General features: G+C 72.5%; 49 protein-coding genes and 1 pseudogene (1 of these 50 cut by a window edge). 13 read left to right on the forward strand and 37 right to left on the reverse strand.

Annotated elements, in window-relative coordinates; translation table 11 throughout:
- Positions 1 to 618: 618 nt before the first annotated feature.
- The 3 genes from ACGFN2_RS32645 (at position 619) to ACGFN2_RS32655 (ending at position 4190) form a co-directional block, all read left to right on the forward strand.
- Positions 619 to 2421, forward strand: coding sequence for a M4 family metallopeptidase (locus tag ACGFN2_RS32645; protein ID WP_393366363.1), 1803 nt, complete (start codon positions 619 to 621; stop codon positions 2419 to 2421).
- Positions 2422 to 2547: 126 nt separating this feature from the next.
- Positions 2548 to 3747 (forward strand): MFS transporter, encoded by a 1200-nt coding sequence (locus ACGFN2_RS32650; protein WP_393366366.1) that lies wholly within the window; start codon positions 2548 to 2550, stop codon positions 3745 to 3747.
- 50 nt (positions 3748 to 3797) lie between these two features.
- A complete protein-coding gene (locus ACGFN2_RS32655; RefSeq protein WP_393366368.1) occupies positions 3798 to 4190 on the forward strand; it encodes a DUF6578 domain-containing protein in 393 nt (130 codons plus the stop codon).
- Positions 4191 to 4272: 82 nt separating this feature from the next.
- Here the strand turns inward: ACGFN2_RS32655 and ACGFN2_RS32660 are convergent, their stop codons facing one another.
- Positions 4273 to 5511, reverse strand: coding sequence for a cytochrome P450 (locus ACGFN2_RS32660; protein ID WP_393366370.1), 1239 nt, complete (start codon positions 5509 to 5511; stop codon positions 4273 to 4275).
- A gap of 284 nt (positions 5512 to 5795) precedes the next feature.
- Here ACGFN2_RS32660 and ACGFN2_RS32665 point away from each other — a divergent pair.
- Positions 5796 to 6355, forward strand: a pseudogene (locus ACGFN2_RS32665) (alpha/beta fold hydrolase).
- A gap of 3 nt (positions 6356 to 6358) precedes the next feature.
- Here the strand turns inward: ACGFN2_RS32665 and ACGFN2_RS32670 are convergent.
- Entirely contained in the window at positions 6359 to 7027 is a 669-nt protein-coding gene (locus tag ACGFN2_RS32670; RefSeq protein ID WP_393366372.1) for a TIGR03086 family metal-binding protein, read from the reverse strand.
- A 52-nt stretch (positions 7028 to 7079) separates the two neighbouring features.
- On the opposite strand from ACGFN2_RS32670, the gene ACGFN2_RS32675 reads away from it, so the two are divergent.
- The gene (locus tag ACGFN2_RS32675; RefSeq protein WP_393366374.1) at positions 7080 to 7580 is read left to right on the forward strand and encodes a MarR family winged helix-turn-helix transcriptional regulator; all 501 of its coding nucleotides are present in this window, start codon (positions 7080 to 7082) and stop codon (positions 7578 to 7580) included.
- 99 nt (positions 7581 to 7679) lie between these two features.
- On the opposite strand, the gene ACGFN2_RS32680 is transcribed toward ACGFN2_RS32675, so the two are convergent.
- The 7 genes from ACGFN2_RS32680 to ACGFN2_RS32710 form a co-directional block, all read right to left on the reverse strand.
- On the reverse strand, positions 7680 to 7940 hold the full coding sequence (locus ACGFN2_RS32680; RefSeq protein WP_362609165.1) for a hypothetical protein: 261 nt from the start codon (positions 7938 to 7940) through the stop codon (positions 7680 to 7682).
- 143 nt (positions 7941 to 8083) lie between these two features.
- Positions 8084 to 9406: an MFS transporter gene (locus ACGFN2_RS32685; protein WP_393366376.1), complete on the reverse strand. Its 1323-nt coding sequence runs from the start codon at positions 9404 to 9406 to the stop codon at positions 8084 to 8086.
- A complete protein-coding gene (pdxA, locus tag ACGFN2_RS32690) occupies positions 9403 to 10491 on the reverse strand; it encodes a 4-hydroxythreonine-4-phosphate dehydrogenase PdxA (protein ID WP_393366378.1) in 1089 nt (362 codons plus the stop codon). The genes ACGFN2_RS32685 and pdxA overlap by 4 nt, the downstream gene beginning before the upstream one ends.
- Positions 10488 to 11804: a four-carbon acid sugar kinase family protein gene (locus ACGFN2_RS32695; RefSeq protein ID WP_362609170.1), complete on the reverse strand. Its 1317-nt coding sequence runs from the start codon at positions 11802 to 11804 to the stop codon at positions 10488 to 10490. The genes pdxA and ACGFN2_RS32695 overlap by 4 nt, the downstream gene beginning before the upstream one ends.
- Before the next feature lie 112 nt (positions 11805 to 11916).
- A complete protein-coding gene (locus ACGFN2_RS32700; protein WP_362609172.1) occupies positions 11917 to 12729 on the reverse strand; it encodes a DeoR/GlpR family DNA-binding transcription regulator in 813 nt (270 codons plus the stop codon).
- A gap of 187 nt (positions 12730 to 12916) precedes the next feature.
- On the reverse strand, positions 12917 to 13315 hold the full coding sequence (locus tag ACGFN2_RS32705) for an SHOCT domain-containing protein (protein WP_362609173.1): 399 nt from the start codon (positions 13313 to 13315) through the stop codon (positions 12917 to 12919).
- Positions 13316 to 13364: 49 nt separating this feature from the next.
- Positions 13365 to 16091 (reverse strand): SpoIIE family protein phosphatase, encoded by a 2727-nt coding sequence (locus tag ACGFN2_RS32710; protein WP_393366381.1) that lies wholly within the window; start codon positions 16089 to 16091, stop codon positions 13365 to 13367.
- 461 nt (positions 16092 to 16552) lie between these two features.
- Here ACGFN2_RS32710 and ACGFN2_RS32715 point away from each other — a divergent pair, with 461 nt between their 5' ends.
- Positions 16553 to 16891, forward strand: coding sequence for a hypothetical protein (locus tag ACGFN2_RS32715; RefSeq protein WP_362609177.1), 339 nt, complete (start codon positions 16553 to 16555; stop codon positions 16889 to 16891).
- 60 nt (positions 16892 to 16951) lie between these two features.
- Here ACGFN2_RS32715 and ACGFN2_RS32720 read toward each other — a convergent pair whose 3' ends face one another.
- Together ACGFN2_RS32720 and ACGFN2_RS32725 are read right to left on the reverse strand one after the other, a co-directional pair.
- Positions 16952 to 18409 (reverse strand): APC family permease, encoded by a 1458-nt coding sequence (locus ACGFN2_RS32720; protein WP_393366383.1) that lies wholly within the window; start codon positions 18407 to 18409, stop codon positions 16952 to 16954.
- Positions 18410 to 18789: 380 nt separating this feature from the next.
- Positions 18790 to 20874: a SpoIIE family protein phosphatase gene (locus ACGFN2_RS32725; protein WP_362609180.1), complete on the reverse strand. Its 2085-nt coding sequence runs from the start codon at positions 20872 to 20874 to the stop codon at positions 18790 to 18792.
- 400 nt (positions 20875 to 21274) lie between these two features.
- On the opposite strand from ACGFN2_RS32725, the gene ACGFN2_RS32730 reads away from it, so the two are divergent.
- Entirely contained in the window at positions 21275 to 22822 is a 1548-nt protein-coding gene (locus ACGFN2_RS32730) for an AMP-binding protein (RefSeq protein ID WP_393366385.1), read from the forward strand.
- A 55-nt stretch (positions 22823 to 22877) separates the two neighbouring features.
- Here the strand turns inward: ACGFN2_RS32730 and ACGFN2_RS32735 are convergent, their stop codons facing one another.
- Both ACGFN2_RS32735 and ligD read right to left on the reverse strand, forming a co-directional pair.
- The gene (locus ACGFN2_RS32735) at positions 22878 to 23192 is read right to left on the reverse strand and encodes a hypothetical protein (RefSeq protein ID WP_362609184.1); all 315 of its coding nucleotides are present in this window, start codon (positions 23190 to 23192) and stop codon (positions 22878 to 22880) included.
- A 310-nt stretch (positions 23193 to 23502) separates the two neighbouring features.
- Positions 23503 to 24516, reverse strand: coding sequence for a non-homologous end-joining DNA ligase (gene ligD / locus ACGFN2_RS32740; protein WP_393366387.1), 1014 nt, complete (start codon positions 24514 to 24516; stop codon positions 23503 to 23505).
- 101 nt (positions 24517 to 24617) lie between these two features.
- On the opposite strand from ligD, the gene ACGFN2_RS32745 reads away from it, so the two are divergent.
- A complete protein-coding gene (locus ACGFN2_RS32745) occupies positions 24618 to 25679 on the forward strand; it encodes an ATP-dependent DNA ligase (RefSeq protein WP_362609188.1) in 1062 nt (353 codons plus the stop codon).
- Positions 25680 to 25700: 21 nt separating this feature from the next.
- Here the strand turns inward: ACGFN2_RS32745 and ACGFN2_RS32750 are convergent, their stop codons facing one another.
- The 3 genes from ACGFN2_RS32750 to ACGFN2_RS32760 all read right to left on the reverse strand — a co-directional run bounded on the left by ACGFN2_RS32750 (position 25701) and on the right by ACGFN2_RS32760 (position 29394).
- Positions 25701 to 26687, reverse strand: a complete 987-nt coding sequence (locus ACGFN2_RS32750; protein WP_362609190.1) for an MASE1 domain-containing protein — start codon at positions 26685 to 26687, stop codon at positions 25701 to 25703.
- A 63-nt stretch (positions 26688 to 26750) separates the two neighbouring features.
- A complete protein-coding gene (locus ACGFN2_RS32755) occupies positions 26751 to 27584 on the reverse strand; it encodes a PP2C family protein-serine/threonine phosphatase (RefSeq protein WP_362609193.1) in 834 nt (277 codons plus the stop codon).
- 169 nt (positions 27585 to 27753) lie between these two features.
- Positions 27754 to 29394 carry an APC family permease gene (locus ACGFN2_RS32760; protein WP_393366390.1) on the reverse strand — a complete coding sequence of 547 codons (1641 nt, stop codon included), beginning with the start codon at positions 29392 to 29394 and terminating at the stop codon, positions 27754 to 27756.
- A gap of 316 nt (positions 29395 to 29710) precedes the next feature.
- Here ACGFN2_RS32760 and ACGFN2_RS32765 point away from each other — a divergent pair, with 316 nt between their 5' ends.
- A complete protein-coding gene (locus tag ACGFN2_RS32765; protein WP_362609196.1) occupies positions 29711 to 29965 on the forward strand; it encodes a hypothetical protein in 255 nt (84 codons plus the stop codon).
- A 26-nt stretch (positions 29966 to 29991) separates the two neighbouring features.
- Here the strand turns inward: ACGFN2_RS32765 and ACGFN2_RS32770 are convergent, their stop codons facing one another.
- Positions 29992 to 30504 (reverse strand): hypothetical protein, encoded by a 513-nt coding sequence (locus ACGFN2_RS32770; protein ID WP_393366392.1) that lies wholly within the window; start codon positions 30502 to 30504, stop codon positions 29992 to 29994.
- A 288-nt stretch (positions 30505 to 30792) separates the two neighbouring features.
- Between ACGFN2_RS32770 and efeB the strand changes: the two genes are divergently transcribed.
- Positions 30793 to 32037 (forward strand): iron uptake transporter deferrochelatase/peroxidase subunit, encoded by a 1245-nt coding sequence (gene efeB, locus ACGFN2_RS32775; RefSeq protein WP_393366394.1) that lies wholly within the window; start codon positions 30793 to 30795, stop codon positions 32035 to 32037.
- A 59-nt stretch (positions 32038 to 32096) separates the two neighbouring features.
- Here efeB and hypE read toward each other — a convergent pair whose 3' ends face one another.
- From hypE to ACGFN2_RS32855, 16 genes are all read right to left on the reverse strand, one after another.
- The gene (hypE, locus tag ACGFN2_RS32780) at positions 32097 to 33152 is read right to left on the reverse strand and encodes a hydrogenase expression/formation protein HypE (RefSeq protein ID WP_362609251.1); all 1056 of its coding nucleotides are present in this window, start codon (positions 33150 to 33152) and stop codon (positions 32097 to 32099) included.
- A gap of 46 nt (positions 33153 to 33198) precedes the next feature.
- Complete coding sequence (hypD, locus tag ACGFN2_RS32785; protein ID WP_362609201.1) at positions 33199 to 34323, reverse strand: hydrogenase formation protein HypD; 1125 nt, start codon at positions 34321 to 34323, stop codon at positions 33199 to 33201.
- The gene (locus tag ACGFN2_RS32790) at positions 34320 to 34655 is read right to left on the reverse strand and encodes a HypC/HybG/HupF family hydrogenase formation chaperone (protein ID WP_362609202.1); all 336 of its coding nucleotides are present in this window, start codon (positions 34653 to 34655) and stop codon (positions 34320 to 34322) included. Before ACGFN2_RS32790 ends, hypD begins: the two co-directional genes overlap by 4 nt.
- Positions 34656 to 34706: 51 nt before the next feature.
- The gene (hypF, locus tag ACGFN2_RS32795; RefSeq protein ID WP_393366397.1) at positions 34707 to 37121 is read right to left on the reverse strand and encodes a carbamoyltransferase HypF; all 2415 of its coding nucleotides are present in this window, start codon (positions 37119 to 37121) and stop codon (positions 34707 to 34709) included.
- Complete coding sequence (hypB, locus tag ACGFN2_RS32800) at positions 37118 to 37999, reverse strand: hydrogenase nickel incorporation protein HypB (protein ID WP_393366399.1); 882 nt, start codon at positions 37997 to 37999, stop codon at positions 37118 to 37120. Before hypB ends, hypF begins: the two co-directional genes overlap by 4 nt.
- Before the next feature lie 3 nt (positions 38000 to 38002).
- Positions 38003 to 38383: a hydrogenase maturation nickel metallochaperone HypA gene (locus tag ACGFN2_RS32805; protein WP_362609208.1), complete on the reverse strand. Its 381-nt coding sequence runs from the start codon at positions 38381 to 38383 to the stop codon at positions 38003 to 38005.
- Positions 38384 to 38511: 128 nt separating this feature from the next.
- Entirely contained in the window at positions 38512 to 38616 is a 105-nt protein-coding gene (locus ACGFN2_RS32810; RefSeq protein WP_393366401.1) for a DUF6893 family small protein, read from the reverse strand.
- Positions 38610 to 39173, reverse strand: a complete 564-nt coding sequence (locus ACGFN2_RS32815; protein WP_393366403.1) for a hydrogenase maturation protease — start codon at positions 39171 to 39173, stop codon at positions 38610 to 38612. Before ACGFN2_RS32815 ends, ACGFN2_RS32810 begins: the two co-directional genes overlap by 7 nt.
- Positions 39170 to 40591, reverse strand: a complete 1422-nt coding sequence (locus ACGFN2_RS32820) for a hypothetical protein (protein WP_393366405.1) — start codon at positions 40589 to 40591, stop codon at positions 39170 to 39172. The genes ACGFN2_RS32815 and ACGFN2_RS32820 overlap by 4 nt, the downstream gene beginning before the upstream one ends.
- Positions 40588 to 41292, reverse strand: coding sequence for a DUF6084 family protein (locus ACGFN2_RS32825; RefSeq protein ID WP_393366407.1), 705 nt, complete (start codon positions 41290 to 41292; stop codon positions 40588 to 40590). Before ACGFN2_RS32825 ends, ACGFN2_RS32820 begins: the two co-directional genes overlap by 4 nt.
- Entirely contained in the window at positions 41289 to 41957 is a 669-nt protein-coding gene (locus ACGFN2_RS32830; protein ID WP_393366409.1) for a DUF5947 family protein, read from the reverse strand. The genes ACGFN2_RS32825 and ACGFN2_RS32830 overlap by 4 nt, the downstream gene beginning before the upstream one ends.
- The gene (locus tag ACGFN2_RS32835) at positions 41954 to 42598 is read right to left on the reverse strand and encodes a hypothetical protein (RefSeq protein WP_393366411.1); all 645 of its coding nucleotides are present in this window, start codon (positions 42596 to 42598) and stop codon (positions 41954 to 41956) included. The genes ACGFN2_RS32830 and ACGFN2_RS32835 overlap by 4 nt, the downstream gene beginning before the upstream one ends.
- Positions 42595 to 44376 carry a nickel-dependent hydrogenase large subunit gene (locus ACGFN2_RS32840; protein WP_393366413.1) on the reverse strand — a complete coding sequence of 594 codons (1782 nt, stop codon included), beginning with the start codon at positions 44374 to 44376 and terminating at the stop codon, positions 42595 to 42597. The genes ACGFN2_RS32835 and ACGFN2_RS32840 overlap by 4 nt, the downstream gene beginning before the upstream one ends.
- A gap of 84 nt (positions 44377 to 44460) precedes the next feature.
- Positions 44461 to 45549, reverse strand: a complete 1089-nt coding sequence (locus ACGFN2_RS32845; RefSeq protein WP_362609221.1) for a hydrogenase expression protein HypE — start codon at positions 45547 to 45549, stop codon at positions 44461 to 44463.
- Positions 45550 to 45813: 264 nt separating this feature from the next.
- Complete coding sequence (locus ACGFN2_RS32850) at positions 45814 to 46548, reverse strand: DUF4232 domain-containing protein (RefSeq protein WP_362609224.1); 735 nt, start codon at positions 46546 to 46548, stop codon at positions 45814 to 45816.
- A gap of 318 nt (positions 46549 to 46866) precedes the next feature.
- Positions 46867 to 48126 carry an MFS transporter gene (locus ACGFN2_RS32855; protein ID WP_393366416.1) on the reverse strand — a complete coding sequence of 420 codons (1260 nt, stop codon included), beginning with the start codon at positions 48124 to 48126 and terminating at the stop codon, positions 46867 to 46869.
- A 99-nt stretch (positions 48127 to 48225) separates the two neighbouring features.
- On the opposite strand from ACGFN2_RS32855, the gene ACGFN2_RS32860 reads away from it, so the two are divergent.
- Positions 48226 to 49311, forward strand: a complete 1086-nt coding sequence (locus tag ACGFN2_RS32860; protein WP_362609229.1) for a DUF5937 family protein — start codon at positions 48226 to 48228, stop codon at positions 49309 to 49311.
- Positions 49312 to 49467: 156 nt separating this feature from the next.
- On the opposite strand, the gene ACGFN2_RS32865 is transcribed toward ACGFN2_RS32860, so the two are convergent.
- Positions 49468 to 51819 (reverse strand): MFS transporter, encoded by a 2352-nt coding sequence (locus ACGFN2_RS32865; protein WP_393366418.1) that lies wholly within the window; start codon positions 51817 to 51819, stop codon positions 49468 to 49470.
- A gap of 684 nt (positions 51820 to 52503) precedes the next feature.
- Positions 52504 to 53190 carry a ScbR family autoregulator-binding transcription factor gene (locus ACGFN2_RS32870; RefSeq protein ID WP_393366420.1) on the reverse strand — a complete coding sequence of 229 codons (687 nt, stop codon included), beginning with the start codon at positions 53188 to 53190 and terminating at the stop codon, positions 52504 to 52506.
- A gap of 174 nt (positions 53191 to 53364) precedes the next feature.
- Between ACGFN2_RS32870 and ACGFN2_RS32875 the strand changes: the two genes are divergently transcribed.
- Together ACGFN2_RS32875 and ACGFN2_RS32880 are read left to right on the forward strand one after the other, a co-directional pair.
- The gene (locus ACGFN2_RS32875) at positions 53365 to 54348 is read left to right on the forward strand and encodes a ScbA/BarX family gamma-butyrolactone biosynthesis protein (protein WP_393366422.1); all 984 of its coding nucleotides are present in this window, start codon (positions 53365 to 53367) and stop codon (positions 54346 to 54348) included.
- A gap of 205 nt (positions 54349 to 54553) precedes the next feature.
- On the forward strand, positions 54554 to 55318 hold the full coding sequence (locus ACGFN2_RS32880) for an SDR family oxidoreductase (protein ID WP_362609239.1): 765 nt from the start codon (positions 54554 to 54556) through the stop codon (positions 55316 to 55318).
- 97 nt (positions 55319 to 55415) lie between these two features.
- Here ACGFN2_RS32880 and ACGFN2_RS32885 read toward each other — a convergent pair whose 3' ends face one another.
- Positions 55416 to 55928: a methylated-DNA--[protein]-cysteine S-methyltransferase gene (locus tag ACGFN2_RS32885; RefSeq protein WP_393366424.1), complete on the reverse strand. Its 513-nt coding sequence runs from the start codon at positions 55926 to 55928 to the stop codon at positions 55416 to 55418.
- Positions 55925 to 56416, reverse strand: partial view of an AlkA N-terminal domain-containing protein gene (locus tag ACGFN2_RS32890; RefSeq protein ID WP_393366426.1) — the end only. The gene runs 1029 nt beyond the window's last position; 492 of the gene's 1521 nt are visible here — the last part of the coding sequence; its start codon lies off the right edge, out of view; its stop codon occupies positions 55925 to 55927. Before ACGFN2_RS32890 ends, ACGFN2_RS32885 begins: the two co-directional genes overlap by 4 nt.

The raw sequence follows: 56416 nt of genomic DNA on the forward strand, positions 1-56416 counted from the left end.
GTATCGGGGCGACCCTCCGCCTTGCGATCGCACGCACCAGACGCCGCGGGGCCGCCCTTCGGGCGAACGACGGGAGTTTGACGACAGGCCCTAGGACGTCGCCCTGACCGCCGCCGGCCCCGCCCTGGCGGGCCCGGCACGCGCCACCGCGCCGTAGCGCCGGCTCCCCCGCACCTCTCGCCGCCCCCCGAGACGTAAAGCCTGACCCGCAGACCTGACCCGCAGGCCCGAGCGGCGATGCGGGTGACTCGACGCCCGTCAGCGCGGGCCGGATGACATGGGCCATCCGGCCCGCGCTGACGGCTGCCCGGAGCCGGCGGACCCGTCCCCGCCCGCCCCGGTAGCAGATCACATTTCCGCCCGCCTTCCGGGCAACCATTTCGCGCCACCCCATGTCTCCTCAGTTAGACCACAGTTGGTCACCTGTTGGCTACTTAAAGCTGACCAATTGTTAAATTTCGCCCATGGATCTCGATTCCTGATCATTTCTCTTTACATGCCCATGCCAGACATACCAGGGTTTGCGCGGGGCCCCGCGGCCCCCGCGGTGCACAACAGCACCGCGCGTACGGGCGGTTGGCGAGCCGACCGCCCCCGCAGCGCTAAGGACCCACATCAGTGCGTAGACCCCACATACGCAGACACCGCCTGGCCATCGCGGTCGCCGTGACGACGGCCGCCACCCTCACCGCGGGTGTGGCAGGCAGTGCCTCCGCGACCCCGCCGGCCTCGCCGGTGGCTGCTTCCTCCTCAACTCCCGCCTCCCAGAGGGCGGTTGATACGGCCCGTGCCGCCGCGTACGCGCACGGCGAGGCCACCGGAGTCAGCAAGAAGGACACCCTCGAAGCCACCGACACGCTCGTCGACCCGGACGGCCGGCAGCATGTCCGCTTCATCCGGACCCACCGCGGCATGCCGGTGCTCGGCGGCGACCTCGTCGTCCACCTGACCGCCAAGTCGGCGTACGAGGGGGTGACCCGGGCCTTCCCTCACCAGGTCGACATGAGCGGCACCAAGCCGAAGCTGTCGGCCGGGGAGGCCCGGACGAAGGCCGCCGCCGTGGGCAAGGGCGAGGCCGGCGACGCCGAACTCGTCGTGGACGCGCGCAACGGCCGTACCAAGCTGGCCTATCAGGTGCAGGTGTCGGACAGCCGGACCGCCGAGTCCGGTGGCACCCGTACGGTCGTCCTCGACGCGGCGTCCGGCACGGTGCTCAGCAACGTCCAGGCCGACGACTCGTTCCTGTCCCCCGGCCTCCAGCGCAAGCTGCGCGCGCGGGGTGAGCGGCTCAACCCCGCGACCGGGCTGTTCACTCCCGCCGCACCCGTCACGGAGAAGGCGGCGAAGCCCGGCTACCCGGCCGCGGCCAAGGGCACCGGCGCGTCCTTCTTCGTCGGCAGTGTGCCGCTGTCCACCACCCGGACCGGGAAGAAGTCCTACGTCCTCAAGGACTCCACCCGCGGCAACACCGAGACCCGGGACGCCCGCGACAAGGAACTGGACAAGTTCAGCAGCGGCAAGCCGTTCACCAGCACCACCAACCGCTGGGGCAACGGCACCACGAGCAACCGGGCGACCGCCGCCGTCGACGCCCAGTACGGCGTCGCCAGCACCCTCGACTTCTACAAGAAGACCTTCGGCCGCAAGGGCATCAAGAACGACGGCCGCGGGGCGCGTGCCCTGGTGCACTTCGGCAAGAAGGTCGGCAACGCCTTCTGGTCGCCCAGCTGCGGCTGCATGCTCTACGGCGACGGTGACGGCCGGACGTTCGCCAAGCCGCTGGTCGTCCTGGACGTCACCGGCCATGAGCTGTCCCACGGCGTCGTCGACGCGACCGCCAACCTCCAGCCCACCCGGGTGGACATCGAGGGCAACCAGTTCGGCGAGCCCGGCTCGCTGAACGAGTCGCTGGCGGACATCTTCGGCAGCGCGGTCGAATTCGCGACCAACAACCCGAAGAACCCGCCGAACTACCTGCTGGGCGAGAAGCTGGGCCTCGACCAGAAGTTCCTGCGCCGTCTGGACAAGCCGTCCCTCGACAAGCTCGAAGGCGCGGTCGACTACTGGTCGAAGGCGTCCTACGACACCGAGGTGCACGCCGGTTCCGGTGTCTCCTCGCACGCCTACTACCTGCTCGCCGAGGGCAGCGGCAAGAAGACCATCGGCGGTGTCACCTACAACTCGCCGACCTACGACCGCTCCAAGGTGACCGGCATCGGCCGGAGCAAGGCCACAGCGATCTTCTACCGGGCGCTCACCCGGTACATGGTCTCCACGACCGACTTCCACGACGCCCGGGTCGCGACCCTGCGCGCGGCCAAGGACCTGTACGGCGCCAAGAGCACCGCGTACAAGACCGTGGACAAGGCCTGGGCGGCCGTGAACGTGAAGGCGTCCAACACGCCCTCCGCCAAGCACTGATCCGCCCCGCACCGGACACAGCGTGGCGCCCCCGCCGACCGCGGGGGCGCCACGCCCGTCCGTTTCCGGCCCTGGTCCCTCCAGTGGACCTCGACGGCACGGCCGCGGAAGCCTACGTTTGAGGCCATGATCATCGATCGCACCGGCGGGCCCCGGCGGCTCGGCTATCCGGCGGCGGCAGGCGTGTTCGCCGTCGGCATGGCCGGGACGACGCTGCCCACCCCGCTGTACGGGCTCTACCGCGCCCAGCTCGGGTTCTCCGAGCTGATGGTGACCGTGGTCTTCGCCGTGTACGCCCTCGGGGTGATCACGGTCCTGCTCCTGGCCGGCAATGTCTCCGACGAGGTCGGGCGGCGGCCGGTGTTGCTGTGCGCGCTGGGTCTGTCGGCGGCCAGCGCGCTGTGTTTCCTCTTCGAGGGCGGGCTGCCGATGCTGCTGCTGGGGCGGGTGCTGTCCGGCTTCGCCGCCGGGCTGTTCAGCGGCGCCGCCACGGCGGCCGTGCTGGAACTCGCCCGGCCCGGCCAGGAAGCGCATGCGGGGTTCGCCGCCACCGCCGCGAACATGGGCGGCCTCGGCTGCGGCCCGCTGCTGTCCGGGCTGCTGGCCCAGTACGCGCCATGGCCGCTGGCCCTGCCGTTCCTGGTCCATCTCCTGCTGCTGGCCGGGGCGGCCGTGGTGACCTGGTTCCTGCCGGAGACCGTCCGCTCTCCGCACCGCCCCCGGAGGCTGCGGCCCCAGGGCCTTCGGCTCCCGCCCGAAGTGCGGGGTGTCTTCGCCCCGTCGGCCGTCGCCGCGTTCGCCGGCTTCTCCCTCCTGGGGCTGTTCACCGCGGTCGCGCCGAGCTTCGTCGGGGAGACGCTCGGGGTGCACAACCTGGCCGTTGCCGGACTGATCGTCTTCACCGTGTTCCTGGGCTCCACCGCCGGGCAGTCCCTGACGGCACGGGTCGGCGTCCGCAAGGCGCTGCCGGGCGGCTGTCTGGTGCTGGTGCTGGGCCTGTCGCTGGTGGCCACCTCGCTGGCCCTGACCTCGCTGCCGCTGCTGGTCATCGGCGCGGTGTGCGGCGGCGTCGGCCAGGGCCTGGCGTTCCGGGCCGGGCTCACCGCCGTGGGCCACGCCGCGCCGCCCGAGCACCGCGGCGGCACCATCTCGGCCTTCTTCCTCGTCGCCTACCTCGGCATCTCGCTGCCGGTGGTCGGGGTCGGCGCGCTCGCGCAGGCGCTCGGCCTGCGCGACGCGGGCCTGGCCTTCTCCGCCTGTGTCATCGCGCTCACCGTCACCGTCGGCCTCTATGTCCTGCGGCACCCGCCGGCCGAGGAGGCCTGAAGGCGGCGGAGCCCGTGCCGCCGGCGTACCCCTCCGGGCAGAATCACGGTATGAACCTCACGGTCTGGCTCGACGACTGGCAAATGCAGTGCTGCGGCGACCCGTTCGACATCGGCTCCGAGGTGTCGTGGACGCTGATCGACCCCGACAAGGAGTGGCTGGCGGACGTCCTCGGCGCCGGGACCGCCGCCACGGTGGACGCCGCCGAGGATCACCATGTCGACGCTCCTGAGGGCGCCGCCCCCACGGTCGCCACCGTCACCGCCATCAGCGCGGTGCACTGCCGGTACGCGCCCCGTCCCGGCGAACCGGAGGGGACGCGGTACGTGGTGCCGGATTCGGGCACGCTCACCGCCCTGACGTCCGCGAGGCGCTGGGTGGCCGCCCGTGACGGCCGGGAGTTCGTCGGCTATCTCGTCGGACTCGACGTGGCCGGGCAGTGAGGCCGTCGGCCGGACCGGGGCCTCGCTCCCGTCCGGCACGGAAGAGGTGACGGCGGCACGGCGGGTGTGACACCTCGTCACCTCAGGCCCGCACGGCTCCCTCGTCCACCGGCCTCAGCCGCACCCGCAGCCGCTCCGGTCCCCGGGTGAAGACCCCGGCGTCGGCGGGCGCCGCGCCCGCCGCGAGGTCCATCGCGGGAAACGCGTCGAGCAACTGCCGGGCCGCCACCTCCACCTCGGTCTTCGCCAGCAGCGCGCCCACGCAGAAGTGCCGGCCGAGCGCGAAGGCGACGTGGTCGGCGGCGGCGCTGAAGGCGGTGGCGGGTGTCAGATCGGCGCGGTGGATGTCGAAGGTGTCGGGCCGGGTGTACTGGAGCTCATCGCGGTTCGCGGCGCCGATCAGACAGGTGACGGTGGCTCCCGCGGGGACGGTGCCGCCGCCGAGGGTCACGTCGGCGGCCGGCTGCCGCATGATCATCTGGACCGGCGGGGTGTAGCGCAAGGATTCCGCGAAGGCCGCGGGGATCAGCGACCGGTCGTCGCGTACCGCGGCGAACTGGTCCGGGTGGGCCAGCAGATTGCGGAACAGGGCCGCGAGAGCCTTGTCCGTGGTCTCGCCGCCGGCGGCGAGCAGCAGGCTGACGAACGACGTGATGTCCTGGTCGTTCATCCGGATGCCGTCGACCTCGGCGGTGCAGAGCGTGGAGAGCAGATCGTCGCCGGGGGCGGCCCGCCGCTCGTGGAGGACGGGGCACAGGTAGGCGGCGAGCTCCTGGCCGGCGCGCCGGCCGGCGTCCGCGACCGCGGGGTCCTGCGCGAGGTTGGCCAGGAAGCCGACGACGGAGCCGTACCAGTCGTGGAAGCGGTCGTGGTCGGCCCGGTCCAGCCCGAGCAGGTCGACGATCACGTTGACCGGGAAGCGGGTCGCGAACCGCGCCACGAGATCGGCCTCCGCCGCGTCGCGGAAGGTGTCGATCAGCTCCCGAGCGTTGCGCTCGATGACCGGCAGGAACTTCTCCCGCAGCTCCCGGCCCCGGAAGGCGGGGGCCACCAGCGCCCGGCGCACGGCGTGCTCACGGCCGCTCATCTGGGGCAGGGTCCGGCCGCCGTGCGCCGGTTCGAGCTGCCACGCGTAGTTGTCGGTGGTGAACACCGGATCGCGGAAGGCCCGTGCCACGTCCTCGTACCGCGAGACCAGATAGCTGCCGGTGCCCGGGTCGTGGAACAGCGGGTAGTGCGTGCGCAGGACGCGGTACGCGGGGTAGGGGTCCGCCGCGAACTCCGGGGACAGGATGTCGGGCGGCTGCGGGCGGGTGGTCACCACACGTCCTCGGCTTCCGTGGGCGGACATCGGGCCCGGACGACGGTGGCACGGGCGGCTGTTGACGCTAGGGCACGGCCCCGTACCCGTCCAGAGCGCACCGGCCACCCGGATGGTGGGCCGCCGTCACTCCCCTGCCTCTCCGGACACGCCCCCATGGCGCGGGCCGGAAACGCTGGGAGCCGCACGCCGCCCCCTCCCGCCCCCTCCCGCCCCTCCCCGGCGCCACCCCCCGGCCCGCCTCCCGTACTCCGGCTGAACGAGAGAAAAGGACCGACCACCTCATGGGCACCCTCACCACGACCGACGGCACGGAGATCTTCTACAAGGACTGGGGAACCGGCCGACCCGTCGTGTTCAGCGCTGGTCGGGCACTCCACCGGCGGCGGTGAGGTGGCCCGCTACATCGGAAGGCACGGCACCGGCCGGGTGTCCGGGGCGGTGCTGCTGAGCGCGGTCCCGCCGCTGATGCTCAAGACCGAGGCGAACCCGGAGGGGCTGGCGCGCGAGGTCTTCGACGGCATCCGGGCCGGTGTCGCCGGCGACCGCTCGCAGTTCTACCGGGACCTCAGCGAGCCCTTCTACGGTGCCAACCGGAACGGGTCCGCCGTCTCCCGGGGTGTCCGCGACGCCTTCTGGATGTGGAGCATTCGACGTCCCGACCCTGATCATCCATGGTGACGACGACCAGATCGTGCCGCTCGTGGCCGCCGGCCAGAAGTCGGCGAAGCTGGTGCCGGGCGCCACGCTCAAGATCTACCCGGGCGCACCGCACGGCCTCACGGCGGTCGGCTCGTACAAGGACGACTTCCACGCCGATCTGCTGGCCTTCCTCCAGAGCTGATCCCTAGGACCTGCCGTCATCGGGCGTGCAGTGCTCCGGGCGGTGCCAGTGCGGGGAGCGGCCGAGCGCCGTCAGGATCTGCGTCAGGGTGTCCGCTTCCTCGCCGGCCGGCAGGCCGGGCCGGAAGGCGCTGTCCGGGGCGAGCCGGAAGTCGCCGTCCGGGACGGCGCGGGCTATCGGCAGGGCGGCCCGCAGGAGTTCGGCACCCGGGGCGTACGCGAGGTCCAGGGTGCGGGCGACGTCCCAGCCGTGCACCACGTAGTCGATGAGGTGGAAGCCGATCGCGCGGAGGGCGGGAAAGGTGCGGGTGGCGCTGAACTCGGGGAGGGCGCAGGCCTGATCCGGACGCTCCACTGCCGCGAAGGCGGCGAGGACGCCCTCGGCCGCGTCGGTGTACTCCCGGACGGGGTCCGCCCCGAGCGGCCGGACCGTCCATTGCGCCCGGTCCTGTCCCTTGCCCAGCGCCGCCGCCGCGAAGCCGTGGTGCTGGGCCGTCATATGGGCGAGCAGACCGGCCAGGGTCCATGCCGAGCAGGGTGTCGGCCGGGAGAGGTCGCCGGGGGTCACCCGGCGGATCAGGGTCACGCTGTCCCGGACCGCCCGGGCGTGGAGCCGCCGGAGGCGGGCGAAGTCGGTGTGCGCGGCGGACGCGTCCGCGATATTCGTAGGCATGTGCTTACGATCGGCTCAAGCACATGAATTGTCAACGGGTATTTTCTTGCCCATGACCGAGAACGCAGCCGACAGGGGAACCACATCCGGAGGGCGGCCGGCCCGTCCCGACCTGGCGGCGATGGTCGTCCCCCTGGGCCGTGCACTGATGGCGGCCGAGCAGCCGGTGCTGGACGCACACGGCCTGACGATGTGGGCCTACTCGGTCCTGCTGCACCTCGACGAGACCCCGATCCGCACGCAGGCCGCGCTGGCCGAGGCCATCCGGGCGGACAAGACCCGCATCATCGCCGTGCTGGACGATCTGGAGAAGCGGGGGCTGATCCGCCGTCAGCCAGACCCCGGGGACCGCCGGGTGCGGCTGCTGTCCCTCACCACCGAGGGACGGCGACTGCGGGACGCGGCCCAGGCCGCGATCCAGGAAGGGGAGGAACGACTACTCGCCCGGCTTCCGGCCGCCGATCGCGCCGTGCTCGTGCGGGCGCTGCAGACCCTGTCCGGGCTGCCGGAGCCGGCCCCACGGAAGCCCGGCCGGGGCGCGGGGCGGACCTGAGACGCGAACGGGCCGCGGAGCGCGGCCCGGACATGCCGCCGGTGCCGGCCGAACGGACCCGAGGTCGCGTCGGCCGGCACCGGCAGGAAGAGCTTTCGGTCAGCGACGACGGCCGTTGTCGTCGCCCCAGCCCCAGCCGCCCCTCTCGCAGCCCTCGCTGAAGACCGGGCCGACGTGGTCGAGCACACCCGCGGAGAGCCAGCAGGACGCGTGGTGGCCGTGGCCGTGGTGGTGCTTGTGGTGGTGGTGATGACGGTCCTTGCTGACCTTGCCCATGTTGCAGGCCAGGGCGGCGCTCGCACCGCCCATGACGATGGTGGTGGCCAGGGCGCTGGCTGCGATCGCGGCGCGGATGCGCATGTCTGCTCCTCGAGAGGATCAAAGGGGTAATTCGACCTTTTCAGGATTCACTTTCACGGAACCTCCCAAAACCCGACACGTCGTGGATTGGGCAAGTTGGAGTAAATGATCACCCCTCCTGACGGCCGCTCGGGCGAGGGCCCTCAGGAGCCTTCCGCCGGCTGCCCGGACAGCTGACGTTCACGTACGGGCCGGGTGCCGGTGCGCAGCCCCAGTGCCACCAGTGCCACGGCCATGGCGAGGAAGCCGGAGAGGACGGCGAAGCCGGTCAGGCTGGAGCCGGTGGCGTCGGTCAGCCAGCCGACCAGATAGGGACCGGCGAACCCGCCGAGGTTTCCCAGGGCGTTGATCAGGCCCATGGCCACGGCCACCACCTCGAAGCGCAGCAGCTGACCGGGGATCGCCCAGAACGGACCGTAGGGCGCGTAGACCGCGGCGGCCGTCACACAGAGCAGCAGCATCCGGGGCAGGGCGCCGTCCACGGCCTGCCCCAGCAGCAGTGCCACGATGCCGACGACGAGCGGGACGGCCACCGCCTGGCGCCGTCTGCCGGTGCGGTCGGACCAGACGGCGTTGGCGATCATCACGGCCAGGGCGACCGTGAACGGGATCGCGGTGAGCAGCCCGACCTCGGTGGACGACCCGCCGTGGGTCAGCTCCTTGATGACCGAGGGCAGCCACAGGTTGAAGCCGTAGAAGCCGGTGATCCAGAAGAAGTAGACCCCGATGAGGACGAGGACCGGCTTCTGCCGGACGGCGTCGAGGTACGAGCCGCTGCCCGCCGGCGGCTTCGCGGCCTCGTCGGCGGCGAGCGCCCGCGCCACGTGGTCGGCCTCGGCCCGGGAGATCCACCGGGCCCGGTCGGGGCGGTCGGAGACCGCGAACCACCAGACCACCGCCCACACCAGGGGCGGCACCCCTTGCAGCACCAGCACCCAGCGCCAGCTCGCGTGGTCGAGCATCCACCCCGACAGCGGCGCCATGAACACCGAGGAGAGCGGCAGGCAGGCCATCCACAGGGCGTTGGCACGGGCCCGCTCGCGCAGCGGGAACCACGAGGCGAGCAGGATGAGCACGGCCGGCCAGACACCGCCCTCGAAGAAGCCGAGCACGAACCGGGCCGCGTAGAACTGCGCCTTGGTCTGTACGAGACCGGACAGCGACGCGGCCAGCCCCCACGCCACCATGAGGAGGAGGACGGTCTTCCGCGCGCTCCAGCGCTGCGCGAGGACCGCGGCCGGGATCTGCAGGAAGACATAGCCGACGAAGAAGATGCCGCCGACCATCCCCTTGTCGGCGTTGGACAGCTCCAGCTCGCCGTGCATGTAGGGGAGGATGACGGAGACGTTGTTCCGGTCGAGGTACGCCAGCATGTACATGACCGCGGCGACCGGGATGACATACACCCAGCGCTTGGCAGGAACCGCGGCCAGGGCCGGCGGCGGGATCGGTCCGGTCTCCGTCACCGGCCGGCCTCCGTTCCGTACGCGGCCCGGATGCGGTCGGTGAAGCGGCTGAAGTCCGCGGCGGCGCGGAAGGCGGCGGCCATCGTGCCGTGCGAGGCGCGGCCGCTGCCCGCGATGTCGAAGGCGGTGCCGTGGTCGACGGAGGTCCGCAGGACCGGCAGGCCCACGGTGACGGACACCGTGCCGTCGAAGTCGACGGTCTTCGCGGGGATATGGCCCTGGTCGTGGAAGTGCGACAGCACTCCGTCGAAGCGCCCTTCGAGGCCCTGGTGGAAGACCGAGTCGGCGGGGATCGGCCCCACGACGCCGAGGCCCTCGGCGGCCGCCTTCTCGACCGCCGGGCGCAGCACGGTGACCTCCTCGTCTCCGAAGTGGCCGCCCTCGCCGCCGTGCGGATTGATCGCGGCGACGGCGAGCCGGGGCTCGTCGTGGCCGAAGACGCGCAGCGCGGTGGTGGCGTGCCGGACGGCGGCCGCGACCCGCTCCTCGGTGAGCTGGTCGAGCGCCGTGCGCAGCGAGACATGGCGGGTGGTGAAGAAGATCTTGAGGCCGCGGACCACGAACATGGTGTCGAAGTGTGCGGCGCCGGTGAGTTCGCCGAGCATCTCGGTGTGGCCGAGGTGCTGCGAACCGGCCGCCCAGATGGCCTCCTTGTTGATCGGCGCGGTGACGATCCCGTCCACCTCACCGGCCAGCGCGGCGCGGGTCGCGGCCTCGATCGCGGCCACGGCGGAGCGGCCCGCCACGGCGTCAACGGTGCCCCAGGGCAGGTCTGCGGGGGCGATACCGAGGTCGAGCACATCGATGGTGCCGGGCTCGAAGCGTGCCTCGCCGGGCGTGCCGACGGCGTTGACCTCGACGTCCAGGCCGCAGACGGCGACGGCGCGGCGCAGTACGGCGGCGTCACCGACGGCGAGCCCCCGGCCGAGTGCGCCGATGGCCGGGTCGGCGAGGGTGCGGGCGGTGATCTCGGGACCGATGCCGACGGGATCTCCGAGGGTGACGGCCAGGAGCGGCGGCGGGCCGCCGCCGTCCGGCCGGTGCCGGTCCGTCCGGGGGCCGGACGCGTGCTGAGGGTCGGTCATGGGAGCGCCTTTCGGGGTGCGGTGTTCAGGTCGTGCGCACGGAGGGGCCGGGGGCGTCGGGTGCAGACCGCGCGCAGGTGCTCCAGGCAGGCGCGCGCGGCGTCGGGACCGCCGATCAGGCCGCCCTTCGTCGCGAAGGGCAGTCCGTCGTGGGCGCCGCCGACCAGGTGTCCGGCGACGGCGAGCGGGAGCACCTCGGTCTCGATGGCGAAGCCGTCGGCGCCCAGGGCGGAGGTGACCGCCGCGGCGACGTCGCCGCCGGAGGCGTACAGCCCGCCGGGACACAGTTCGGTGACCGCCCGTCGGGCGATGTCGGCGAGCGCGCGCAGGATGCGGGCCGCGGCGTCCGGGTCGGGCACGGAAGCGGCCGCGCCCGGCGGCCCGGGGGCGACCCGGACGCCGAGCACCGCGGCCCCCTCCCCCGCCGCCGTGCGCAGTGCCGCCAGCACCCGGCCGGGGTCCGGGGCGGCGGGGTCGAGGTCGGCCCAGCGGGCGCCGAGCGCGGTTTCGGTACGGGCGAGCTGGGTGCGGGTGCGGTCCGTGCGGCTGCCGACGACCGCCAGGACGGGGGCGGGTGCGCCGCCCTGGGGCCGCAGGCCGAGTTCGGCGGCGAGGGCGGCCCCGAACGGTCCGGAGTCCAGTGCGACCCATCGGACGCCGTCCTCGGCGGCGAGGCGGGCCGCGGCCGCGGCGACCGTGCGCAGATGGGCGTTCTCGGTGGCGTCGCAGACCACGATGTCGGCCGGGCTCTCCCGCAGCGCCGCGGCCACCGCGCCGGGGCCCCGTTCCACCACGTCCAGCGCCAGTTCGCCGGTGCTGCGCCTGCTCTGCGCGCCCAGCACGGCCGCGACCCGCGCATCCCGGACGGGGTCGAAGGGGTCGTCGGCCACCGCCGTCCGGGTCAGCGGTACGCCGTCGACGAGGTGCAGACCGCCCACCGTGCTCCGGCCGGCGTCGGGGAAGGCGGGGACGGCCAGGGTCCGTATCCGGGCCGCGGGCTCGCGGGCGGCGAGGGCGTCGGCCACCGCGTCGAGTTCGCTGCCGGGGTTGCCGCGCAGGGTGGTGTCGACACGCTTGACGACGAGGGGCACCGTGCCCGTGGCCTCGGCGGCGGCCCGGACGGCCGCGTAGGCGCGGGCGGGGCTCCAGTGCCGCGAGGCAGTGTTGACGACGAGGACATCCACCCGGTCCGCGTAGCGCGCGGCCTGGGCGAGGTCGCCGACGGTGACGGCCCGGAGCCCGAGTCGCGCGTAGAGCGCGCCGGTCGCGTTGCTGCCGGTGAGGTCGTCTCCGATGACGAGCACCTGGGCCACCCGGTCTCCTCCCGTCGGCTTCGGTGCCGGCCTCGACCCCGAAGTGACCGAACCACGCATTATTTGTTGCGTGGTTCACGCAATTCAGGGTGGCCACTCGCCGAACGGGCTGTCAAGAGGTGTGCGTCGGGGCTCCGTCGACGGCGTCGCCGGGGCCCGCCACGGCCGGGTGCACCGACCATCCCGCGTCCGCGAACGCGGCCAGCTCCCGTTCCCCGCCCCCGGAGATCAGCCCCGTACCCGCCGGCATCGCCGCCCAGTAGGGGAAGCCCCCTCCCCCGCCGAGCTTGGAGTGGTCGGCGAGCACCCAGGAGCCCCGGGCGCACTCGGCCATCGTCTCCTTCAGCGCGGCCTGTTCCGGGTCCGGGCAGTTGATGCCGCGCCGGGGATCGAGCCCGTCGACGCCGAGGAAGGCGATGTCCGGGGTGAGCCGGCGCAGCGCCTGTTCGGTCCGGGTGCCCAGCAGCGACTCGTTGGGACGCCGCAGCCGGCCGCCGAGCACCACCACCTCCACCTCCGCGTCCGCCAACTCGACCAGGGTGGACAGGCCGTTGGTGACGACGGTGAGGTCGCGGCGGTCGCGCAGCCGGTGCGCCAGCCGGGCGGCCGTGGTCCCGGCGTCCAGGAGGACGACGTCACCGCTGCGGACCAGTGCGGCGGCGGTGCGGGCGATGGCGTCCTTCTCGTCCCGCTGTTCGCGTTCCTTGTCGTGCCAGGAGCGCTCCACCGCCCGGTGGTCGACCGCGCCGCCGTAGGTACGGGTGATCCGGCCCAGCGCGGCCAGTGTCGCCAGGTCGCGGCGGACGGTGGACAGCGAGACGTCGAACTCCGCCGCGAGGTCGTGCACGCTGATGTCGCCGGCGCCGAGCAGCTCCACCATCCGCTCGCGCCGGCGCCGGGTGGCCGAGCGTTCCCCACTGGTCACTTCACTGCCCGCCTCTGCCTGCTGTCGTCTGCCAGGAGCCCTTGAGGGACGGTTCGGCCCTCTGGGGGCACTTCTCAAGTTGCGTGTTTCGCGCAATTCGAGGTTAGCAGTCGGGCAGGCAGCGGCGGGCGCCTCCGCGGGCCGCGGTGGGGTGCGGCGCGGCCGGGAGCGGTGAGGCGAGGTGCGGTCAGGCGAGCACCTTCGCCTTGGCCTTCTGGTACTCCTCCTCCGTGATGTCGCCGTGGTTCTTCAGGTCGGCGAGCTTCGCCAGCTGGTCGGCGTGCCCGCCCGTCTCGTCACCGGCCGCGACGGTCTTCCGGAGATAGTCCTGCATCTGCTTCTGCTGCCGCTCGGCCTGGGCGATCTCCCGCTCGCTCATCCCGTGGCCACGCGCGATCACGTAGATGAAGACACCCACGAAGGGCAGCACGATCACCAGGACCAGCCATCCGGTCTTGCCCCAGCCCTTGAGGTCATGGCTGCGGAAGATGTCGCCGATGATGCGGAACAGCAGGATCAGCCACATGACCCAGAGAAAGATCAGGCACATCGTCCAGAACGCGTTGAGCAGCGGGTAGTCGTCCATCTCGGCCTCCTATGGCGCTGGGAGCCCCCGAGCTCATCCATCCATCAGCTCAAGGATCGTCGCCGTCGGCCTCCACCGCGACCACATCCAGGCCGCTGAGGGCCTGTTCCGTCCAGATCACCTTGCCGCCGGTCGTGTAGCGGGTTCCCCACCGTTCGGCCAATTGGGCGACCAGGAAGAGGCCGCGGCCGCCCTCGTCCGTGGTGGCGGCCTGCCGCAGATGCGGTGAGGTACTGCTGCGGTCGGAGACCTCACAGATCAGCGAGGAGTCCCGGATCAGCCGTACCCGGATGGGACCGGCGGCGTACCGGATGGAGTTGGTGACCAGCTCGCTGAGGATCAGCTCGGCGGTGAACGCCTCCTCCGCCAAGCCCCACTCGATCAGCTTGCGGACCGCCGCGGCCCTTATCTGACCCACCGCCGAGGGGTCGGGCGGCACGTCCCAGTCGGCGACATGCGCGGTGTCCAGGACCCGGGTGCGGGCGACGAGCAGCGCGATGTCATCGCTGGGCCGGTCCGGGAGCAGCGCGCTCAGCGCGGCCTCGCAGGTCTCGTCCGGTGTGCGGCCGGGGTGGTCGGCCAGGGTGCGGCTGAGCAGCGCCATGCCCTCGTCGAGGTCCCGGTTCCGGTCCTCGACGAGGCCGTCGGTGAAGAGCACCAGACGGCTCTCCTCGGGCAGTTGCCGCTGCCAGGTCTCGAAGGGCAGGCCGCCGAGCCCGAGGGGCGGACCGCCGGGCACGTCGGCGACCTCGGCGGTGCCGTCCGGCTGCAGCAGCACGGGCTGGACGTGCCCGGCGCGCGCCATGGTGCAGTGTCCGGAGGCCGGGTCGTAGATGGCGTAGAGGCAGGTGGCTCCGGTGACCGAGCCCTCCTCCTCGGCGCCCTCGTCCTGGTCGATACGGGTCACCAGCTCGTCGAGGTGCCAGAGGATCTCGTCGGGCGGCAGGTCCAGGTTGGCGAAGTTGTGGACGGCGGTGCGCAGCCGGCCCATGGTGGCGGCGGCGTGCAGTCCGTGCCCGACGACGTCGCCGACGACGAGCGCCACCCGGGCGCCGGGCAGCGGGATGATGTCGAACCAGTCGCCGCCGACGCCGCCGAGCCCGCCGAGTCCGGCCTGGGCGGGCAGATAGCGGTAGGCGGCCTCGACGGCGTTCTGCTCCGGGAGGGCGCGCGGCAGCAGGCTGCGCTGCAGGGTGACCGCCATGGTGTGCTCACGGGTGTAGCGGCGGGCGTTGTCGATGCTCACCGCGGCGCGGGCGACCAGCTCCTCGGCGACCGAGAGGTCCTCCTCCTCGAAGGGCTCGGGCTCGTTCGAGCGCCAGAAGATGGCCACGCCCAGGATGACGCCGCGGGCACGCAGCGGCACCGCGATCCGTGAGTGGATGCCGTGCTGGACGATCCTCCTGGCCCGTTCGGGACTCTGCAGATGCCAGCCGCCGAACGCCGTCAGATCGGCGTCCAGCGCCGCCTTGCCGCTGGCGAGGCCCGCGCCGAGGGCGGTGGCCGGCTCGAAGCGGATCAGCTTGCCGACAGGGTAGAGGCCGCTGTCCGGCGGGGCGCCGCGGGCGGCTATCCGCCGCATCTCCAGGGCCGCGCCGCCGGGGGGCGCCGGCTCCTCGCCGAGCAGCACGTCCTCGGCCAGGTCCACCGTGACGATGTCGGCGAAGCGGGTGGCGCCGAAGCCCGCGAGCTCCTCGCAGGTGTGCACCACGTCGAGGGTGGTGCCGATCTCGGTGCCGGCGTCGTAGAGGAGCTTCAGACGGCCGCGGGCCACATCGGCCCGGCCGGTCAGGGCGCGGAGCTCGGTGGTGTCCCGCAGGGTGGTGACGCTGCCGGGCGGTCCGCCGGCCTGCTCCGTCGAGCGCTGGTTGACGGCCAGCAGCCGGTCGCCGACCGGGTGGACCTCGTCGGTGACGACCCGGCCGGAGGCCAGCAGGTGGGCGGTGGCGGGGTCGAGCCCGAGGTCGGCGATCTGGCGCCCTTCGACGTCCGGCGGCAGGCCGAGCAGCCGGCGCGCCTCGTCGTTGGCGAGCAGCAGACAGCCGTCGCCGCCCACGATGATCACGCCTTCGCGTACCGCGTGCAGAACGGCGTCGTGGTGCTCGTACATCCGGGTCATCTCGGCCGGGCCGAGCCCGTGGGTCTGACGCCGCAGTCGCCTGCTGACCAGCGCGGTCCCGCCGGTGGTGAGCAGCAGGACGCCGGCCGCCGCGCCGAACAGCAGCGGGAACTGGTCGTCGACGACCCCGCTCACGCGGTTGACGGTGATCCCGGCCGAGACCAGCCCGATGACCTTTCCCTTGTCCGGGCCGCTGTGGCCGACGACCGGCACCACGGCCTGGACGAGCGGGCCGATGGTGCCGGTGATCTTCTCGGTGACCACCCGGCCGGCCAGCGCAGGCTGCAGGGTGCCGACGAACTTCTTGCCGATGCGGTTGGTGATGGGGTGGGTGTAGCGGATGCCCTGGGTGTTCATCACGACGATGAAGTCGACCTCGGAGCGCTTTCGGGCGGCCTCCGCCCGTGGCTGGAGCACGAGGGTCGGGTCGGCGCTCTTCAGCGCCTCCTCGATGCCCGGCGCGTTCGCGAAGGCCTCAGCGACGGCGACGGACCTGTTGCGGGCCTCGCGGTCCGCGTCGGACCGGGATTGCAGCACGAGTGCGGCAATGGCGGCGGCGACGAGCAACACCACGATCGCCACCTGCAGGAGAAAGACCTGACCTGCGACAGTTCGCATCCTGAGAACCGAACGCGGGCGGCCGTAGCGTCCGGCCATGTCCTCTTTCTACACCTCCCGCATACGGTGGGCGAGCCGCGCGATGCGGAGCGCAGCAGCCACCAGGGCATGTCCGCGAGGTCCCGCCTGGCCGGGCGGGCTCACGACTTGTCCGAGGATGATCCCGTGATCCGCGGCCGGGCGCCAGAGGGCGGGAAGACCCCCCGGTAGGTTCTCCTGCTGCGCACATGCGAACCTCTCCGACTAAGGGGACATACCCGGCGACGACCGGGCGCCACACCATCCGGAACAAATCGCCCAGGGCGCCGGAGGTTCATGTAACTCTTCCCACAGGCCCGGCCGCTTGTCCGAGCGGGCTCTGCCGGTCGGGTGAGCCGAGCACCGGCGCAACGTGCCTGGTCAGCCCGGCTCACCGGGACTCCGGAGCCGCCTGGGGAGTCGCGCCGGGGGCACCCCTGTCGCCTCGGGGGCGGCCGGAACGGTATGAGACGTTCGTGGGCATGCATGTTCCCGAGGAGATCCAAGCCGAGGCGGCCGCGCTCATCGACCACCACGCGCTCGGACAGTGGAAGCCGAACGATGCCGACCGGCGTGCCGCCGTGGCGTTGTTCCACTTCCTGGAGACCGGTCTGCCCCTCACGGGCGAGCAGATCCGGTCCGCCCTCGCGCACCCGGCACCGGCCGCCGAGATGAACGAGCGGCTGCGGGAGCTGCTGCGGGGCACCGCCGGCCTGCTCGACGACCCGGCACAGGCCGAGGGTCCCGCCGGGCGGGACGCCGTCGACCACGTGTGCCTCCTCCTGGACGCGCTGGCGCTCTCCCGGCTCACCGGCCGGTAAACGGCGAGGCCCGCCCGGGCGCGAGGCGCCGGGCGGGCGGTTCTACGGGCCGTAGCGGCCCTATGCGGGAAGCGAGGCGGGGGCGGTCTCCTCGGCGGGGGCCTGCTCGTCCTCGGGGACCGAGATCACCCAGTGGGTGTCCTGGCGGGGGCGGAGATAGCCCACCCAGTACAGCGCGGCGGCGGCCACGATGACGCCGGTGATCACCAGGCTCTTGGTGCTCTGCTGGTAGAGCACCCACGCCAGCACCACGATCAGCAGCGCCGGGATCGTCGGCCACAGCGGCATCCGCCAGGCCGGGCGGTGCTTGTGCGCGCCACGGCGGGACACCAGAGCGCCCAGGGCGACGAAGACGTACATCGCGGCGACGGCCACGCCGGTGACCTCGCTCAGGGTGTCGAGGTTGACGAAGCACAGCGCCGCGCCGGGGACGCCGACCGCGAGGGTGGCGGCCCAGGGGGAGCCGAAGCGCCGGCCGACGTGCGAGAAGACGCGGTTGACGGCGGTCGGCCAGGCCGCGTCGCGGGCCGAGGAGAAGACCACCCGGGAGTTCTGGATGACCATCACGATCGCCGCGTTGATGATCGCCAGGGCGATGCAGAGGCTGACGAAGGTGCCGACGCCCGAGTTGCTCCACTCCTGCACCATGCCGGCGACGTCACCGGCGCCCAGCGTCTTCAGGTCGGGGGCGCCCAGCGTGATCGCGACCACCGGGATCAGGACGACGGCCGCACCGATGGCAAGGGTCCACAGCACGGTGCGGGAGACGTTGCGGCGCGGGTTCTCCATCTCCTCGGCGAGGTACACGGCGGTGGAGAAGCCCTGGAGGATGAAGAGCGCGGTGGCCAGTCCGGTCACGATGAGCCCGGCGGTGACGGCGGTGCTGTGTCCGTTCCCGGCGTCGATCACGGGGTGCACGAGCACGGAAGCCGAGCGCTGGGTGTGGGTGAAGCCGAGGAAGGCGACGACCGCGCAGGCCACGACTTCGAGGACCAGGAAGATGCCGGTGATCCAGGCGTTGGCGCGCAGGTCGAGCAGGCCCATCGCGGTGGCCAGCAGCATCACGGCGGCGGCGGTGAGCTGCGGATCGAGTCGCACGATCGGCGCCAGATAGTCGGCTGTCCCCAGGGCGATGATGGGCGGCACGATCATGACGACGATCAGCGAGAGTATGAAAACCAGCCACCCGGCGAGGCGGCCCATGAGCGTGCCGACCATGGCGTACTCGCCGCCGGAGCTCGGGATCAGCGTGCCCAGCTCGGAGTAGGTGAAGGCCACGCCGATACAGAGCAGGGCCGCGACGGCGATGGTGAGTGCGGTGCCCGTGCCCAGGCCTGCGAAGGAGTCCGGCACGATCACGAAGAGCGAGGACGCCGGGGTCAGACAGGACAGCGTGAGCAGGGTGCCGCCGACCACACCGATCGACCGGGTGAGTTTGGGGGTGTTGGGGGCGTCCCCCTCCGTCGCGCTACGGGTGTCCCGCTCAGGTGCTGCGGAGGCAACAGGCGTGTAGGGCATATCGGTATCCGTATCCCATCGGTGCTGGCGGCAGGAGGGGTGGCACTACGGGGGAAGAGCGCCGCAAGGCGGTGCGGACCCGGATCTCCACGGGCCCCGCTCCGGTGACCGAATACAACCCCTGCCGACGACTCACGTCAAGGTCTCGTTAAGGCCCGTTGGCAACGAAATCCGTAGCGTTGACGGGCCTCCGGGGACGCTTACTCATGATCCATCGCGGAAATCGAGCGGATTCCGCGGCCCGGTCGGGCGGTCCGAATTCTCCGCGGGCACCGCCCGATCCGCAGCCGGGCCCGCCGGTCCCGCCGTGAACCGATGGGCGTCGTGCCGGTCCGGCCGCGCCTCCGCCGCCCCGCCGTCAGTCCCCGACCGCCCCGCGGTCAGTCCTCGTGTGCGTGCACCCGGGCGATGAGCAGCGCGACATCGTCGTGGTCGTGCTCCTCGCGCAGGGCGCCCAGGAGGCGGTCGCAGAGAACCTCCAGGTCGTGCTGGGGCTCGGCCAGCAGTTCCAGCAGGGTGTCCAGGCGGGCGTCGATGGGCTGGTCCCGGGTCTCGATCAACCCGTCGGTGTAGAGCACCAGTTGGTCGTCCTCGCGGAGCGGCACCGTGGTCTGCTCGAAGGGGACGCCGCCGACCCCGAGCGGGGCGCCGGTGGGCAGGTCGAGGAGTTCGGGCGCCCGGTCCGGCCGTACGACGACCGGGGGCAGATGCCCGGCGACGGCGATCCTGCACTCCATGCGGTGCGGGTCGTACACCGCGTACAGGCAGGTGGCGAAGGCCGGGTCGAGGCCGACCGCGATGTGGTCGAGGTGGCGGAGCACTTCGGCGGGGTCGAGGTCGAGGTCGGCCAGGGCGCGGGCGGTGGTGCGCAGCTGGCCCATGGTGGCGGCGGCGTTGATGCCGCTGCCCATCACGTCGCCGACCACCAGCGCGGTCTTGCCGCCGGCCACCGGGATGGCGTCGAACCAGTCGCCGCCGACCTCGCTGGCCGCCTGGGCCGGCTGGTAGCGGTAGGCGATCTCCATGGCCGTGGGCTGCGGCGGCCGGTGGTTCATCAGATGGCGCTGGAGGGTGAGCGCGGTGCGGCGTTCGCTCTGGTACGAGCGGGCGTTGTCGATGCACACCGCGGCCCGCGCGGACAGTTCGACGGCGAGCACCGCGTCGTCCTCGTCGAACGGCTCCGGGTTGCGGACGCGGTAGAGCGACAGCGCGCCGAGGACCTCGCCCCGGGCGATCAGCGGCACGGCGAGGTAGGAGTGCAGCCCGGCCTTGCCGAGGAGCGCGGCGCCCTGCGGGTCGGCGGCGATGTGCGGCAGGTCGTCCGCGCTCACCCGGGGGACGAGCACCGGACGGGCCTCGGTCACACACCGGGTGATCAGCCGGTCGGCCTCGTAGGAGGCGATCTGGCCGGTGGGGTCGGCGGCCCGCTCGGCCTCGGTGGAGTAGGCCGCGGACACGGCGAGCGCACGGAAGCGGGCCGGGCCGCCGCGGGACAGCGAGGTCGGGCGGCGGCCGTCCAGTACGGCGTCGAGGACGTCGACCGCGGCCATGTCCGCCAGTTCGGGCACGATGACATCGGCCAGCTCGTGGGCGGTCTGGTCGACGTCGAGGGTGGTACCGACGGTGGCGGAGGCGTCGGCGATGACGGCCAGCCGCCGGCGGGCGCGGGCGGCCTCGGTGGCGGACCGGTGCTGCTCGGTGACGTCCACGACGGAGGTGGCGAGTCCCAGCACCCGGCCGTGGGCGTCCTCCAGCCGGTAGTACGACACCGACCAGGCGCGGTCGGCGTGGGGGTCGGCGGCGGTGCGGCCGACGGTGAACTGGTCGAGCAGGGGCGTACCGGTGTCGAGCACCTCGCGCATGCTGCCGGCTATGGAGTCGGCGTCCAGGAAGGACAGCGCCTCCCGGACGTCGCGGCCGATGTGCTGGTCGGCGGGGAGGTCGTTGATGCGTTCCAGCGCCGGGTTGACCATCACGAAGCGCAGTGAGGTGTCCAGGACCGCCAGGCCGATCGGCGACTGGGCCACCAGACGGACGGACAGCGCCAGATCCCGTTCCACGCGGCGCAGCACGGTCTGGTCGGTGGCGATGCCGAGGGCGTAGGACTCACCGCGCTCGTCCAGCAGCCGCATGTTGCGGAACTCGACGAGCCGGGTACTGCCGTCCTTGTGCTGCACCGGGAAGACTCCGGCCCAGCTCTCGCCACCCGCCATGACCTGGGTGAACAACCCCAGCACCAGATCGAAGTGCTCCGGTCCGACCAGCAGCTGGGCGGCGGGCAGGCCGAGCGCCTCCTGTGCGGTCCAGCCGAACAGCGCCTCGGCCTGGGGGCTCCACAGGGTGATCCGTCCGTCCGCGTCCAGCATCACCGCGGCCACGCCCAGGATGTCCAGCAGGCCGCCGGGCTGCCCCGGTGTGGCCCCTACTTGGGCAGCACCTTCGGGGAACGCGTCGGTCGCACCCATCCAGGCACTCCTTCCGCCGGTCATCGCAGACCGACAGCCGTGGCGCTCTCCGTACATCGGCCGGTTCTCGCTGTGCTTCCGTTGCTCCCCATCATCTCTCGACACGGGACGGACCCGCAGGGAGAGCGAGTTCCGCAGGGCATCCGCGGCCCGTGCGCGAGGGAGCATTATCCGCCGTGAGCCCCAGGTGGGCGACCTTGTTGACGATATTCGGGGCGAGGAATCCGGACGGAACCGGAGGCGGGCGGGCGGCGGGGGCCGCGGCGCCACCCCCGTTCCCGGCAAACCGACTTGGAGTTGTCGATCTCGTGGGACTACCCTGATTTTGGTTGCCTCCAGCAACCAAATGACCCACGCACCCGCGCCCGCACCCGCCGGCGTCAGGAGGAAGCCCGACATCATGACCACCGCCGCCCGGACATTCCGTACCTACGTGGAGGAGAACCTCGATGTGCTCAGCGCCGACCCGGCGCGCGAAGCCCTGGTCCACCAGGGCCGCCGCGTCACCGCGGGCGAGTTCCGCGCGCTGGTCCACCGCCTGGCCCGCGCCCTGCGCGCCCGGGGCGTCGAGCGCGGCACCACCGTCACCCTGCTCAGCGGCAACCTCCCGGAGACCCTCGCCGCCCGCTACGCCGCGAATCTGATCGGCGCCCGGGTCAACCACCTCTACAACAAGCTGTCCGCCGAGTCCCAGGCCGCCATCGTCCGCGACGTCGAGACCCGGGCCCTGATCGTCGACCCGCGGTACGCCGAACGGACCGCCCGGGTGACGGAGTTGGCGCCGGTGCCGGACGTCCTCGTCCTCGGTCCCGCGAAGCTGGGCGCGGATCTGCTGGACCTGGCGGCCGGGCAGTCCGACGAGCCGTTCGCGGCCCGGGCCCGGCCCGACGACGTGTGCACCATCCGCCACACCGGCGGCACCACCGGCCATCCGAAGGGCATCTGCACCACCTTCGAGCAGGTGCGCCGGCACCACGAAGGGATGGAGCAGAAGCGGGAGACCGCGCGCCGCCAACTGGTCTGCACCACCCTGGCGCACGCCGCGGGCGCGATGGCGGACAGAACCCTGCACGCGGGCGGCACCGTCGTCCTGCTCGACGACTTCGACCCCGGCACGGTGCTCGCCACCATCGCCCGCGAGCGCATCACCGAGATGTTCCTGCTGCCGCCGCTGCTCTACCAGCTGATGGACCACCCGGACGCCCCGCACACCGACACCTCCAGCCTGCAGATGCTGTCCTACGGCGGCTGCCAGGCGTCCCCGGCCCGGATCGCCGACGCGATTCGGCTGTTCGGCCCGGTGCTGATGCAGGGCTACGGGCAGAACGAGGCCGGCGGCGTCAGTGTGCTCTCCCGGGAGGACCACGACCCGGGGCGGCCCGACCGGCTGCGCTCGGCGGGGAAGGTGCTGCCCGGCGTCGAGGTGGAGATCCGTGACGAGGCGGGCCGCGCCCTGCCGGCCGGCGGGCACGGCCAGGTCTGTGTGCGCTCCGCCACGATCATGAAGGGGTACTGGAAGCAGCCCGAGCTGACCGCCGAGGTGCTGCGGGACGGCTGGCTGCACACCGGGGACATCGGATTCCTCGACGACGAGGGCTACTTGACCATCGTCGACCGGCTCAAGGACATGATCGTCGTGGTCGGCGGCCATGTGTACACCACCGAGCTGGAGGATCTGCTGAACTCGCACCCGCAGGTACGGCAGAGCGCGGTGTTCGGTGTCCGTGACGCCGACCGGATGGAGCGGGTGCACGCCGCCGTGGTGCGGGCGCCCGGCAGCGAGGTCGACGCGCTGCAGCTGCGCGCGATGGTGTCCGCGGAGCGCGGCGCGATGTACGAGCCGCACCGGGTCACCTTCGTCGAGGCACTGCCCCTGACCGACGCGGGCAAGCCCGACAAGAAGGAGCTGCGCCGGCGGGCCGAGCAGGAGGCCGGCACCCTGGCATGACAGCGACGAGCCGCCGCAGCCAAGGGCTGCGGCGGCCTGCCAATGCTACTGCCGGTCAGAGGATGCCCAGCAGGCCGAAGGGGAAGCCCCCGAAGCCGTAGCCGTAGTTGCCGTAGCCGCAGCCGCCGAAGCCGTTGTAGCCGTTGTAGCCGCCGAAACCACCGAAACCACCGAAGCCGCCGAAGCCGCCGAAGCCGTTGTTGTGGCAGTGGTGGTGATGGTGACGACCATGGTGGTGACGACCGTGGTGGTCGCCGCTTGACGATGCGGCCGGCGCCTGCGGGGTGGCCGAAGCCATGCCGGCGAGCGGGACGACGGTGGCGGCGGCGATCGCCGCGGCAGCCACGGAGCGGCCTATGAACTTGCGCATTGCGTTTCTCCTGTGTGGCAGGAAATCTGACATTCGATGAGTACCGCGCCCCACCCGAAACCCTGCAGACACGACGAAGAGCCACTCCAACGGCCCCAAGAATTGCTCCAGTCGCGGTAATGAATCGGCAAAGCGAGCCGGTGTATCGCCTGGTCAGAGCCGGATGATCACAAGCGCCGCATCGTCGGTGGCACCGCCGGGCGGCAGCAGCTCCGCCGGCAGCGCATCGGCCGGCGACTCGGCACCGGCGCCCCGGTGCGGTCCGCACCGCGGTGGTGGACTCCGCGACGTAGGAGCGCCCCGCCCGCGCTCAGCGCTTACGGGCCCGGCTGGGCTGGACCCGGGACGGCTCGCCGGGCATCTTCGGGTGGTCGGGCGGATAGGGCAGATCGCCGAGTCCCTCGTCCGCCGCCTGCCGGTCCGCGAGGTCCAGGACGGACTCCAGGCCGAAGGCGTGGTCCGCCATGTCCGCGTGCACATCGCCCAGTTCCGCGAACCGCGGGGGGACCGTCCGCAGGTCGAAGTCCTCGGGGGCGGCGTCGGACAGCTCGTCCCAGCGCAGCGGGGTGGAGACGGTCGCCCGGGGCCGGGCGCGCAGCGAGTAGGCGGAGGCGATGGTCCGGTCCCGTGCCATCTGGTTGTAGTCGACGAAGACCTTCTCGCCGCGTTCTTCCTTCCACCACGCCGAGGTCACCAGGTCCGGCATCCGGCGCTCCAGCGCCCGCGCCAGGGTGATCGCGGCCCGTCTGACCTCGGTGAACGTCCAGTGGGGCCGGATCGGCACATAGACGTGCACGCCGCGGCCGCCGGACGTCTTGGGCCAGCCGCTCAGCCCGTGCTCCGCCAGCAGTTCGCGCAGGTCGAAGGCGACCTTGACGGCGTCGGCGAAGCCGGTGCCGGGCTGCGGGTCGAGGTCGATGCGCAGTTCGTCGGGGTGCTCGGTGTCCCCGCGGCGGACCGGCCAGGGGTGGAACGTCAGACACCCCAGGTTGGCCGCCCAGAGCACGGCCGCCGGTTCGGTGGGGCACATCTCGTCGGCGAACCGTCCGCTCGGGAAGGCGATCCGGGCCGTGGGAAGCCAGTCCGGCATCCCCTTGGGCGCCCGCTTCTGGTAGAAGAACTCGCCCTCGACGCCGTCGGGGAAGCGCTGCATGGTGGTGGGCCGGTCACGCAGGCCCCGCAGCACCCCGTCGGCGACGGCGAGGTAGTACTGCGCGACGTCCATCTTGGTGAAGCCGCGCTCCGGGTAATACGTCTTGTCGGGGTGCGAGAGGCGCACCGTGCGTCCCGCGACGTCCAGTTCGACAGCTCCGGCTCCGGCCATGGCTCCACGGTAAGGACCGTGCGGCGCCGCCGCGCGCCGGGAGCGCCGCGGGCCCGGCCGCCCGGCGCGCGGGAACCGTGTCCGGCCCGCAGGATCGGGACATGGACCTGCCCGTCATGCCCCCGGTCTCCCCCATGCTCGCCAAGCTGGTGGCCGGCATTCCCGCCGGCATGCAGTACGAGGCCAAGTGGGACGGCTTCCGCGTCATCGTCTTCCGGGACGGCGAGGACATCGAGATCACCAGCCGTACGACGAAGCCGCTCACCCGCTACTTCCCCGAGGTGGTCCGGGCGGCGCGGTCCGAGCTGCCCCGGCGCTGCGTCATCGACGGCGAGATCGTGATCGCCCACGACGGCCGGCTGCACTTCGAGGAGCTGCTGGAGCGCATCCACCCGGCGGACTCCCGGGTCCGTACCCTCGCCGAGCGGACGCCCGCCTCGCTCGTCGCCTTCGACCTGCTGGCCCTCGACGCCGCCGCGCTGCTGGACGAGCCGCAGTCGGCGCGCCGGGAGGCCCTGGTCGAGGCGCTGCGGCCGGCCCGTGCGCCGGTGTACACGGCGCCCGCGACACGGGATCAGGAGCTGGCCCTGCGCTGGTTCACCCAGTTCGAGGGGGCGGGGCTGGACGGGGTGGTCGCCAAGCCGCTCGATCTGCCGTACCGGCCGGGTGACCGGGCCATGTTCAAGATCAAGCATGCCCGTACCGCCGACTGCGTCGTCGCGGGGTACCGGCTGCACAAGAGCGGTCCGGTGGTCGGCTCGCTGCTGCTGGGGCTGCACGACAGCGCCGGGCAGCTCCAGCACGTCGGGGTGTGCGCCTCGTTCCCGATGGCCCGGCGGCGCGCGCTGGTCGAGGAGCTGGCGCCGCTGCGGATGGACGAGGTCGCGGGCCATCCGTGGGGCGCGTGGACCGACGAGGCGGCGCACGCGTCGCGGCGGATGCCGGGCGGTCCCAGCCGGTGGAGCGGCGGCAAGGACCTGTCGTGGGTGCCACTGCGCCCGGAGCGGGTGTGCGAGGTCGCCTACGACCACATGGAGGGCAGCCGCTTCCGGCACACCGCCCAGTTCCGGAACTGGCGTCCCGACCGTACGCCGGAGAGCTGCACCTACGCCCAGCTGGAGGAACCGGTGGGCTACGACCTGTCGGAACTGCTGCGGAGCTGACCGTACGGGCCGGGCGCCGGGTCAGCCCTCGCCGGCCTCCGGCGGCCATCGGCGCCGGCTCTCCCCGGGGGCCAGCCGGTCCACCACTTCGGCCAGTTCGCGGCAGGCCTGCTCGACCTTGCGGCGGATGCTGTTCTGCTCGGTGACGAGGGCCGACAGCAGCAGGGCGGTGAGTGCGGCGGACGCGTTGAGGGCCTGGAGATTGACCATCGCCTCCAGCAGGCTCTGACCCTGGAACGGCCCGGTGCGACGGGTGGCCGCCGTGATGGCCAGTACGGACACCAGCAGCACACAGGGCGCCGCCCCCTCCAGCTGGAAGCGCAGCGCCGCCCACACGATCAGCGGAAAGACCAGGAACAACAGGGACAGCTCGCTGGTGACCGCCACCAGCGAGACCACGAACGACGCGATCAGCAGGGTCGCGGCCTCCGCCCACCGGTAGGCGGGGACGCCCCGCGGCCACCGGGCCTTACGGCCGGCGAGGAGGAGCGGGGTGACGACCAGGATGCCCATGGCGTCGCCCACCCACCACGCCGCCCAGGTCCGCCAGAAGCCGCCGGGCGGCAGCGCACCGCTGAGGAGGAGCGTCCCGCTGCCCAGCGTCGCGCTGATCAGCATCCCGGCGAAGGCGCCGAGGGCGACCAGCGCCACCCCGTCCCGCAGCCGGTCGAGCCCGGGGCGGAAGCCCACCCGGCGCAGCATCAGGCAGGCGCAGACCGGGGCCAGGGTGTTGCCCGTCATGATGCCGAGGACCGAGACGTCCAGCGTGCTGAGGGAGGCGACGACCAGCAGGGTGCCGAGGGCGATGCCCGGCCAGGTCCACAGGCCGAGGAGCAGCAGACAGCTCAGCGAGATGCCGGTGGGCGGCCACAACGGGGTGACCACGGCACCCGCGATCACCACCTGTTCCAGCAGCCCGATCTGTGCGGTCCCGTAGTAGACGCCGGCGAGCACGAGGATCGTCAGGGCGGCCGGTGCCGGACGGCGGAGTCCCTCGGTGCGCACCACTCGGCCATCAGACAACGCCGACGGCCGCGCGCCGTCCGCGACACGCGTGCCCGGGGCCGCGCTTCACCCGGCCCTGGGCGCCGCCGCGTCGAAGCGCAGCACGAGCACCGCGGCGTCGTCGGTGTGCCCGGTGAACTCGGCCACGGTCATCGCCACATCCGCCACGGTGGCCGGGTCGCCGTCGGCGTTTGCGCTGACCAGTCGGGTCACCTGGGTCAGCCCCGCCTCGATCGGGAACGACGGCCCTTCCACGACCCCGTCGGTGAGCAGCACGTACGCCCCGGCCGTGGCGAACCGGCGACGGGTGACCGGGTATTTCTCGCCCGGCGCGATGCCGAGCGGCAGGCCTCCCGCGTCGTCGGCGAGGCCGGACCGGCCGTCGGTGGTGGCCCAGATGCCGGGGACATGACCGGCGCGGGCGCTGGTCAGTTCCCAGGCGACCGGGTCGAAGCGGACGAAGGTACAGGTCGCGAAGAGGCCGCAGTCGACCGAGAGCAGCAGGTCGTTGGCGCGGCTCAGCACCTCCCCCGGGTCGGCGGCGTGGCCGGCGACGGCGCGCAGCCCGAAGCGGATCTGCCCCATGAAGGCGGCCGCCTCGACGTCATGGCCCTGTACGTCGCCGACGCAGAAGGCGAGCGAGCCGTCCGGCAGCGGGAAGCCGTCGTACCAGTCGCCGCCGATGTCCAGGCCGTGCCGGGCGGGTGTGTAGGTGGCGGCGGCGCGCAGCCCCGGGATCGCCGGCAGTACGGCGGGCAGCATCTCCCGCTGGAGTGCCTCGGCGAGTTCGACCCTGGCCCGCTGTTTCTCCGCGCCTTCCCGCGCCTGGGCGGTCAGTCGCCCGAGCGTGGTCAGCAGATCGTCCGCGCTCGCCGACCGCGGGGGACGACGCCGAAGCATGGACCGCTCCCAGGTGCGTCGGTGCATGGGCCACTGCGGGGCGTGCTCCGTGCGTCTCCGCGGTGGCCGCCTGACCGGGCCTCATGGGGGCTCTTCGGGAGCCCGCTTCTCCCGATTCATCATATTTCCGCGGTCGGACTTCCGCTTGACGGCCCCGCCCGTGGCCCGTTCAGGCGGCGGCGGGGCGGGCCACCTCCAGGTGCCGGACGCCGGACCGCACCGCCCAGAAGAAGATGGCGAGCGCGAGGACGGCCACGGTGACCGAGTCGTACGGAGCCGGCAGCTTGCCGGAGCCCTCGAAGGTGCCCAGCCAGGAGACCAGTGTGAGGCCGACGAGATAGGCCACCAGCCAGGCGCCGGTGCGGAGTTCGGCGCCGAGCGGGCGGCTCGGGCCGGCGCCGTCGCTCTCCACGGCGGCCTTGTCGCGTGCCCCGGGGCGGCGCATGGCCAGGAAGATCAGCAGTCCGCCGAGCACGAGGGGCAGCGCGAGCCGCAGGTCGTGCCAGCCCGACCAGTAGACGAACTCGCTGGCCACGACGAAGCTGAGCGGCGCGATCCAGCTCAGCCCCGGGACCCAGCCGGCGGTGCGGCCGCCCGGTTCGGCGCGGAACACGGCGACCGCGACCGCGGAGGCGGCGTAGATCAGCAGATACATGTCGCCCATGACGCTCACGATGTCCTGCCAGCCGCCGAACGGCAGCAGAAAGATCATGATCACGACGAGGTTGATCGCCAGCGCCCGGCGCGGGATGCCGAACCGCTCGTTGACCTTCATGAAGTACCGGGGGATGGTGCCGTTCTTGGCGAGCGCGTAGGTGTGCCGCCCGTTGAGCGCCACGCCCACGTACGCCGAACCGCCGGGCGAGATCACCGCGTCCGCGTACAGCAGGCTGGCCAGCCAGTGCAGATTGAGGATCAGGGCGAGCTGGCCGAACGGGGAGTCGAAGGAGACGCCCTTCCAGCCGTTGCCGAGCAGATGCTCGGGGACGGTGAAGAGGAACGCCACCTGGAGGGCCAGGTACATGATCACCGCGAGGCCGATGCCGGTGAGCACCGCGGCGGGCAGGGTGCGGCGGGGGTTGCGGGTCTCGCCCGAGAAGTCCAGCGGGGCCTGGAACCCGTTGACGGAGTAGACGATGCCGCCGCCGGCCAGCGCGGTCAGGCAGGCGACATAGCCGTACGGGGCGAAGCCGCCGTGGTCCGTCAGACGGCCGGAGTGCCAGCCGGAGGCGATCAGGGCGGCCACGGTGACGACCGGGACCACGATCTTGAAGATCGAGACCAGGTTGTTGAGCCGGGCGAACATCCGCACCGCGAACCAGTTCAGCGCCGTCAGCAGGACGCTGAGCCCGGCGGCCAGGGCCACTCCGGAGAGCGTGAGGGTGTGGCCGTTGTAGATGCCCGGGAGGTAGTGCGCGGCGTACTGCATGATCGCGCTGATCTCGGCAGCGGTACCGCCCACCGACAGCAGGGTCGACCAGCCGATGAGGGTGCCGACGAGCCGGCCGCTGGCGAACAGCGGCCAGCGGACCGTACCGCCGCCCTCCGGCCGGGTCGCACCGAGTTCGATCATGACCAGGGCGACCAGCCCGCACAGCACGCCGGCCCCGATCCAGGAGAGCAGCGCCGCGGGACCGGCGGTCTGCGCCGCGTACAGGGCGGCGAACAGCCAGCCGGAGCCGACGATATTGGAGAAGCCGATGCCGGTCAGTCCCCAGAAGCCCAGGTCACGGCGCAATCGGCGCTCCTGCGCCTGCACTTCCGGGACATCGGCCCCGTCGCCCTCACCCGATACCTGACGCTCGGCCACGACAAACGCTCCTTGATTCACTGTTCCGGCTCGCCGGACCCTACTCGACGATCACCGAAGAGGAATCACGCGTTCCACCAGCGGACACTTCCAGCACGCAGCGCAGCGCCGAGGTGCTGGAGAGTGGCGATGCGTACCCGGTCACTCACTCCTGGTCAGGAGAAGGGGCCACCGTGGTACGGACGAATTCCGGCCGACCCGTTGATTCCGCGCATCGTCCGTGGCCGGCGGGTAGGAGACCGCCGGGGGACACCGCATCGGCACAGGCGGATGCGGGCTCTGCCCTCACTGTGGCAACGAGGCGAGGAGCAAGCACATGACACTGCCGTGGCGTGAGAACGAGAGCTGGCGGCGCCGGTACCCGCAACCGGGTCCCGACTGGACGCGGGGCATGCCGCAGGGGAGCACGGAACCGCTGACCCCGATGGGGCGGGCCGAGCAGTACGGCCGGATGGGCGGCGCACTGCGCGGTGGCCGTCTTGAGCCCTGGCAGCGCAAGGTGATCCTCGGCTCCGTCGTCGGCGCGGTCGTGGTCGCCGCGGTGTCGCTGCTGCTGCTCTTCTTCGGCTGACCTCCGGTCAGCACCGTGCCCGGGGCTCAGCCGCAGGTCCAGCAGCCGGACCAGCAGGCGGAGTGACGGGGCGGGTGCCGTCGGCCCGGGGACGGTTCCCCGGGCCGGCCGTCGTCGGTGAGGGCGCGCAGACCGGCGAGCTGGGCGCAGAGGACGACGCTGATCGCCGCGATCTCCTCCGGCTCGGCATGACCTTTCTCGATGCGCAGCCAGGAGACGGGAAGCTCGGCGACGGCGGCGCTCGCGTCGAGAGCCGTGGCGGGATCGCCGGCCGGTTCCGCGGCGGCCGGTTCCGCGGCGGCCGGTTCCGCGGCGGCCGGATCGTCACGGGAGGTGGTGCTCCGGTCGGCGGCCACGCTCGCGTCCGGGGCGGCGCCCGCGTCGGCGGCACGGTCGGCCTCGACGGGTGGTGCCCCGTCGAGGGTCGTGCCCTCGCCGGCGGGTGCGGTGCCGTCGGCCGCGTCTTCTTCGAGAGGGGCGCCCGGTGCGAGGCGGGTGGCCTCGGCCAGGACGGTGCTCGCGTCGGTGGAAGTGCTCATGTGTGGGGGTCCGTGGGCTCGGGGGTGGTGCACGGTGGGTGACCTGCCGCCCGGCCTGCGCGGTGGGTGTTCGGGCAGGTCACAGGGCCGACGCTAGAAGCGCGCCGCGGCGCTGTCGCGCGGTGGGCCCGCCGGCTGCGCCATTCGGACGACCCGCCGGGGTCCCAGGCGTGATATCCGGGGCCGGGGCCGTGTTGCTCCCGGCCCGTACGTCGTGGGCGGCGAGCATCGCGCACAGGGATGTGCAGGCACACGGCTGCCGGACGGCGCAGTCAGGAGGGTGGGACCATGAGACGTGAGCAGGCCGACGACGGGTGCGCCGTTCCGCGGCACGACGGACGCCGGGGATTTCTGAAGTGCGCGGCGGGGATCGCGGGGGTGGCCGCGGCCGGGCTCGGCGGGCAGGCGGCTGCCGCACCGGCGGGCCGGCGGCGCGACGGGGTGCCGCTGCCCGACCAGGTGCCGTTCCACGGACGCCATCAGGCCGGCATCGTGACCCCGCAGCAGCTCTTCGCCGGCTTCGTCGGCTTCGATGTCCTGGCCCAGGACCGCGAAGGTCTCACCGCCCTGTTCCAGAAGCTCACCACCCGGTCGCGGGTGCTGGCGGCCGGGGTGAAACCGCAGGACGAGCAAGTCGCCGCGGAGAAGCCCACCCCGGACTCGCTCACCGTCACCCTCGGCGTCGGTGCCTCCCTGTTCGACGACCGCTTCGGCCTCTCCGGGCACAAGCCCCGGCACCTCAAGGCGATGCCGGCCTTCCCCGACGACCGGCTGGAGCCGGCCCGCTGCCACGGTGACCTGTCGTTGCAGGTCTGCGCCCAGCACCCGGACGCCGTCGTCCATGTGCTGCGCGATCTGGCGCGGGAGACGCACGGTCTGCTGCGGCCCCGCTGGCGGGCGGACGCCTTCCTCAACCCGTCGCGGCCCTCGGGGTCGCCGCGCACCTTCGTCGGCTTCAAGGACGGGATCGTCAACCCGGACACCGGCTCGGCCCGGGAGATGGACCGGCTGCTGTGGGTGACGCCGCCCTGCGGGGAGCCGGACTGGGCGCTGGGCGGCAGCTATCAGGTGCTGCGCCTGATCCGCTTCCACGTCGAGAAGTGGGACAAGGTGCCGGTGGCACGCCAGGAGAAGATCTTCGGCCGGCGCAAGGCGAGCGGCGCACCCCTGGACGGCACGCACGAGACGGACTCACCGAGGTACCGCGAGGACCCGTACGGCAAGAAGATCCCGCTCGACTCCCACATCCGGCTGGCCAACCCCCGTACCGACAAGACCGACAAGTCCCGCTTCCTGCGCCGGAGTTACAACTACGACGCCGGTTACGACAGCAAGGGGCAGATGGACCTCGGGCTGGTCTTCTGCGGTTATCAGCAGAACCCGGAGCGGCAGTTCGCCGCAGTGCAGCGGCGGCTGCGGCACGAACCGCTGGCCGAGTTCATCACCCCGGTCGGCGGCGGCTACTTCTTCGTTCTCCCCGGGGTACGGGACGCCGACGACTGGTTCGGGTCCCGGCTGCTGCAGAAGACCTGAGCGGGTCCGGTCACACGCGAGAGGGCGGCGCCCCACCGGCGCCGCCCTCTCGCGTGGGCTCAGCAGATCCGTGGCAGCTGCTCGCCCAGCGGCAGGTCGACGACCCGGGTGCCGCCCAGCGGGGTGCGGGCCACGACCATGCCGGGGTGGGTCTCCACGGTCTCCCCGATGACCGCGGCACCGGCGCCCAGAGGGTGGGCCCGCATCGCGTCCAGCACGGCGTCGGCGTGCTCGCGGGGGACGAACGCCACCAGCTTCCCCTCGTTGGCGACGTACATCGGGTCCAGGCCGAGGATGGCACAGGCGTTGGCGACGGCCGACGGCACGGGGATGGCGCGCTCCTGGATGACGATGCCGGTGCAGGAGGCGGTGGCGATCTCGCACAGTGCCGCGGCCAGCCCGCCGCGGGTGGGGTCGCGCAGGACGTGCAGCTCGGGGGTGACGGCCAGCATGCTCTCCACGAGGCCGCCGAGGGCCGCGCAGTCGCTCTCGATCTCGACGCCGAACTCCAGCCCCTCACGGACGCTCATGATGGCCACGCCATGCAGGCCGATGTCGCCGCTGACGATCACCACGTCGCCGGGGACGACGCGCTGCGGGCGCAGGTCGACGCCCGCCGGGATCAGGCCGATACCGGCGGTGTTGAGGTAGACGCCGTCGCCGTGGCCCGCCTCGACGACCTTGGTGTCGCCGGTCGCCACCTCGACACCGGCCGCCCGCGCGGCCGCGCCCATCGCGTCGGCGACCCCGGCGACCACCGGCATCTCGACCCCCTCCTCCAGGATGAAGCCGCAGGAGAGGTAGGCGGCTCTGGCGCCGCTCATGGCGAGGTCGTTGACGGTGCCGTTGACGGCGAGGTCGCCGATGCAGCCGCCGGGGAAGAAGAGCGGCCGGACGACATAGGAGTCGGTGGAGAACGCCAGGCGGACGCCGCCGAGGGACACCGCGGCGGAGTCGCCGAGCTGGGCGAGGATCTCGCCGCCGAAGGCGGGGGCGAAGATCTGCTGGACGAGTTCGGCGGACAGCGCGCCCCCGCCGCCGTGCCCCATGACGACACGCGGCTGGTCGCGGAGCGGGGTGGGGCAGGTCCAGCCGGAGATGTCGACGGTGGGCAGACCGCGGTCGGCCGGGGTGGGGCCGCCGGGCTGGGGGTGCTTGGTGTCAGGCAACGGGGCTCGCCTCCTGCGGGATGGACGGGGTGCCGAGTCGGCGGTAGAGGTAGTAGGCGGCGCAGGCGCCCTCGCTGGAGACCATGGTGGCGCCGAGCGGGGAGCGCGGGGTGCAGGTGGTGCCGAAGGCCTCGCACTCGTGCGGCTTGATGAGTCCCTGGAGGACCTCTCCGCTGCGGCAGGCGGCCGGTTCGCGGGTGGTGAGGCCGTCGACGGAGAAGCGGTACTCGGCGTCGTAGTCGCGGTAGCGCTCCGACAGTCGCCAGCCGCTGGCGGGGATGGTGCCGATGCCGCGCCAGGCGCGGTCGGTGACCTCGAAGACATCGGCGAGCATGGCCTGGGCGGCCGGGTTGCCCTCGCTGCGGACGGCGCGCGGGTAGGCGTTGTCCACGGTGTGTTCGCCGCGCTCCAGCTGGCGGACGGTGCGGCGGATACCCTCCAGGATGTCGAGGGGTTCGAAGCCGGTGACCACGATCGGCACCCGGTGGCGGTCGGCCAGTTCGGGGTACTCCCCCGTGCCCATCACGCTGCAGACGTGGCCCGCGGCCAGGAACGCCTGGACGCGGCAGCTCGGCGAGGACATGATCGCCTCGATCGCGGGCGGCACCCGGACGTGCGAGACCAGCAGGCTGAAGTTGCGGATGCCGAGCTTGCGGGCCTGATACACCGTCATGGCGTTGGGTGGTGCGGTGGTCTCGAAGCCGATGCCGAAGAACACCACCTGGCGGTCCGGGTTCTGCTGGGCGACCTTCAGGGCGTCGAGCGGGGAGTAGACCACCCGGACGTCGCCGCCCCGGCCGCGCACCTGGAACAGATCGCGGTCGCTGCCGGGGACGCGGAGCATGTCACCGAAGGAACAGAAGATCACGTCGGGGCGGGAGGCGATCTCCAGGGCCTTGTCGATGACATCCAGCGGCGTCACACAGACCGGGCAGCCCGGACCGTGGATCAACTCGACCTCATCGGGCAGCAGTTGGTCGATGCCGTGCCGGATGATGGTGTGGGTCTGGCCGCCGCAGACCTCCATCAGGGCCCAGGGCCGGGTCACCGTGGCCCGGATCTCGTCGAGCAGCCGGCGGGCCAGCTCGGGGTTCTGGAACTCTTCGAGGTACTTCACCGGCTCGTCTCCCGCGCTCCGTCGATGAGGGCGGCCGGGGGTGTGCCGCCCGCCCCGTCCTGTCCCTGGGCGGCGGCCGCCTCCCAGGGGTCGCCGAACTCCTCCTGCAGCAGGCCCAGTTCCTCGAACAGGGCGAGGGTGTGCCGGGCGGACTCCTCGTCCAGCCGCTGCAGCGCGAAGCCGACATGGACGATGGCGTACTCACCGACCTTCAGGTCGGGGACGTACTCCAGGCACACCTCCTTGACCACACCGCCGAAGTCGACGGTCGCCATACGGGTGCCGTCCCGTTCCTCGATGTCCAATACCTTGCCGGGTACCGCCAGACACATGGGGGCTCTCCTCGTCGTGGGTACGTTGCGTCCGCCGCGCCGCGGTACCGCTCAGCGCACGGCGGCTCCTGCCGTGCGGGCCGCGACGACGATCTGACCGAGTGCCAGTCCCCCGTCGTTGGGCGGGACGCGGCGGTGGCGCAGGACGGTGAAGCCGTCCTCCCGCAGCAGCCGGGCGGCGGCCTCGGCCAGCAGAGTGTTGGCGAAGACCCCGCCGGTCAGGGCCACGGTCGTCAGTCCGGTGCGCTCGCGGGCCGCCGCACAGCCGCGCCGGACGAGGTCGGCGACCGCGGTGTGGAAGCGGGCCGCGATCAGCGGTACGGCGGTGCCGGCGCGGAGGTCCCCGACGACGGCGGTGAGCACCGGCGCCGGGTCGGCGACGAGATCGGCGGCGGCCGCACCGGCCGGGCCGGGGCGCAGCGCGAACGCGTACCCGGGACCGTGCTCCTCGCCCGCGGTCAGGGCGGCGGCTTCGAGGGCCATGGCGGCCTGGGCCTCGTATCCGGCGTGGTGGCAGACCCCGGCCAGCGAGGACACGGCGTCGAAGAGCCGGCCCATGCTGGAGGTCGGCACACAGTTGAAGTGCCGTTCGAGCTGCCGGGCCAGCAGCCGCCGCTCGTCCGGCGGGCAGGCGGTCACCGGGGGCAGGTCCGCGGCCCAGTCGATGCCCGCGGCGCGCAGATGGGCGAGGGCCATGCGGTAGGGGCGCCGTACGGTGGCGTCGCCGCCTGGCAGCGGGACGTAGGCGAGCTGGCCGAAGCGGCGGTAGCCGTCGTAGTCGGCGAGCAGGATCTCGCCGCCCCAGACGGCGTGGTCGTCGCCGTAGCCGGTGCCGTCGAAGGCGACCCCGATGACGGGGTGGCCGTCGCGGAGTCCGTGTTCGGCCATGGCCGCGGCGATATGGGCGTGGTGGTGCTGGACGCGGACCAGCGGCCGGCCGTCGGTGTGGCACTGCGCCCAGCGGCCGGAGCGGTATCCGGGATGGCGGTCGGCGGCGAGGAGTTGGGGGCGCACCCCGGTGACCGTCTCCAGGTGCTCCTCGGCCCGCTCGAAGGCGCACTGTGTCGCCAGGTCGTCCATGTCGCCGATGTGCGCGGACAGCCAGGCGCGGTGCCCTTCGGCGAGGCAGAACACGTTCTTGAGGTCCCCGCCGGCCGCGAGCGCGGGCCGGACCGGCACCGGCAGGGGGACGGGGAACGGCGCGTACCCGCGGGAGCGGCGCACGAACAGCGGCTCCCCGCCGCTGATGCGGACCACCGAGTCGTCGCACGGAATCCGGATCGGCCGGTCGTGGGCGAGCCAGGCGTCCGCCAGCTGCGCGAGGCGCCGCAGGGCCTCGTCGTCGTCCGTGACGATCGGTTCGCCCGCGACGTTTCCGCTGGTCATGACGAGCAGCCGGGGCCCCGGAGGGTCACCGGGCAGTCCGAGGAGGAGGTGGTGCAGCGGGGTGTACGGCAGCATGACGCCCAGGTCGGGGCTGCCGGGGGCGACCGCGTCGGACGGCATGGCGGCACCCGGGCCCGCCGTCGGACGCGGGGTGCGGCGCAGCAGCACGATCGGCCGTACGGGCCCGGTGAGCAGCGCGCGTTCCTCCACCCCGACGCGCACCAGGTGTTCCACGTCGCTGACGTGACGGGCCATCAGGGCGAAGGGCTTGTCGCCGCGGGCCTTGCGTGCGCGCAGCAGGCCGACGGCAGTGTCATCGGCAGCGTCGCAGACGAGGTGGTAGCCGCCGAGGCCCTTGACGGCCACGATCGCGCCGTCGGCGAGCAGTTGCCGGGTGGCGGCGACCGGGTCGGCGCCGGGTGCCGGGCGCGGTGGGCGGGTGCGGTCGGCGGGGTCGGCGGTGAGCAGCCGCAGCCGGGGGCCGCAGTCGTGGCAGGCGATCGGCTGGGCGTGGAAGCGCCGGTCGGCCGGGTCCGTGTACTCCCGTGCGCAGGCGGGGCACATCGGGAAGCGGTCCATGGTCGTCAGCGCGCGGTCGTAGGGGACCCCGGTGACGAGGGTGAAGCGGGGCCCGCAGTGGGTGCAGCTGAGGAAGGGGTGCCGGTGGCGGCGGTCGGCCGGGTCGGTCAGCTCGGTGAGGCAGGCCTCGCAGGTGGCGGCGTCCGGGGCGACCAGGGTGCGGGAGGGGCCGTGGGCGCGGGAGGGGAGGATACGGAAACCGGCGTCACCGGCCAGGGCGATCTCCTGGCCGTCGACGGTCTCCACGACGGCCAGTGGCGGCGCCTCGCCGCTGAGGCGTTCGCCGAAGCGGGCGAGCGCCGCGGGGGCGCCCTCGACCTCGGCGACGACGCCCTCACCGGTGTTGGTCACATGGCCCGTCAGGCCCAGTTCCGTGGCGAGGGTGTGGACGAACGGGCGGAAGCCGACGCCCTGGACGACGCCCCGCACGGTGATCCGGCGGCGTGCGGCGGCTGCGGGAGGGGCCGTCGCGGTGGTCCCCTCGGCCTGCCCGGTGGTCATGAGCGGCTCGACGCCACGGTGTCGGAGTCGGCGGGGTGCGCCCGGCCGCCCGGCGCCTCATGCGGGTGGGAGTGGGAGTGGCTCGCCTCGTGGGAGTGGGAGTGGCCCGCATCGTGGGTGTGGTGGCCCGCCTCGTGGGTGTGTCCCTCGTCGCACGGCTGGCCGTCGTCCGCGTCATGGACGTGGTGGGACTTCCGGGTCATGACCGGGATGTGCACCGGGGCACCGTCGCGCGCCGCCAGCGCCCGGTCCAGCAGCAGACCGTCGCCCTCACCGCCGCGCACCGAGGTGAGGACGACCTCCACCCCCGGGTTGATGCGTTCGACGTTGGCGCGGAACTCCTTCTCGTCGAACGAGACCGCCTCGGCGATGTCGGTCTTGGTCACCACGACCAGATGCGCCAGTCCGAAGGCGGTGGGGTACTTCAGCGGCTTGTCCTCGCCCTCGGTCACCGACGCCAGCACGACGCGCAGGGTCTCCCCGAGGTCGTAGGAGGCGGGACAGACCAGGTTGCCGACGTTCTCGATGAACAGCAGCCGGGTGTCCGCGGGCAGCCAGCCGTGGAGGTGCCCGCCCAGCATCTCGGCCTCCAGGTGGCACAGCCCGTCGGTGAGCACCTGTTTGACGGGCGCTCCGGAGCGGGCCAGCCGCACGGCGTCGTTCTCGGTGGCGAGGTCGGCGGTGAGCGCCGCGACCGGAACACCGCGGTCACGGGCGAGGGTCAGCTCATGTTCCAGGAGCGCGGTCTTGCCGCTGCCGGGGCTGGAGAGCAGGTTGACGAGCGCGGTGCCGCGGGCGGCGAGATCCTCGCGCAGGGTGTGGGCACAGGCGTCGTTCTTGGCGAGGACCGCCTGTTGCAGGTCGACGACACGGCACATGGTTCAGCGCTCCTCGTGGGTCGGTACGTGTACCGGGGCGTCGTTCCAGCACACACTGATGATCTGCAGTTCCCGGCCGGACAGCAGCTCGGCCGTGGCGCCGCCGCAGCCCGGACAGCTGAGCTGCGGGGGCATGCCCACCGGCCAGGTGTCCGCGCAGGGGCCGCAGCGGGCGCGGGCCGCGACGGGTTCGGTCACCAGCTCCGCGCCCTCCAGCACGGTGCCGGCACAGGCGAGTGCGAAGGAGAAGGCGAGTGCGTCGGGGACCACGCCGGCCAGTTCGCCGACCTGCAGCCGGACGCTGTGGACGGTGCCGGAGCCGGGGGGCCGGGCCGCGCTCTCGACCTGGTCCACGACCGCCAGCGCGATGGACATCTCGTGCATCGGTCCCTCTCTGGTGCGGCGACGACCGGGTGCCGCTCGGCTTCATTAGACGGCGCCGCCGGAGGGCGTCCGGGGTGCCTCGCCGGGCCGCGCGATGGCGTACACCGTTCGGTGCAGCGCCGTTCCCGTCACATGGACCGGATACGCATATAGCGCCTGAGGTCCGGCAGGAGGGAGCGGGCGATGAGGGCGAGCGCGGCGGCGAGCGCGCCGCCCAGGGCGAGCTTCAGCATGGTGTCGTGTTCCTCTCACTGGGGTGCGCCCCGGCGGCGGACGGGGACGGTTCCTCCGCGCCGACCAGCCGCAGGACGATCTGGACGGCCTCGTCGACCGCGGCGTCGACGGGTGTGCTGAGCCCGATGCCTTCGGAGACGTCGGCGGGTTCGCAGCCGACGACCAGGACGCGCTCCGGGCGCCGGCCACCGGTGCCCGCGCTGAGCGTGTCGAGCAGCGCGAGCACGGCGTCGGGGGTCATGTGGTGGCCGTCCAGCGCGGTGTCCGGCGGCCGTTCGGCGGGAGTGGTGGCGTCGAGCAGGTAGACGGTGCCGGGCTCGCCGCCGCGCGCGGAGGCGTCGACGAGGAGCACCGTGTGGTAGCCGTCGAGCATCTGGTAGGCGAGGTGGACGCCCCGTACTCCGGCGTCGACGACCTCGACCCCCTCGGGGAGCTGATGCTCCGCCAGCCTGCGGGCGGCCTCCACGCCGAAACCGTCGTCGCCGAGGAAGATGTTGCCGACACCGGCGATCAGCGTCTTCGCGGGCCGCTTGCCCGCGGATGCCTCGGGGCTCACGCGTCCTCCAGGGGAGCGACTTCGTCGGGTTGGAAGTACAGGAACCGGCCCTGCTCGCGCCGGATGTCGACGCCGGGGTCGCCCTCCACGGTCACCGCGAGGTGCACCCCGCCGTCGACGTCGTGCAGCACCGCCTCGACATGCGCGGTGCGGCCCTGGAGGAAGAGGTCCTGGGCGTCGGTGCGCCGCAGGCCGGGGCGGAGCCGCACCCGGCTGCCGGCGCCGACCTGCCGCCCGTCGATGGTGACCCGGTCGCGCACCGGATCGACGCTGCGGTCGCTCTCCGGGTCCCACCAGGGGGTGTCCGGGCGGAGGCCCGGCACGTCGGGGGCGAACGCGTCGGGGGCGGCCGGGCCGGGTCCGGTGACCTCGCGCAGCGCCCGTACGGCGCCGTGCAGCCGCTCCAGCACCTCGGGCGGCATGGTGTCGGCGAGTTCGATGACCTCGGCGGCACGCGGGTCGGTGCCGCGGGCCTCGCGCTTCTCCTCGTCGGTGAGGGCCGCGGTGCGCAGGGTCAGGATCTCGTCGATCTCCAGGGCGTCGTAGAGCGCGCCAGGGCTCTCCGGGGCGATGGCCGGGTGGTCCTCCAGGATGATCGGCGCGGAGAGCACCACATCGGCGCGGCCGGACTCGCCGGCCAGCACCGGCCAGGCGTGCTCGTTGCGGCAGGCCGCGACGGCGCCCCTGGCCCACTCCGGCGGGTCGGTCATGGAGAGGAACGCTCCCGCGCTCAGGCCGAGGAAGAGATGGGCCCCGACCAGCGAGCGGGGAAGTGCCGCGGTGCGGTCGGCGCCGTTCTCGTCCGGCTGCCAGCCGCTGGTGTTCTCGACGGTCGCGGTCAGCCGGAACGCCGCGTACGGCCCGTCGAGTTCGCTCGCGGTCAGCCGAACCCGGCCGTCGATTCCGGCGCAGTGCCGCACCAGCCGGCCGACGAGCCGTCCCTCGGCGTCGTGGACCTGTTCGGTCTCCTCGCGCGCGGGCCGGCTGAACGGGACGGTGACGCCCTCGCCGGTCAGCTTGGAGACATCGACCACCAGGGTGACGCGTTCCTCGACGCCCTCGTCCCAGGGGACCAGCAGCCGGTCGGGCAGGGAGAGTTCGGCCGCGTCCTCGAACCCGCCGTCCGGGCACAGCCGTTGGACCGTACGCCGCTGGGCGCGCAGGAACCGCAGCTCGGCCGAGAGCCGGGCACCGGAGCGGGGTTCCATGAGGCATTCGGTGCGCTGGAAGGAGTGCTCCGCGCTGTCGGCGCCCCAGTGGGGCGGAACGAGGACCCCGAACTGCCAGCGGAGCTGGTTCTTGGCGGCGGACGCACGGTACGGGTAGAGCACATAGCCCTCGAACAGCACGGCGTCGGCCACCTGGCGGGCGGCGGCGAAGCGGTCCGCGGTGTCCTCGGGCAGCACGCTGGTCGTCACGGCGCGGTCCTCTCGCTGAGGGGGCGGACGGCGGCGCCCGGGAAGAGCCGGGCGCGGGGTGCGGGCGGTTCGGTGCCGTCGGCGGCGGCCAGCAGCGACTCGACGGTCGCCTGCCAGGAGGGCAGGGCGTGCCGGGAGCGGTAGGCGAGCAGCGCGTCGAGGGTTTCGCGGGGCAGCCGCAGCCAGCCGCAGCCGGGGAAGTGCGCCTCGGTCATCTCCTGCCAGACGGCCACCGGCATCCGTACGGACGCTTCCTTGTGCCAGGGCACCGGATGGACCCGGAAGCCGCCGGCGCCGGCGAAGACCGTGCCGGAGAACAGCAGCAGCAGCGGCACCTCGCCCTCGCGCAGCGCGTGGAAGTAACGGCCGGCCGCGACGTCCAGGTCGTAGGTGCAGGGGACGGGGAGGTCCACCTCGGTCTCGCCGGTGAAGCCGGGGATGACGAGGGAGACCTGGGCGAACTGCAGCGGGTGCAGGGTGGTGCCCCAGCGGGACCGGGCGCCGAAGAGGTCGGACAGCGCCGCGGCCTCGTCGTCCCGGTAGTCGCGCCGGGCCGGTTCGATGCGGAGCTGGCAGCGCAGCGCGAGGGCGTGGACCCGGGCCGCCTCGGCGGCGGTGATGCGCAGCCGGAAGAGGAGGGTGGGGGCGGCGGCGTAGGGGTCGGCGCGGACGCCGGTGCAGTCGAAGGACAGCTCGGTCACGGCCGGTCGTCCCCCTTCGGCTCGCGGGCCCGGCGGGCGACCTTGGTGAAGAAGTCGGTGAGTGCGGCGCGCGCCTCGGCGCCGCCGTCGAAGCCCTGCCACAACAGGCGCATCCGGCCCACGAGTTCGTAGCAGATGTCGACCGGCACCAGATAGCAGTCGATACGGCCCTCGGTGCGGCGCAGCAGCAGCGCCTCGACGTCGGGCCGCAGGAGGGGGGCCAGTCGGCTGGCGGAGAGCACGGTCTGCCAGGTCGACGGGGCGAGTTCGCTCTCGGTGGCGCCGGCCGGGCTGGGGTAGAGGGCGGCCGGCCGGTCCTGGTCGGCGCTGCGCAGGAAGAAGGCGACGCCGACCGGGATCTGGAGCCGTTCCCAGGCCGCGTCGTCGAGGGTGTGCCCGGGGTCGGTGAGATAGCGGTCGGGGACCGTACGGAACGGTCCGGTGCCCGCGCCGGGCCGGTCGAAGAGCAGTGCGCACGGGGTGCAGGCACAGGCCAGCGCCCGGCGGCGGGTGTCGACCAGGTGGCGGTGGTTGTGCTCGGCGAGTACCACGGCGCACAGTTCGCAGCGTTCGGGGGCGGCCGGCACCGGGGCCCGGAAGCGGCGCAGGCCGCGGTGGGCGGGCGGTGGCCCCAGGCGCGGGGGCGCCGTCTGCCGGCCGCTCACGAGGCGGTGGCGGCGGTCGGCGGCCGGCGGGAGATCTGCAGCAGCGGGGGCTCGGGACGGTCGCCCGCCGCCTCCCACCGCATCGAGGTCACCTCGGGCGCGAAGCAGGACACCGCGGCCTCGACGGTCTGCCGGGCCTGCTGGTCGGTGCTCGGGCAGCCGCAGCCGCCGGAGGCGCCGGGGCGCAGCCGCAGCGTTCCGGTGTCCGCGTCGAACTCCGCGATGTCCGCCGGGTGTTGGCGGCGGACGCTGTCCAGGGCGCGGCCGATGCGGGCCGCGGTGTCCTCGGGGTGCAGGTCGTGCAGCACCAGCAGGCTGGTCACCAGCTCGTCGCGCAGCAGCGCCGGGCGCGGGCCGTCCTCGCCCGTGCCGCTGCCCACGAGGTGCATGATCCGGGCGAGTCCCGCGCCGTAGAAGTCCATCAGGACGCGGACGAGTTCCTCGGCGGCGGCGCTCGCCTCGCGGTCGTCGCGCTGTGCGAGGCGGTCCAGCACCTCTTCCACGCGCCGGCCGGCGGCCTCGGCGCTCGGCACGGCGGCGGAGGGTGCGGCAACGGACGGTGCGGAAACGGACGGCGCATCGGCCCCGGAGGCGTCCGCCCGCGGTGCGGCGTCCTCTGCTGTGGTGGCCCGGGCGCTCATCCGGAGAGCCCGCTCAGACCGGTGGGCACATGCATCTTCTGCACGGACTTGCCGTTGCCGACGTACATATGGACGCCGCACGGCAGACACGGGTCGAAGCTGCGCACCGCGCGCATGATGTCGATGCCCTTGAAGTTCTCCGGGGAGTTCTCCTCGAAGATCGGGGTGTTCTGGACGGCGTCCTCGTACGGGCCGGGGGTGCCGTAGGTGTCCCGGGTGCTGGCGTTCCACGGGGTGGGCGGGTACGGGTGGTAGTTGGCGATCTTCCCGTCCCGGATGACCATGTGGTGCGAGAGGACGCCGCGCACGGCCTCGGTGAAGCCGCAGCCGATGGACTCGTCGGGTACCTCGAACTTCTCCCAGGTCTGGGTGCGTCCGGCGCGGACCTCGTTCAGGCCCTGCTCGGCGAAGTGCAGCGCCATGGCGGCCGAGTAGGCCTGGAAGTAGGTGCGGGCCCGGTTGCGCTCCAGGGCGTTGCTCCACTTCGGGATCTTCCATTCGAAGCGCGCCTCGGGCTTGGTCATGGAGCGGGGCAGGTCGATGACGACGCTCTGGCCGGTGGCCTTGACGTACGGGGTGTCGACGAGTCCGGACAGCGCGGTGGACCACAGCCGGGCGATCGGGCCGCCGCCGGTGTCCAGGGCCAGGTGCTCCTTGCCGTCGAACCAGCGCGGGGACATCACCCAGCTGTACTTGTCGTTGAAGTCCCGCTTCTGCGGGGCGGGGATGGTGTGCTGGTTCCAGGGGTGGCGTGGGTCGACCGGGTTGCCGAGCGGGTCGTGGGTGACGAACTGCTCCTGGCCTTCCCAGTCCTGGTAGTAGGAGCTGCCCAGCAGAATCCGGATGCCGAGGTTGATCTCGGTGAGGTCGTTGGTGACCAGCTTGCCGTCGACGATGACGCCCGGGGTGACGAACATCTTCCGTCCCCAGTCCGTCATGTTGCGGTAGGTGAAGTCGCAGTGCTCGGGGTCGTTGAGCGCGCCCCAGCAGCCCAGCAGGACGCGGCGGCGGCCGACCTCCTCGTAGCCGGGCAGCGCCTCGTAGAAGAAGTCGAACAGGTCGTCGTGGAGCGGCACCACCCGCTTCATGAACTCGACGTAGCGCATCAGCCGGCTGAGGTAGTCGGTGAAGAGCTGGACGCTGGCGACGGTGCCGACACCGCCCGGGTAGAGCGTGGAGGGGTGCACATGGCGGCCCTCCATGAGGCAGAACATCTCCCGGGTGTAGCGGCTGACCTGGAGGGCCTCGCGGTAGAACTCGCCCTCGATGGGGTTGAGGGAGGTCATGATGTCGGCGATGGTGCGGTAGCCGTGCTCGCCCGCGTGGGGGGCTTCGGTGCGCTGGGCGAGCTCCCAGACGCCGGGGTTGGTCTCGCGGACCATTCTTTCGCAGTAGTCGACCCCGACCAGGTTCTCCTGGAAGATGTTGTGGTCGAACATGTACTCGGCGGACTCGCCGAGGTTGATGATCCACTCTCCCAGGTGCGGGGGCTTCACCCCGTAGGCCATGTTCTGTGCGTAGACGGAACAGGTGGCGTGGTTGTCACCGCAGATGCCGCAGATCCGGCTGGTGATGAAGTGCGCGTCGCGGGGGTCCTTGCCGCGCATGAAGACGCTGTAGCCGCGGAAGACGGACGAGGTGCTGTAGCACTCCGCCACCCGCTTCTGCTTGAAATCGATCTTGGTGTGGATGCCGAGGCTGCCCACGATCCGGGTGATCGGGTCCCAGGACATCTCCGTCAGACCGCTGCCGTCGGCCGCCTTCGTTCTCGGTGCCATCGTGAGTGCCGTGCCCTTCTGTTGCGCGCGGAGGTGGGGTCGGACGGAGGGTCCGGGTGCCGGACGGCTACGGGCGGGGTGCGCTCACCACGGTTTCCGGTAGCCGGTGGTCAGTTGGTCGCCGCGGTGGCGCCACTTGGGCTCGTGGTCGACGGTCCTGGCCGTGATGCCGCGCAGACGGCGGACGACGCTGCCGTACGCGGCGCTGGCGCTGCTGGAGATCTTGCCGCCGGGCGGCTCGTCCATGAACGGCATGAACTTGTCGGGGAAGCCGGGCATGGTGCAGGCGATACAGATACCGCCGACGTTCGGGCAGCCGCCGATGCCGTCCATCCAGCCCCGCTTGGGCACGTTGCATTTGACCACGGGACCCCAGCATCCGAGCTTCACCAGACACTTGGGCGAGTCGTACGTGGTGGCGAACTGGCCCTGCTCGTAGTAGCCGGCCCGGTCACAGCCCTCGTGCACGGTCTCCCCGAAGAGCCAGGTGGGCCGCAGCTGGTCGTCCAGCGGGATCATCGGAGCCGCGCCCGTCGCCTGGTAGAGCAGATAGGTCAGGGTCTCCGCGAAGTTGTCCGGCTGGATCGGGCAGCCCGGCACACAGACGATCGGAATCCCGGCCTGGGAGGTCCAGTCCCAGCCCAGGTAGTCGGGCACGCCCATGGCTCCGGTCGGGTTGCCCGACATCGCGTGGATGCCGCCGTACGTGGCACAGGTGCCGATCGCCACTACGGCGAGCGCCTTGGGGGCGAGCCGGTCGATCCACTCACTGGTGGTGATCGGCTGGCCGGTCTCCGGGTCGTCGCCGAAGCCGCACCAGTAGCCCTCGGGCTTGATGGACTCGTTGGGAATGGACCCCTCGACGACGAGCACGAACGGGTCGATCTCGCCGCGTTCGCCCTTGAAGAACCACTCGATGAAGGTGTCCGCGCCACCGACCGGGCCGCACTCGAAATCGATCAGCGGCCAGTGGACGGCGATCTTGGGCAACCCCGGCAGCACACTGAGCGCGATCTCCTCGATGCTCGGCTGCGTCGCGGCGGTGAGCGACACGGAGTCGCCGTCGCAACTCAGGCCGGCGTTGATCCAGAGAATGTGGATCGGGGACTCGTCCTCGGCGGACGGCTTTCCGTTCGCAGCGGCCTTGTCGGCCACGCTCGAAGCTGCAGACATGGGATGTCTCCCTAGGCAGATATGCAACGAAAGCGCTCATTCAAGGCTTCCATCCACCTTGGTAACACCGATCCGGAGGCACGGGGCGGTCACCGGGGGCCGTTGCGGTGACATACCACCCGAGCGTGCGAGCGGGCCGGTGGCAGTTCCTCGGGGCGCCACCGTCTCCCCGTCCCGGCATGCCGCACGCCCCCGGCGCACGGTGCGCCGGGGGCGTGCCTGCGTGGCGGGGCCGTCCTCGTCGCGGCTCCGCGGGCGGGGCCGTCAGCCCAGGGCACCGGCCTCCACCGCGGTCACGTCGAACCGTCCGCCGCACACCCGCAGTCCGCGGCTGCCGGTGGTCATCGACTCCTTGGAGCCGGGCGGGTAGACGAAGACGATCTGCGACTTGGCCCAGCACGGGGTGTCCGAGACGCCTTCGTTGAGGGTGTGCAGCAGGGTGTGCGCGCTCTGCCCCGGCTGGAGCCGGACGACTGCGCCGGCGCCGCCCGAGCGGGTGGCGGGCTTGCCCACGGTCGAGCCGTCCCGGTTGATCAGCGAGACGCCCGGGAAGCCGCGCAGCGAACAGGCCTTCTTGCCCTTGTTCGTGAAGACGAGGGGGTAGCGGATGTTGCCCGCACCGGCGTCGGGGGCGCCCAGGCGCAGCGAGAGATTGGCGGCGGTGCAGCGATCCGAGGCCGTCGTCCGAGAGGTGTTGGCCTCCGCGGCGCTCGGCGCCTTGCCGGTCGGCTTGCCACCGGGAGTGGCGGCCTGCGCCGACGGCTGCTTCTTCCCGCCCGTGGACTGCTCCTTCGCGCCGGACGGCTGCACGCTGCCGTGGGACGACGCGGAGCCGCCGCTCTCCGTGTCGTGGGAGGCGCCGCGTTCGGCGGCCGACGAGGGGCGGGATGCGGCGTCCGGGCCGCCTTCGCAGGCGGTGAGTGCGAGCGCCGCGACAGCGATCAGCGAACCGGCGGCGACACGACGACCGCGGCTGAGCGTCTTGATGATGAGCGACATAAGTGTCCCCCTCGTCTAGTAGGTGCGAGCTCTCGTAGCGGGGTGCGGTCCGTCCGTCGTTCCAGCGTGGCCCTGGGCACTGCCGGTCCGCTAACGAGGCACTAACACACCACTAACGAGCTTGCGGGCCCGGCACGCCGATAACCCCGGAAACCGGTGTGACCAGCTGGATTTTGGGGCGCGTCGTTCAGACTCGCAGAAAATTCCCGATTTGCGGATACGGCACCGCCATGTTCGGCCGTTCCGCCGACCGAGATCACCGGCCGCAGGGGGCCCCGCGGGTCTCACCGGCCCCGGCGGCGCCGCTTCACCCCGCCGTCAGAGGCGGGTGCCGAGTTCACGAGCCGGCGCACGCCCGGCGGAAAGGGGCGCTGGGCCGTCCATCTGGTCCTTCTCGGTGGCCACGGCGGCGGCCGAGAGGAGTGTCGCGGCGGCGAGGCTGCCCCAGAGGGCGGTCGGGCCGTGGGGGGCGAGTGCGGTGATGGCTGCCGGGGAGACGGCGAGACCGAAGCCGGTGGAGGTTTCGAAGCGGGCGAGGGCGCGTCCCAGGACCGCGGCCGGGGCGAGGGCGGTGACCAGCGCGGTGGCGCTGCCGGCATAGAGGATCTCGCCGAGGGTGCAGACCACGGACACGGCTGCCACGGCCGGGGCGCCCCAGCCGCTTCCCAGTGAAGTGGCCACGAGGAAACCGAGGTAGGACGCGGCGAGGACCACGCCGGCGAGGGCCAGCACGGCCCGCCGGGAGAAGCGGGACATCAGGACCGTGACCGGAACCTGCAGGGTGACCACCAGCACCGTGTTGGCCACGAAGATGGCCGCCGACCACACCGGGGAGGCGTGCAGCTGTGTCACCAGGACCAGAGGGAGCGCGATTTCGGGGACGTTGAGGCAGAAGACGTAGACCACGTTGGCGGCCGGCAGCGCACGCATCCGCGGTGCGGGTCCGTCGGCCCCGTCCTCGGCCCGGGTGGCGGCCGTCTCCGCGCGGAGCTGGACCGACCACGCCAGGGCCGCCGCGGCGAGGTAGGCGAGCCCGGTGACGGCCGCCAGCGCCTGCAAGGCGGTGGTGCCGCCCGCCAGGCATGCGGTGGCGAGGAGCGCGCCCACGCCCAGCCCGGCGTTGCGCAGGGCGCGGCCTCCCGCGAGCGCGGCGTCGCGTTCCCGGCCGCGGGCGACCGTGGCCACGAGAGCCGCATGGGCGGCCGGCCACGCCTGGTTGCCGACGCCGAGGAAGAGCGCCGCCGTCGCGAACGTCCAGACCTGCCCCTCCGGAGTGGCCAGCAGCAGCGCCACACCCAGCGCCCGCACCAGCATCGACGCCGCCACGACCGTGCTGCGGGCGCCCCGGTCCAGCCAGCGGCCCACCGCGGGCATGCACACCAGACCCACGACGATGCCGACCGTCATGGCGATGCCGGTGGCCGGCGCGGACAGCTTCAGCACCGTCACTCCGTACAGCAGGAGAAAGGGCCGCAGCAGGCCGGTGCCGAGCGCGTCCACGGCCAGGGCTACGGCGTAGCGGGGGCCTCCGGAGGCCCGGACGAGGGCGCGGGGCCGGATCTTGGGGGTGGTTGCCATGGCGTCAACGGTGCGTTCGGCCGCCGGACCGGCCTCGCCGGTTGACGGAGACCGTCAACCGGCGGCGCCACCGGTCCACCGGTCGGTGATGCTGAGGGGATGACGTTGAGGATCGACATCGGCGGCCTGCCGGCCGAGCGGCTGCGGTTCGCCGCCTCCCCGCTGGCCGAGCTGACCGCGATGCTGCATGTGCTGGCCGAACCCGGGCACCATCCGCAGTTCGCCGGCTGGGCCGGGGAGGTCTGGGCCGGGCTGCGGCCGGAGCCGGCCGAGCGGTTGCGGGAGGCGGAGTTCCTCTGGCGTTCCTCACAGGCCGACTTCCTGCTCCCCGCCCGGCCCCGGCCGACCCTCGCCGAGGAGTTGGACGACGTGGACCGGATCGACGACGAGACATATGTGACCGCCGCGCTCGTCACCACATGCGGCGGCAACCGGGCCCATCTCGGCACGCCGTCGCCGCTCACCGACCCGGCCGCGCGCGAGCGGGCGCTGGACCTGGCCCAGGCCCGCGGCGCGCGGCAGGAGGCCTTCGCGGAACGGCTGCTCGCGGACCCCGCCGCGGTGCGGGCGCGGGTGCGCCACACCCTGGAACTGTGCGCCGAGGCCTTCTTCGACGCCGCCTGGGCGGACGTCGCCGTGCAGCTCGCCACCGACCTGCGCCTGAAGAACGACCTGCTGAGGCGCCAGGGCATCGGGGCGGCGCTCAGCTCGGTCTCCGGCGCGGTCGCCCTGGCGCCGGACGGCGACTGCATCATCGTGGACAAGCTGCAGGACAAGGCGACCGCCGCCCACGACACCGGGGTCACCTTCATCCCCAGCGTCTTCGGCAGCCCGCACCTGGTGGTGGTCCACGCGCCCGGCTGGCAGCCGGTGGTGCAGTACCCGGTGACCGAACCGAGCCCCTCGGAACCGGTGTCGCTGGAAACGGTCACCCTACGGCTGGAGGCACTGGCACATCCGGTACGGCTGCGCCTGCTGCGCACCCTGGCCCGCGGCCCGCACACCACCGGCGAACTGGCCCACGCCTGGGAGCTCTCCTCCCCGGAGGTCTCCCGCCACCTCGCGGCCCTGCGCCGCGCGGGCCTCCTCACAGCCCGGCGGCACGGTCGTTACGTCCGGCACACCCTCAACCTGCCCGGCCTGACGGCACTGGGAACGGACCTGCTGGCAGCCGTCCTGCGCTGAGGGGCCTGGGCGCGCCTGCTCATCCGTCAGCATGGCGAGCGGCGCCCCGGGCCTCCAGACACTCGGTGAGTAGTTCGGTGAGTAGCTCAGCCAGTCAGTCAGCGAGCGCCACGACTGCCGGAGGTCCGGCCCGTAGGAGCGCAGTCCTGTTCGCTCTCAGGTGCGCGAGCTGCTCAAGTGCCGTTCCTTATCCGGCTGTTCCTCTACTCCCAGCTCCAGATCAAGAGTTTCGCTGGCGCCGGCGGTGACGGATATGGGGACGGCGTGGGGCGGGTAGCCGGTCGCCGTGAGGGTGTAGTGGGGGCCGCCGCTCAGGTCGGTGAGGGTCAGGTCGGTGAAGGTGAAGGCGCCGTCCGGGCCGGTGACGGTGTGTCCGGCGACCGTGCCGTCCTCGACGAGGGTCACGGCGGCGTCGGCGAGCGGGCGGCCGTCCGGGCCCCGTACCCTGCCGCGGACGGTGGCCGTGGGCCGCAGGGTGCCGCCCAGGCGGCCGGTGCTGGTGAGGGTCAGGTCGACCCGGGTCGACGCACCCGCGCCGCGGCAGGTGGCGGAGGTCGCGTGCGGGGTGCGGCCGGGCGCGGCACCCGTGAGGACGTAGGTGCCGGGCGCGGGGGCGTCGAGGGCGTAACGGCCGTCGGTGTCGGTCGTGGTGATGCCGGCCTGGCGTCCCTGCCCGTCGATCAGGGTGACGCTCGCGCCGGGGACCGGGCCGCCGGAGGTGTCCGCCAGCCGGCCCCGGAAACCGGCGGCCGCGGCGCCCTCGGTCATCGTGTCGGACGTGGACCGTGCGAGGGCCGTGTGCGGGCCGGTGGCCGGCCGCGCCCAGGACGGTGCCGACTTCGCGAGGGCGGCCATCTGGTGGGAGGGGGCGGGAGGTTCGGCTGTTGCGGCCGCGAGCGGCGCGGCCGGGGCAGCGGGTGTGGCCGGTGTGGCGGTGGCCGGAGTGGCGGGCAGTGCCGAGGGGTGCGCCCCGCCCCGCCCGCCGCTGGCCTCGTCGGTGTCCGCCGCTTCGTCGGTGCTCTGAGCGACCAGGGTCGGGCGGGCCTCCTTCCGCTGGGACGGCAGGAAGGAGGCCAGGGCGACGCCGATGAGGACCGCGGCCGTGGCGATGAGGAAGGAGACCCGGAAGCCGGCCATCGTGGGCACCGTGACCGGTCCCACGTTCTTCGACATATGGGCCAGCACCATGCCGATCACCGCACTGGACACCGAGGTGCCGATGGAGCGCATCAGGGTGTTCAGGCCGTTGGCCGCGCCGGTCTCCGAGGCGTCGACGGCACCGATGATCAGTGCGGGCAGCGAGGAGTACGCCAGGCCGATGCCGGCGCCGACGACCACCGCGATGATGACGGTCTGCCAGGCGGCGTTCATCAGGCCGATGCCCGCGCCGTAGCCGACCGCGATGACCAGCATGCCGAGCAGCAGGGAGACCTTGGGGCCGCGCCGGGCGGCGATCCGCGCGTACAGCGGGGCGACGCACATCATCGTCAGGCCCAGCGGCGCCATGCACAGCCCGGCCACCACCATCGACTGGCCCAGGCCGTAGCCGGTCGACGTGGGCAGCTGGAGCAGCTGCGGCATCACCAGCGAGATCGCGTAGAACGCCACACCGACGGTGATCGAAACGAGGTTGGTCAGCAGCACCTCACGGCGCGCGGTGGTCCGCAGGTCGACCAGCGGATCGGCGAGACGCAGCTCCAGCACGCCCCACAGCACCAGGATCAGGGCCGCGACACCGAAGAGTACGAGGGTGGCCGGCGAACCCCAGCCCCAGTCGCTGCCCTTGGTGATCGGCAGCAGCAGGGCCACCAGCCCGGCCGACAGCCCGAGGGCACCCACGACGTCGAAGCGGCCCTCGGCCCGTACCGCGGTCTCCGGTACGACGAGGAGGGTGAGCAGCATCGACAGCACACCGAGCCCGGCGGCGCCGAAGAACAGGGTGTGCCAGTCGGCGTGTTGGGCCACAAGGGCGGCGGCCGGCAGTGCGAGCCCGCCACCGACGCCGATCGACGAGCTCATCAGCCCCATCGCCGAGCCGAGCCGCTCACGCGGCAGCTCGTCGCGCATGATGCCGATGCCGAGGGGTATCGCGCCCATGGCGAAGCCCTGCAGCGCCCGGCCCACGATCATGATGACCAGGTCACTGGTGAAGCCGCAGACCAGCGAGCCGGCCACCATGACCGCCAGGCTGCTCAGCAGCATCCGCCGCTTGCCGTACAGATCACCGAGGCGCCCCATGATGGGAGTCGAGACGGCGCCGGCGAGGAGGGTGGCCGTCATGACCCACGTGGCATTGCCGGCCGCCGTGTCGAGCAGCACCGGCAGGTCCTTGATGACCGGGACGAGCAGGGTCTGCATCACCGCGACGACGATGCCGGCGAAGGCGAGGACCGGAACGAGGCCACCGGAGGTTCTGCGCCGCCCGCCCCTGGCCGGGTCGGGCACCGGCGGCACGGCTGCGGCGCCCGCCGTCCTTCCGGGGTGCTGGTCCGTCGTCGTCCGGTTCATACGCGGGGCCTCCAGGGCGGCAGAGGTGGGTGGTTGCCGTCAGCGGCTGACGGAGCGGGGCGGGAAGAGGGGCGGGGGCGGGCGAACGCAGCCCGGCGCGTGAGCCTCGTCGGCACGCGTGGGACGGCACAGCACGAGGACAGCTGCGGGGTCGTCGGAAGAGCGGTCGAAGTGCGGTGTCGTCTGCGGGCATCGGCACGATCAGGCCGCTGACGAGTGGGGCGTTCTCCACGCACGGCTGATACGTGCATGACGAACGCTTCTACCCCGGCGTTCTATTCCGTCGCACGGCCCGGCGTCTCGTTGCGACGTCCGTGATCTGCCTCACGCCGCACCGGCGTTCGCCCTCCCCCAGCCCGTACACCGGACCTCCCCCGTTCGTCCCGGACGCGGACGCTTCGAGCCCGCCGAGTCCAGTGAACAGCACACCACTGACATCCACCCGAGCCCGATGTGCCGCGCCCCCGCCGGCCACCGTTCGCGCCTCTCGCGCACACCGCCGCCGGCTCCACGCCGAAAGGCGCCGCGGCTCGTCCGCGACGCTTCTGACCTGCACGATTCACACACAAGGTGCACACACTTCGATATTCGACACCGCACGCGCGGTATGTTTTCAGCGATCGTGATGTGCCGAAATGTCCTCTGTCTTTCGCGACTGGCATCCGCCCATCGGGCGGGACGCGTTCAGCCCGCAGCCACTCCGGCGTCGGCGCCGGCCGCGGCCTGCACCACCGCCTTCGCCTGCAGGGCGGCGTTGAGTTGCGCACCCCGCTCGGAGCCCAGGTCGAGCTTGGCGAGGATGGCCGGCACGGCGATGCTCGGGAGGGTGTGCTCGAAGAAGACGGTGAGCCTGCGGCTGAGGTCGGCCCGGTTGGTCAGGGCCTGCGACATCATCTGCAGCCCCGCGAAGGCACCGACGAACAACTCGGCGGTCTCCTGCACGACGACGCTCTCCAGGATTTCCCCGCGGCTCCGGGCGTCGTTCAGCAAGCCCTCGACGAACCGGGTCCACGACAGCATCGACTGCTTGCGGTCGAGGTGGTTGGAGCCCTGCTCGACCGCCAGCCGTGCCGCGCCCCGCTGGATCGGGTCACTGCGCAGCCGGAAGGCCAGCAGCTGGCCCGAGTCGACGAACTCCTGCAGCTTGATCGTCTGCGGCTCCACAGCGATATCGACCACCTGCTCCTCGATCACCGCGAGCGCCAACTGCTCCTTGGAGGCGAAGTGGAAGTACAAGGCGCCCTTCGTCACGCCGGCACGCTCGAGGACTTCGGCGATCGTCGCGCGGTCGTAGCCCTGCTCGTCGAAAACCGACGCGGCCGCCTCCAAGATCAGTCGCCGGGTCCGAATCGCGCGGTCCTGTTGTGCCACAGGACGCCTCCTGTCTCTCAATGTCTCTTCGTTCCGCAACAGTTAGCTACAGCTCAAGTCGTCGCTCGATCAGCTACTTTCCCCTTTTCGACGGCCCGGCATTGAAAATAAAACCGGATGGTACGTATCTTATCAGCGATGTACCTCAACCCGTAGCGATGCCTGGGGGCAGTCATGAGCGAGACGATGCAGGTCAGCACTGTTCAGCCCAGGTCTCCACACCCGCTGCCGGCCCCCGCCGGGAGCCGCGCGACCGGACCGCGAGGACCCCACGGCGTCCGGGTCACCCGGGAGTTCGTACACCGCCCTCTCGCCGACGACATGCTGGTCACCTCATGGCGCCGGCTCGATGACACGCGCTTCTCGCTGACCGCCCGGTGGCCGCACGATCACGGGTACTTCACCCCCAATCGCGGGCGACACCATCTCATCCTCGCGGGTGAGACCATCCGTCAGGCCGGTTTGTTGCTCTGCCACGCCGAACTCGGTGTCCCGCTCGGCCACCACTTCATCCTCGGCGACCTCGTGTACACCACCCACCCTGAGCATCTCGCGGTGGGCAGCGGGCCCACTCCCCTGACCATCGACGTCATCTGCAGCCGGACGCGCATGCGGGCGGGCACGCTGACCAGTGGCCGCTTCGACATGACCATCCGTAAGGCGGGCCGGATCGTCGCGACCGGCCACTCCGACGTCACGGTCACCACACCCGCCGTCTACCGCCGGCTCCGCGGGGACCGACTGAGTGCGCGGCACGCCCCCGGCCCCCTTCCCGACCCCGTTCCGCCCCGGCTGACCGGCAGCGCCCAGGACCGCGACGTCCTGCTCTCCCCCACCGGCCGGCCCGACCGCTGGCTGTTGCGCCTCGCACCCGGCCACCCCGCGGTGGTGAACCCGGCGAACGATCACGTCCCCGGCATGGTGCTGCTCGACGCCGCCCAGCAGGCCGCCCGCACCCTCACCTCGCCCGGCGCCTTCGTCCCGTACGCCTTCGGGACCGTTTTCCACCGGTACGCCGAGCACGGCACCCCCTGTGTGATCGAAGCCCGCCGTGTCCCGTCGGCGCTGCCCTGCACCACCACGGTGCAGGTGACCGGCTTACAGGACGGCGATCCGGTCTTCGTCTCCACCCTGACGGCCCTGGACCCACGGGACTGACGACCCCGTTTCCCACGCCGCACCGTTCGCCGTCGGCCGACCACACTCCGCGGAGCCACCGCACCCCTCTCCAGCGACCACCCGCCCTTGTGCGAGCGGCTGTTGCGGCACAGGCGGCCGGCCCGGTGCGGCCGCTTCGCCACCACACCATTCGACAGTCCTCGGGGCGGTATGCCCGCACCGGCACGTGAAAGGCCAGGCCACCATGGGTGAACTCAAGGGAAAGACCGCGCTGGTGACAGGCTCCAGCCGGGGTATCGGCCGGGGCATCGCGCAGCGCCTCGCCGCCGACGGCGCACTGGTCGCCGTCCACTACGGCAGTAATGACATCGCGGCCAAGGAAACGGCCGAGAGCATCCTCGACGCGGGTGGCCGGGCCTTCATAATCGGTGCGGAACTGGGGGTTCCCGGTGATGCCGAGGCCCTCTACGCGGCGTTCGACGAGGGACTGTCGGCGTACGGCGCCGAGCCCGGTCTCGACATCCTTGTCAACAACGCGGCGATCAGCATCCCGGGGCACATCGACCAAGTGACGCCCGAGGACTTCGACCGCACCCTCGCGGTCAACACCAAGGCCGTGTTCTTCGTCGCGCAGCACGGTCTGCGCCGGATGCGGGACGGCGGACGCATCATCAACGTCTCGTCGGCGGTGACGAGTACGGCCTTCCCCTCGACGATCGCCTACAGCGTCTCCAAGGGCGCGGTGGAGGCCTTCACCCTGACCCTGGCGAAGGATCTCGGTGCGCGGGGGATCACGGTGAACGCCATCGCCCCCGGCTTCGTCGAGACCGATATGAACGCGGCGATGCGGGCGACGCCGGAGGCGCACGCCGCGCTGGCCTCACTCTCGGTCTTCAACCGCATCGGCAGGCCCCAGGACATCGCCGACGTCGCCGCCTTCCTCGCCTCGGACGAGTCCCGCTGGATCACCGGCCAGCGGTTCGACGTCACCGGCGGTTCCATGCTCTGACGCCGCCGGGCACTCCTGGGGCCGCCCCGGGCCACGGGCGGCTTCAGGCGTCGTGGAAGACGAGGCCCAGGGAGTGTGCCGCCGCCAGCGGGGCAGCTCAGCGGGCCTCCGGCAGGGCGCCCTCGATACCGAGCAGCTGCCGCTTGCGCTCCGGCCCGCCCGCGTACCCCGACAGGGAGCCGTCCGCGGCGATCACGCGGTGACAGGGCCGCACGATGAGCAGCGGGTTCGCGCCGATCGCCGTGCCGATGGCACGCACCGCGCCCCGTGCCGCACCGATCTCGGCGGCGACCTTCCCGTACGTGGTGGTCGTGCCGTACGGGATGGCCTCCAGCGCCTGCCACACGCGCCGCTGGAAATCCGTGCCCCGGGCCGGGGCGCAGGCGAGGGCGAAGCGGGTCAGCTGCCCGTCGAAGTAGGCGCGGAGCTGGTCGGCGACGGCGGTGAAGGCGGCGGGGTCGTACGTCCAGTCGTCCCGGACGGTGTCGCCGCCCTTCTGCCCGGGTACGGAGAGCGAGGCGAGCGCGGTGCCGCCCGGTGCGGTGGCCGATTCCTCGCCCACCAGCAGGAGTTCGCCCAGCGGGCTGTCGAGGGTGGTGTAGAGCGTCATGGTCCGGTGCTTTCCGTGGTGGTGGGGCGGGGGCTCGCCGGCTCCGTGGCCGGCACGTTCCAGAGGTGGTGCATGGCGTACGAGCGCCAGGGGCGCCAGGCGTCCGCGCGCTCCTTCAGGCCGGCCGTCGGGACTCCGGCCCGGCGCAGGCCGGCCCGTACGGCCACGTCGCCGGTCAGCAGGACGTCGGGGTCGCCGAGGGCGCGCATCCGGATGTATCCGGCGGTCCACGGGCCGATGCCGCGCAGCCCGAGCAGCGCGTGTGCGGCCTCGTCCCGGTCGGCTCCGGCGTCCAGGACGACCGTGCCGTCGGCGAGTGCGGCGCTCAGGGTGCGCAGGGTCGCCCGCCGTGACGCGGGCATCCCGAGTTCGGTGAGGCCGGCCCGCGCCAGGCCGTCGGCGCGGGGGAAGAGGTGGGTGAGCGCACCGGACGGCTCCGGCAGCGGTTCTCCGTGGGCGGCGACCAAGGCGCCGCCGAAGGTGCGGCC

The sequence above is a fragment of the Streptomyces sp. NPDC048612 genome (genome assembly GCF_043199295.1).
Taxonomy (GTDB): Bacteria; Actinomycetota; Actinomycetes; order Streptomycetales; family Streptomycetaceae; genus Streptomyces.

What these genes read in the sequence shown, in the direction of transcription:
- ACGFN2_RS32650 (WP_393366366.1), top strand. Translation starts at nt 2,548, where the DNA reads ATGATCATCGATCGCACCGGCGGGCCCCGGCGGCTCGGCTATCCGGCG.
- ACGFN2_RS32655 (WP_393366368.1), top strand. Translation starts at nt 3,798, where the DNA reads ATGAACCTCACGGTCTGGCTCGACGACTGGCAAATGCAGTGCTGCGGC.
- ACGFN2_RS32670 (WP_393366372.1), bottom strand. Translation starts at nt 7,027, where the DNA reads ATGCCTACGAATATCGCGGACGCGTCCGCCGCGCACACCGACTTCGCC.
- ACGFN2_RS32675 (WP_393366374.1), top strand. Translation starts at nt 7,080, where the DNA reads ATGACCGAGAACGCAGCCGACAGGGGAACCACATCCGGAGGGCGGCCG.
- ACGFN2_RS32680 (WP_362609165.1), bottom strand. Translation starts at nt 7,940, where the DNA reads ATGCGCATCCGCGCCGCGATCGCAGCCAGCGCCCTGGCCACCACCATC.
- pdxA (WP_393366378.1), bottom strand. Translation starts at nt 10,491, where the DNA reads ATGACCGACCCTCAGCACGCGTCCGGCCCCCGGACGGACCGGCACCGG.
- ACGFN2_RS32705 (WP_362609173.1), bottom strand. Translation starts at nt 13,315, where the DNA reads ATGGACGACTACCCGCTGCTCAACGCGTTCTGGACGATGTGCCTGATC.
- ACGFN2_RS32710 (WP_393366381.1), bottom strand. Translation starts at nt 16,091, where the DNA reads ATGGCCGGACGCTACGGCCGCCCGCGTTCGGTTCTCAGGATGCGAACT.
- ACGFN2_RS32715 (WP_362609177.1), top strand. Translation starts at nt 16,553, where the DNA reads ATGCATGTTCCCGAGGAGATCCAAGCCGAGGCGGCCGCGCTCATCGAC.
- ACGFN2_RS32720 (WP_393366383.1), bottom strand. Translation starts at nt 18,409, where the DNA reads ATGCCCTACACGCCTGTTGCCTCCGCAGCACCTGAGCGGGACACCCGT.
- ACGFN2_RS32725 (WP_362609180.1), bottom strand. Translation starts at nt 20,874, where the DNA reads ATGGGTGCGACCGACGCGTTCCCCGAAGGTGCTGCCCAAGTAGGGGCC.
- ACGFN2_RS32730 (WP_393366385.1), top strand. Translation starts at nt 21,275, where the DNA reads ATGACCACCGCCGCCCGGACATTCCGTACCTACGTGGAGGAGAACCTC.
- ACGFN2_RS32735 (WP_362609184.1), bottom strand. Translation starts at nt 23,192, where the DNA reads ATGCGCAAGTTCATAGGCCGCTCCGTGGCTGCCGCGGCGATCGCCGCC.
- ligD (WP_393366387.1), bottom strand. Translation starts at nt 24,516, where the DNA reads ATGGCCGGAGCCGGAGCTGTCGAACTGGACGTCGCGGGACGCACGGTG.
- ACGFN2_RS32745 (WP_362609188.1), top strand. Translation starts at nt 24,618, where the DNA reads ATGGACCTGCCCGTCATGCCCCCGGTCTCCCCCATGCTCGCCAAGCTG.
- ACGFN2_RS32755 (WP_362609193.1), bottom strand. Translation starts at nt 27,584, where the DNA reads ATGCTTCGGCGTCGTCCCCCGCGGTCGGCGAGCGCGGACGATCTGCTG.
- ACGFN2_RS32765 (WP_362609196.1), top strand. Translation starts at nt 29,711, where the DNA reads ATGACACTGCCGTGGCGTGAGAACGAGAGCTGGCGGCGCCGGTACCCG.
- ACGFN2_RS32770 (WP_393366392.1), bottom strand. Translation starts at nt 30,504, where the DNA reads ATGAGCACTTCCACCGACGCGAGCACCGTCCTGGCCGAGGCCACCCGC.
- efeB (WP_393366394.1), top strand. Translation starts at nt 30,793, where the DNA reads ATGAGACGTGAGCAGGCCGACGACGGGTGCGCCGTTCCGCGGCACGAC.
- ACGFN2_RS32790 (WP_362609202.1), bottom strand. Translation starts at nt 34,655, where the DNA reads ATGTGTCTGGCGGTACCCGGCAAGGTATTGGACATCGAGGAACGGGAC.
- hypF (WP_393366397.1), bottom strand. Translation starts at nt 37,121, where the DNA reads ATGACCACCGGGCAGGCCGAGGGGACCACCGCGACGGCCCCTCCCGCA.
- hypB (WP_393366399.1), bottom strand. Translation starts at nt 37,999, where the DNA reads ATGTGCCGTGTCGTCGACCTGCAACAGGCGGTCCTCGCCAAGAACGAC.
- ACGFN2_RS32805 (WP_362609208.1), bottom strand. Translation starts at nt 38,383, where the DNA reads ATGCACGAGATGTCCATCGCGCTGGCGGTCGTGGACCAGGTCGAGAGC.
- ACGFN2_RS32810 (WP_393366401.1), bottom strand. Translation starts at nt 38,616, where the DNA reads ATGCTGAAGCTCGCCCTGGGCGGCGCGCTCGCCGCCGCGCTCGCCCTC.
- ACGFN2_RS32835 (WP_393366411.1), bottom strand. Translation starts at nt 42,598, where the DNA reads ATGAGCGCCCGGGCCACCACAGCAGAGGACGCCGCACCGCGGGCGGAC.
- ACGFN2_RS32840 (WP_393366413.1), bottom strand. Translation starts at nt 44,376, where the DNA reads ATGGCACCGAGAACGAAGGCGGCCGACGGCAGCGGTCTGACGGAGATG.
- ACGFN2_RS32845 (WP_362609221.1), bottom strand. Translation starts at nt 45,549, where the DNA reads ATGTCTGCAGCTTCGAGCGTGGCCGACAAGGCCGCTGCGAACGGAAAG.
- ACGFN2_RS32850 (WP_362609224.1), bottom strand. Translation starts at nt 46,548, where the DNA reads ATGTCGCTCATCATCAAGACGCTCAGCCGCGGTCGTCGTGTCGCCGCC.
- ACGFN2_RS32855 (WP_393366416.1), bottom strand. Translation starts at nt 48,126, where the DNA reads ATGGCAACCACCCCCAAGATCCGGCCCCGCGCCCTCGTCCGGGCCTCC.
- ACGFN2_RS32860 (WP_362609229.1), top strand. Translation starts at nt 48,226, where the DNA reads ATGACGTTGAGGATCGACATCGGCGGCCTGCCGGCCGAGCGGCTGCGG.
- ACGFN2_RS32865 (WP_393366418.1), bottom strand. Translation starts at nt 51,819, where the DNA reads ATGAACCGGACGACGACGGACCAGCACCCCGGAAGGACGGCGGGCGCC.
- ACGFN2_RS32875 (WP_393366422.1), top strand. Translation starts at nt 53,365, where the DNA reads ATGAGCGAGACGATGCAGGTCAGCACTGTTCAGCCCAGGTCTCCACAC.
- ACGFN2_RS32880 (WP_362609239.1), top strand. Translation starts at nt 54,554, where the DNA reads ATGGGTGAACTCAAGGGAAAGACCGCGCTGGTGACAGGCTCCAGCCGG.
- ACGFN2_RS32885 (WP_393366424.1), bottom strand. Translation starts at nt 55,928, where the DNA reads ATGACGCTCTACACCACCCTCGACAGCCCGCTGGGCGAACTCCTGCTG.